Raw genomic sequence first — 57253 nt, forward strand, 5'->3', positions numbered from 1 at the left:
GGATGTTTCGCGACGGCGAGCAGTTGCCCTACCGCGGCGCGATGGGCATGTTCGAACGGCTCCTCGCCGATGACGGCTACGACATGGCTGATCTCGTCGACGTGACCGACCAACCAACCGGCGACGGCGAGCGAAACAGGAGCGGTGTGACCCCGTGAGCGAACGGCCCGGGCCACGCCGACCGCGCACCACCGCCAAGCGTGTGCTGGTCGCCGGGCTGATCGACGTCGCCGCCGGCGGCGTCGCCTTTCTCATCGAGGACCTGGCCGGCGCGACGGACCTGTTGTTTCCTTCGCTGTACGTCGTCCTCGCACCGTTCGTGGCATGGCTCGCACCGAAGGTTTCCTACCGGCGCCGGGACGCACTCATCACGCCGTGGGTCCTTCCGATCGTCGCCTGATCTTCATCCCGCAGGGATTCCTGGGCGGCCCCGGCAAGAAGATCCTCGGTGACGTCCCCCGCGAGATCGTCTCCCTGGCCGAGGTCAAGATGGGCGTCATGAGCCTGGTCCGCATCGCCTTCGGCAACCAGGGCGAGGGCCTGGCCCTCACCTTCCCGCGGGTCGACCGGAAGAACGCCGAAGCCCTGGCCCAGGCCCTCCAGCCGGCCCCGGTCGCCTAACGACTGGTTGCGAGCGCATCCGCCATGCGGGAGAGTCGCCGTATGGCGGATGCGGCACCTCACGGGCGAGCCCGGACCCTCGCCTGGCAGGGCCTCGCGAACTCGATCGTCCGTGGCCTGCTGTGGATGCCGCTGCTGTCGCGGGGTATCGGGAAACGCCTGATCACGCTGTACGTGGTGGGACGCAAATCCGGAAAACGCTACGTCGTTCCGGTCGCCTACACCCGGCACGAGGGCACCCTGCTGATCGGAACGCCGTTCGGGTGGGGCCGTAACCTGCGCACCGGCGTGCCGGTCGAGGTCCGATTCAAGGGCCGGCGATGGGTGGCCGACGTTGTCGTCCACAGCGACGAGGACGCCGTGGTCGAGGACTACGCCGTCATGGCGCGCGACAACCGCAACTTCGCCAACTTCAACAAGATCGGCTTCGACGAAGGCGGCAACCCCGATCCGGACGACCTCCACCTGGCCTGGGCGGCGGGCGCCAGATCGTTCCGGCTGACCCTGCGCTGACCGCCTGGTGTCAGGCCGCAACGGCTGCGGCCGTCCGGTCAGGACGCGGACAGGACGTCGACGACGAAGCGCAGCGTGCCGGCCGGCCGGCCGCCGGTCGGGTGGTCGCCGTACGCCAGGTCGGACGGGATGTCGAGCTGGACCCGGCTGCCCACCTTGGTCTCGAGCAGGCCCTCGTCCCAGCCCTTGATGACGTTGCCGCCCCCGACCTGGAAGCTGAACGGCTCCGAGCGGCTCCAGGACGAGTCGAACTCCTTGCCGTCGCCGTAGGTCACGCCGACGTAGTTGACGTTGATCGTCTGGCCCGACTGGACCGCCGCGCCCGTGCCGGCGATGAGGGTCGTCGTCTTGAGCTTGCTGACGGTGCCGGTGCCGGCGGTGACGACCGGCTTCTTGCTCAGGGCCGGGTCGGCGCCCTCGGGAACCGGCGGGAAGGCCGCACTCGACGCGATCGCGTCGGGGGTGGCGGCCGCGCTCGCGGTGGCGGCGGTGCCGGGATCTGACGACGACTGGCCGATCCACACGACCAGCCCGACGACGAGGGCGAGCACGACCACCGCGGCGCCGCCGACCGTCAGCACCTGGCGGCGTTTCTGCCGCGCCCGGGCTCGTGCCTTGGCCGCCTTGGCCTCGGCGCGCTTCTCGGCCTTGGTCTTGAGCGGCTGTCCGCCGGCATTGCTGCGGAGCCGATCGGCGGAGCTCTTCACGGTGTCAGGCACCGAACGACAATACGACAACGAACGCCTACGCGAGCGCCCGGTCGAGCAGCCGGTGGAGTTTCGCGGCGCGGGACGGGTGGCGGTGGGACATCCACGCGACCCGGCCGGCCAGGTGGGCGGCGAAGTCGGGGTGGCCGTCGCGGTTCGCCGCGGCGAGCCCGTGGGTGGCCGCGTTGTGCAGGATGGCGCGCAGGCGGTCGTAGTCCTCGCGGGGCACGGCGGGGACGGCGTTGACGACCAGGCCGGTCAGCGATTGGCGCTGGGACCGGCTGCGGATCCGGGTCTTGCCGGGGTGAATCCGGAACCCTTCGTCGTGGACGATCTCGCCGGCGAGGGTGACCAGCCGGTCGATGCGGCCGCTGCTGATCGTGCCGGAGAAGGCCAGGTCGTCGGCGTAGCGCGCATAGCGAAGGCCGAACCGACCGGCGAGTCCGCTCAGCCGCCGATCCAGCCGGAAGGCGCACAGGTTGGCCAGCGCGGGCGACGTCGGCGCGCCCTGCGGCAGGTGCGGCCGGCGCAGCAGCGCGGCGAGGAACGGGTCGGGCGCGGCCCGCAGCACGTGCGCGGGCGTACGGGTGGTGGTCAGGGCGGTCAGCGCGTGCGCGACCGGCTCGGGATAGCCGATGCCCCGGAACAGGCCGTAGATCCGGGCCGCCGTGATGCTGGAGAAGAAGGCCCGCAGGTCCATCGTCACCAGCACCGGGCTGCCCGCGTGGAGCTGGGCGAAGGTGTGTGTTCCCCGGCCGGCCACGAACCCGTGGACGCCGTCGTGCACGGGCACCACCGACAGGATCTGGTCGAGCAGCCGTCGCTGCAGGGTGCGCAGGCGGGGCTTCGGCGCCTCGATGAGCCGGTGCGGAAGCCACGCGTACCGGTAGTGGCGTAGTTGTTCGTCCCGCGCCTGCCGGTTGATCTCGCGGCGGTCGGCGAACCAGTCGAGGGCGTCGCCGTCCAGGCCGAGGAAGGCGGCGAGTTCGGCGAGGTCACCGATCTCGGGGGCACCCCACCGCAGGCGTACGACGCGGGTCGGCACCACGAACCGGTGCCGGATGACGGCCCGCCGCACCGAGGTCCGCGGCGTGGTCGGCAGCCCGGCCAGGAACCGGCGCAGTTCGCGGGGCCGGTCGGCGGGTGCGCGCGGGTAGGCCAGCAGTACGGCGTCGACCAGTCGGCGGGCCCGCACCGGACGGCCCCCGGCCACCGACCGGACCACCGCGATCATGTCCGCGGGCCGCCAGTCCGTGGTGAGCAGGGCGTCGGCCAGGGCGCCCGCGACCTGGGCGCTGGGGGCAGCGTGTCCCGACGATTCCCGGTCGTGCCTGCGCCGAGCTGCGCGAAGCGCGGGAGCGCGCCGGCGGTGCGGTGCGGTAGTCAATCCTGCTTCCTCGGGGTTACCCCGAAGAGCCGCCGAGGTGCGGCGGCCAGCTCGGGACACGCTGCCACCGGGTCAGCATAGAGACCCGTGTCATCCGGGCCGGCGGTATTCCGTCGGTGACCGGCCGGTCACCCGCTTGAAGGCGGTGCTCAGGGCGCTCTCCGAGCCGTACCCCACGGCCCGTGCGATGGCCGCCACCGTCCCGTCGCCGCGCCGCAGGCGGGCGGCGGCCAGTTCGATCCGCCAGCCGGTCAGGTAGTCGAGCGGCCCCTGCCCGACCGCCTGTTTGAAGCGGGCGGCCATCGTGGACCGGGACACGGCGGCGACCGCGGCCAGGTCGGCGACCGTCCACGCGCGGGCCGGGTCGGCGTGCAGGGCGCGCAGCGCGGGCGCCACCACCGGGTCGGCGAGACCGCCGAGCCAGCCCGGGCCGGCCGCCGGGGCCTCGGCCAGGTGCAGGCGCAGCATGTGGATCAGCATGACCAGGGCCAGGTGCTCGGCCACCAGGCCGGCGGCGACGGGGCGGTCGCGCAGCTCGGTCTCGATCTGGCCGAGGGACCAGCGCAGGGCGGCGGCCGCCGGTGCGGAGGCGGGGACGTGCAGGACCGGGGGCAGGGCGTCCAGCAGCAGCTCACGGGCCCGGGCACCGAAGTCGAACCGGCCGCCGAGCAGGAACACGTCGTCGCCGGTGCCGGTGCGGGCGATGCCGTCGGGACCGGCCGCGGCGAAGACCGGGCCGGCCGGGGCGGGCGGCACGTCGAGGCCGCTGCTCAGCACGAACCGCTGGGAGCGGGTGAGCAGGAAGCAGTCCCCGGAAGCCAGCGGGTACACCACGCCGTCGACGATCAGCAGGCAGCTGCCGCGCCGCACGGCGTTGAACTTCACGGCCGGCGGCGGGTCGAAGTCGAGGGCCCACGCGCCGCCGGCGACCAGGGCGGTGGAGAGGCGGCTGCTGGTGCCGACGAGCGCGAGCACGTCCTCGAGCGGATCAACGGTTTGGACGCTCACGCAACTATCTTGGACCGCTGATCATTCCACGTCCAGTCACGCGGAGTGAAACTGAAGTCATGACACGAGTAACCACCCCGTTCACCGCCCGCACCACCGCCGCCGAGGTTCTGCCGGGAGTCGACCTGACCGGGAAGCGGTTCCTGGTCACCGGCGGCGGCTCGGGGCTGGGCGCGGCCACCGCCGCGGCGCTCGCCGGGGCGGGGGCCGCGGTTGTCGCGACCACCCGGAAGCAGCTCGACCTGAGCGACCTCGGCAGCGTCCGCCGGTTCACCGAGGCGTGGCGCGGGCCGCTGCACGGGATCGTCGCGAACGCCGGGATCATGGCGCTGCCCGAGCTGACCCGGGCCGCCAACGGCTGGGAGATGCAGCTGGCGACGAACTTCCTCGGGCACTTCGCGCTGATCACCGGCCTGCACGAGCACCTTGCACGAGATGCCCGGATCGTTCTGGTCAGCTCGGGTGCACAGATGGGATCGCCGGTGCACTTCGACGACCCGCACTTCGAGCACCGCCCCTACGACCCGTGGGCCGCCTACAGCCAGTCGAAGACCGCCGACGTGCTCCTGGCGGTCGCGATCGGGAATCGCTGGGCCAACGACGGCATCACCGCGAACGCCATGGCCCCCGGCCGCATCCACACCGCCCTGCAACGACACCTGGACGCCGGCACGATGCGGTCGATGGGCGCCATGGACGACGACGGCGAGCTGCTGCACCCGGAGAACTTCAAGACGGTCGAGCAGGGCGCCGCCACCGAGGTGCTGCTGGCCGCGTCGCCGCTGCTCGACGGGGTCACCGGCCGCTACTTCGACGAGGACAACCAGGAGGGGATCGTCGGGCAGAACGTCGCCGCCTGGTCGCTCGACCCGGACGCGGCCGACCGGCTGTGGGAGCTGGCCGCTCAGGCGCTGAACGGCGCGCTGGCCGGCCCCTCGTTGCCGGACCGGTCGAGCCCGGTCAGGCAGTAGGTGGCCCGGCCGGCCGCCGGGGCCGGGTCGGCGACCTGTGCGCCGGTGTGCCCGGTGGCGACCAGGGAAGCCGAGCCGCCCGAGACCCGGTAGAGCGCCCAGCTCGCCGCCTCCGGCCCGGCCTCCGCGGCCCGGGCGTCGAGTTTCAGCAGCGAACCGGACCGATGCGCCCCGGTGAGCGCCGGAGCGCCGGGCGGTGCGGCCGGTAGCTGCTTCATCACCGGGACCAGAGCGGGCGCGGCGTAGTGATCGTCGAAGTAGCGCTTGACCGAGCCGAGCCGGTTGGTCCGGACCGACTTCGCACTGAAGTGGACCTCGCCCTGTACGCCGGCCTTCTCGTCGAGGGCGAGGTGCCGGCCGAGCTCGGCGGGGTTGCTCCAGGCGCCCTTCTCCCCCACCCGGTAGTCGGCCTGCCCGATCCACAGCTGCACCTTGCTGCCCTTGACCAGGTTGACCCACCACGGCAGCAGTTTCGCGTAGTCGGCCTTGGCGAACCCGATGTTCCAGTAGAGCTGCGGGACGATGTAGTCGAGCCAGCCCTCCCGCACCCACTTACGGGTGTCGGCGTAGATCGCGTCGTACGCCTCGAGGCCCTTGGAATCGGAGCCGGCCGGGTCGGTGGTCTTGTTGCGCCAGATGCCGAACGGGCTGATGCCGAACTTGACCCACGGCTTGAGCTGCTTGATCCGGGTGTTCATCTCGCGGACCAGGGTGTCCACGTTGGCCCGCCGCCAGTCGGCCCGCGATTTGCCCTTGCCCCACTTGGCGTAGCTGGCGCCGTCGGGGAAGTCCTGCCCGGCTTCCGGGTAGGGGTAGAAGAAGTCGTCGAAGTGCACGCCGTCGATGTCGTACTTACCGACGGCCTCCAGCATCGCGTCCTCGACGAACTTGCGGGCGGCCGGGTTGCCCGGGTCGAAGTAGAGCCGGCCGGTCCTGCCCTTGGGATAGGCGATCGCCCAGTCGCGGTGCGCGAGCAACGGGTGGCCGGGGGCGAGCTTGGCGAAATCGGCGCCGGGACCGTCGGGGCCGGGCTGCGTCCCCCGGTACGGGTTGAACCAGGCGTGGAACTCGAGATTGCGGGCATGCGCCTGCTGGACCATGTAGGCGAGCGGGTCCCACCCGGGTGATTTCCCGTCCCGCTTGCCGGTGAGCCACTCCGACCACGGTGCGTAGTCGGACGGCCAGAACGCGTCGCCGCTCGGCCGCACGTGCACGAAGATCGCGTTGTGGTGCTGCGCGACCGCCACGTCGAGCCAGCCGTCGTACTCCGCCTTGACCTGCGCCTCGGACAGCCCCGGCCGGCTCGGGAAGTCGATGTTCATCACCGTGGTGAGCCAGAAGCCGCGGATCTGCCGGGTCGCCTCGAGCGGCACCCCACCACATTTTCCGGCGACCACCGGGCCGTCGGTCGGGACCGCGATCGGCGCCGCCGACCACCTGCTGTCCTCGACCGCGGCCGGTGAATAGATCGCGGCGCGGAGCAGGCCGAGACCGAGAACGGCGACCGCGAAGAGCACCGAGACGAGCGCGAGGGTCAGCCGAACGGGGGGTCGGCGGCGGTGGAGCATGGGGAACAGTCTGCCTCGTGCGTGCGAGAGGTCCCGCCGCCGTAAGTTTTCTGGCATGACCGTCGTTGTGGTGGGTGCCGGGATCGCCGGCCTCGCGTGTGCCCGTGAGCTGCTCGATGCCGGACTTCCGGCCCGGGTGATCGAACGAAGTGACATCGTTGGCGGCCGTTTGGCCAGTGAGCACCTGGACGGGCGGTGGGTGGACACCGGCGCCGGCTACCTGACCGCCGACGACCCGGCCTTCCTCGGCCGGCTCCAGTCGTGGCGGATCGCCGGCCTGGCCCACCCGTGGACGGACACGCTGCGCGGCCAGCAGGGCCCGCCGACGATGCGCTGGGCGGCCCCGGGCGGTCTGAACAGCCTGGCCCGCGATCTGGCCCGCGGACTCGAGATCACGCTGGGTACGGAGATCACCGAACTGCCGGAGGCCGCGGCGGTGGTCCTGGCGATGCCCGGTCCGCAGGCGGCCGCGATCCTCCCCGAAATCGAACAGCAGTCCTGGTCACCGGTGGTGACGGCGATTTTGACGTACGCCGATCGCACCTGGCCGGACTTCGCCGGGGCGTTCGTCAACGACCACCCGGTGCTCGCCACCGTGATCGACGACGGCGATCGCCGCGGCGACCGCGCCCCGGTGCTGGTGGCCCACTCGACCGCCGGTTACGCCCGCGAACACCGGACCGGCCAGCAGCTGGCCGAGGCCGTCGGCGAACTGCTGAACATCAAGGAGGAACCCGAGATCAAAACCCGCTTCTGGCCGTACGCCCAGCCGCGCCCGGGAAGCGGTGGCTTCGCCCGGTACGGCAACGTCTACCTCTGCGGTGACGCCTTCGGCCGCCCGCGGGTGCAGACCGCCTGGCTCAGTGGCCGGGCGGCCGCCCGCGCAATTCTTCAGAGCACCGAGTTGTAGACCTCGAGGGTGTCGGAAGCGATCCGGGACCAGCTGAACTTCTCCACCGCCCGGCGCCGCCCGGCCACCCCCATCGTCGCGGCCCGCTGCGGATCCCGGATCAGGGTCGTCATCGCCGCTGCCAGATCGGCCACGAATTTCTCGGGCGACACCGGCGTACCCGTACCGTCGGAAAGCTGTTCGATCGGCACCAGCAGGCCCGTCTCGCCGTCCGCGACCACCTCGGGGATGCCGCCCGTCGCGGTAGCGACGACGGCGGTCTCGCAGGCCATCGCCTCGAGATTGACGATGCCCATCGGCTCGTAGATGGACGGGCAGACGAACACGGTTGCGTGCGTGAGCACCTGGACGACCTCGTGCTTGGGCAGCATCTCCTGCACCCAGATGACGCCGCGCTCGTCGCGGGCCCGGCGCAGGTCGTCCGCGAGGCCGGCGACCTCGGCGGCGATCTCCGGTGTGTCCGGGGCGCCGGCCAGCAGCACGATCTGGGTCTCGGGCGGCAGATCGTGGCAGGCCCGCATCAGGTAGGGCAGGCCCTTCTGCCGGGTGATCCGGCCGACGAAGACGACGCTGGGCCGGTCGAGGTCGATGCCGAGCCGGTCGATCACGTCGGTGCCGCGGTCGGGCGTGTACTGAGCCGTGTCGATGCCGTTGTAGACCACGCGTACCTTGTCGGGGTCGACCGTGGGGTAGGCGGTGAGCACGTCGCGCCGCATGCCGCCGGAGACCGCGATGATCGCGTCGGCGTTCTCGATCGCGACCCGCTCGCAGAACGAGGACAGCGCGTAACCGCCGCCGAGCTGCTCGGCCTTCCACGGGCGCAGCGGCTCGAGACTGTGCGTGGTGACCACGTGCGGGACGCCGTGCAGGAGCTTGGCGGTGTGCCCGGCAAAGTTCGCATACCAGGTGTGACTGTGCACGATGTTCGTGCCCTCGCAGCCGGCCGCCATCGCCAGATCGACACCCATCGTGCGCAGCGCCGCGTTGGCCCCGGACAACTCGGCCAAATCGGGGTAGGCGGTGACCCCCGGCTCGCTGCGCGGCGCGCCGAAGCAGTGCACCCGGACGTCGGCCAGGGGCCGCAGGTCACGAGCGAGATATTCCAGGTGGACGCCGGCCCCGCCATACACCTCCGGCGGGTACTCCCTGGTGATGAGGTCGACGCGCAGCGATGTTGTCACCCCTGCGAGCCTAGTGCGTCGGAGCGGAACCGGCGCGGCGCCGCGCAAGATCAGGTAGCCTGTCGTTCGCCGAGTTGCCTTCTTCGGCTGGCATTAGTGCTGGCGGAAAGTTAGCGTCCTTCCATGGCTGTCAAGGTGCTTGCGATCGTTCTGGCCGGTGGCGAAGGAAAGCGCCTGATGCCCCTCACGGCCGACCGGGCTAAGCCCGGCGTGCCCTTCGGCGGCATCTACCGCATGATCGACTTCGTCCTGTCGAATCTGGCGAACGGCGGCTATCTCAAGATCGTCGTGCTGACCCAGTACAAGTCGCACTCGCTCGACCGCCACATCACCAAGACCTGGCGGATGTCCACCCTGCTCGGCAACTACGTCACCCCGGTGCCGGCCCAGCAGCGCCTCGGCCCGCGGTGGTTCGCCGGCTCGGCCGACGCGATCTACCAGAGCCTCAACCTGATCAACGACGAGTCGCCCGACTACGTCATCGTGTTCGGCGCCGACCACATCTACCGCATGGACCCGAAGCAGATGGTCGAGGACCACATCGCCTCGGGCGCCGCGGTCACCGTGGCCGGCATCCGCCAGCCCAAGGCCGACGCCTGGCAGTTCGGCGTGATCGACGTCGCCGAGGACGGCCGTCGCATCAAGGCCTTCCGGGAGAAACCCCGCGACGCCGAGGGCCTGCCCGACTCCCCCGACGAGGTCTACGCGTCGATGGGCAACTACGTGTTCACCACCCGCGCCCTGTGCGAGGCGGTCACCAAGGACGCGCAGAACCCGGACAGCAAGCACGACATGGGCGGCAACATCATCCCGATGCTGGTCGAGCGGGGCGAGGCCAACGTCTACGACTTCCGCGACAACAACGTGCCCGGCAGCACCGAGCGCGACCTCGGCTACTGGCGCGACGTGGGCACGCTCGACTCGTTCTACGAGGCCCACATGGACCTGATCGCCACCCTGCCGATCTTCAATCTCTACAACCACGAGTGGCCGATCTTCACCAACTACGGTTCGTGGCCGCCGGCGAAGTTCGTGCACGGCTTCGACGACCGCCAGGGCCGAGCCATCGAATCGATGATCTCCCCCGGCGTGGTGGTCTCCGGCTCCCTGGTGGAACGCTCGGTGGTCTCCCCCAACGTCCGCATCAATTCCTGGGCGCACGTGGAGGGCTCGGTCCTGATGGAGGGCGTCTCGGTGGGCCGGCGAGCGGTCCTGCGCAACGCCATCATCGACAAGAACGTGGTGATCCCCGAGGGCGCCCAGATCGGCGTCGATCTCGACCGCGACCGAAAGCTCTACACGGTCTCCGACAACGGCATCGTGGTAATCGGCAAGGGCCAGAAAGTAGAACTCTGACCCACGCTCCACACGGCGATTAGTCTCGGGCTCGGGGGCGGTCTGTCTCTTCGGAACCGCGCAACGAGCTCGAGGAGATCGTCATGACTGCTACCTACACGTTCGACGTGTTCACCAGCCTGGACGGCTTCGGCACCGCCGACGGCGGCGACTGGGAAGGCTACTGGGGCAAGCAGGGTCCGGAACTGCTCGCCCACCGCGCCGACGAGTACGAACCGGCCCAGCGGCTGGTGCTCGGGGCCAACACCTACCGGGCGTTCACCGAGCTGCTGGCGGCCGGCACCGAGGAGACCGTGCACGACGCCTGGGTGACCCGGCTGCGGAACCTGCCCGCGATCGTCGTGTCGAACACGCTCGAAGAACCGCTCGACTGGCCGGACGCGACCCTGATCAAGGGCGACGCCGTCGAGGTCGTGGCGCGGCTCAAGGAGGAGTCGGACGTGCCGCTGCGGTCGCACGGCAGCCTGTCGATGAACCGGGCGCTGATGGCGGCCGGCCTGGTCGACCGGCTGCAGGTGACGGTGTTCCCGGTGATCACCGGGCAGTTCGGCAACAACCCGGTCTTCGCCGGGGCGGCCGACTTCGACCTCGAACTGCTCGAGACGCGGACTCTCGACGGCCGCACCCAGGAGTTCATCTACCGCCCGGCCGTGCACGTCCACACCCGCTAGAGATTCAAACCCTTTTCCGGTACGGGCAACACCGTCAACAAGCGGGCCGGGCCCGCCCGTAGCGGGCGCGCGGAGGGTGAGCTGCACCGGCCGGGACCGCGTGCCACGGGACTGAGCCGGCCCGTACGGAAAGATTGAAAGCGCGAGGAAGCTGGGGCTGAGTCTCCGTCCTTTCTCGACAGCATGCCCTGACCCGGAATGATCTCTAGCGGCGTTCCCGCAGGGTCTGGGACGGGGAGACGCCGTAGCGCTCGCGGTAGGCGCCGGCGAAGCGGCCCAGGTGGGTGAAGCCCCAGCGGTAGGCGACCTCGCTGACGTTCACCTGCCACGCGTCCGAGCGGGACAGCTCGGAGTGCACCCCGTCGAGGCGCACCCGCTTGAGGTAGCTCAGCGGGGATATGCCGACGTGCTGCCGGAACGCCTCCTGCAGCACCCGCACCCCGACGCCGGCCACCGAGGCCAGGTCGCTCGCGGTGAACTGCCGCCACGGTTCGGCGTGGATGGCGTCGAGGGCGCGTTTGACCGTGCGCGGCCGGCGCGGGCCCTGCAGGCCGGCCGGCTCGTCCACGCCGTAGGGGTGTTCGATCGTCAGCGCCAGCCCGCTCACCACCATGTCGCGCCAGCGGGCCGCCATCCGGGGCTGCCGGATCAGGCCGTCCTCGGAGCACAGCTCGGTGTGCAGCAGCCGGACCAGCGCCGACCAGGTGCGGCCCGGCCCGTCGACCAGGTCGAAGCTCTCCCCCAGCAGCAACGGTGACATTATCCGCTGGTCGAGGGTGGCGTCGAGCTCCCGTTCGAGGGCGGCTCGGTCCACCTTGACCGACATCAGCCGGCAGTCGCCGGGCCAGTCCAGGTCGATCGCGCCGACCGGGCGGTACACGGCGGCGCGGGTCGCATCGGCCAGCACGGTGGTGCCTCGGTGCCGGGACCGCAGCGTGCCGGTCAGCGGGGCGAGCACGTGGTAGGCCGTTTCGAGGTCGGCGATGTTGACGTGGATGTCGGAGCCGTAGCTGATCTTGCCGACGGTGACCGAGCCGATCATCACCACTTCGCCGTGAAAAGCGAACCCGCTGAGGTCACCGACGGGGGTGACCTCAAGCGGGCCGTAGAACAACTTGCGGCAGAACGCGCGTGCCTCGTCCACGTCGCTCGTCTGCAACGCGACGTGGACCGGTGTGTTCGGGGCCGCGGCCGAGCCGACCATGCCGTCCACCCTAGACCGAACCAGCGTGGACGGCTGGGCTCAGGCGGCCGCTACCTCGGCGGGCCAGGAGAACTCGGCGACCCCGGCGTCGGGCACGTCGACCTCGGCGAGCGGTGTCACCGGGTTCTGCCAGACCGTGTAGCGGCCGGCCGGGAGGCTGTCGATGACGACGCTCCAGATCACCCCGGATCGCACGTAGCGGGCTCTAACCGCAGCGTGCGTACGGTGCGCCGGATCGTCGACCGGGCTGACCTCGATCTCGTGCCCGTGCAGCCGGCCGGGGGTGTGGATCACCAGGGCCCCGATGCCGGCCCCGATGTTGAGGACGACCGTGCCCTGTCCGGACGGCGCCATCGTGTGATGGTGGTGGTGATCGTGAGAAATCATGGATTGTTGAACCCATCGAACGGCGTACCCAGGAAGGGGAATTTCTTCAGCAGGGGGGCACTGGCATCCTTGATGCTCAGGCCCTGCTCGACCAGGCCCGACGCGGCGTCCGGCTTGAACGTGTCGTCGACCAGGGCGAAGGTGGCCCCGGCGACCGCCTTGATCGAGATGGACACCACGTCGTCCTCGATCCGGCGCCCGTTCGGGAAACCGGCCAGGTCGCCGTCGAGGATGCCGAACTTCTTCGGTGCCTTCACCGGCGGGATCGCGGTGTTGAGCCGCAGCATGTCGGCCTTGGTGTCGCCGGTCGCGTTCTGGAAGCCGTCGATCAGCCCGTCCGGGATGCCGGTGAGCAGGATCGCGACCAGGTCGGCGCGGGGCGTCTTGGCCTTGTTGAGGGCGGCCAAATTGTCGAACAGGCCGGGGTAGAGCACCGGCAGCAGCCCGGCGAGTTCCGGCTGCTCGACGAACTTGGAGAACCGCTTGTCCTCCTTGGGCTCCAGGCTGTTGAACAGGTCCTTCTGCGCCATCGGGATGATGACCTCGTTGACCAGCGGGTTGCCCAGCCGGGACACCTGCACCTGCGGGCCGACCTCGACGTCCGCGTTCTTCTTGTCGCCCTGGCGCACCTGCACCTGGCGACGGCTCGCCGACGTCCACACGCCGATGACGGCGCCCGGGTCGCTCGCGCGGACCTTCTTCTTGCCGTCCCGGCGCACCATGTGCAGCGGGATCTGCAGGGCGATCGAGTGCACGTTCAGCTTGTCGAGGGCGTTGACCGCCTTGCCCGCGTAGTTGAACAGGCTCGCGCCGACCAGGTGCTTGTCCTGGAACGGGCGCAGGGTGCCGAGGTCGAAGATCGATCCCAGGTCAACGAAGAACGCGTCGGCGCGCTGGCCGGCGAAGACCTTCTCACCGGTCTTGAGCTTCGCGACCGCGTCGGCGGCGAGCTTGGCGTAGTCCGGGATCGAGATCTTGCCGACGTTGCAGGGCGGGCAGGGCAGCTTCGAGTGCAGCACCGTGCTCTTGCCGTGCGCGTCGACCTTGGTCACCGAGAAGAACTGCCGCCGGTTCCAGTTCTCGTCGTCGAGCGACTTGATCTGGCCGGTGTTGTACAGGAACGTGTTGTTGTTGCGCAGCTCGGTGCGGAACCGGAACTGGTAGGTGATGTCCGGTCGCGCGTCACCGTTGGCGTCGATGTGGATCTCGTACAGCACGTCGTCACCGAACTCGAAGAAGTTCGGGCCGCTGGCCGGCAGCTGCATCGGAACGTAGTTCGCGATGATCGTCACGGTGTCCGGGTCGTCCGGGCTGACGAACGCGTAGAGGTCCGACGAGTCGGCAACCGGGTCCTTGCTGATTTCCGGGGCTTCACGATGCGAAGACATTTAGTAAAGCTCCCCTTCAGGCTTTCGCGGCTTTGACGAGCTCGGCGGCAAGTTTCTTGTTCGTTACGGTCTTTTTAGAGCCGCCTTTGAAAATGTCGATGGTGCCCTTCGAGGCATCCCGCAACGAAATCACCAGTGGCTGGCCATCGTCCTTCGACTCGCTCTCACCTGCGAGGCTGAGCCCCGCGACACCGGCAACCGAGACGCCCACGCCAGCTGTGGCGGCGATGGTGAGAACCTTGCGGCGGGACAGGCGGCTTTGCGCCCGGCTGCCGTAACGAACACGACTCATGGTCGGCCTTTCGTCATTTCGCTTCGTTGGACTGGAACGGCTTACAGCGTCGACGACCATCAGTACGAAGGCCGGGCCGTTGCGGTTCAACGGTTTTCGCGACGCCTGCGCAGAAGTCCTCCGATGACCCCCCAGGCGAGGAACCCGCCACCCAGGACGACGGCTCCCAGGATGATCTGATGCCCCAGGGTGACCTGCTTGTCCTCACTCACGGTGGTGATTGCCTGGGGCTCGGCCGAGGTCGGCGCGACCGTTTCCGGAATTTCCGAAGTTCCCGCGGTTTTCGTCGGAGACGGCTTCGCCACGGCCGGCTTCGTCGCCGCCTTCACGGCCGCGGGACTCGGCGACGGCGATGCGGCGGCGGAGGCGGCGGCGGTCTTGAACACCAGATCCGAACAGGAGTAGTAGGTGTCGGGCGTGCTCGACGTCTGCCAGACGATGTAGAGGATCTGCCGCCCGGTCCGGTCCTTGGGCAGCTTGACGCCCATCGAGTAGGACCCACCGGCCAGCGGCGGATCCTTGATCTCGGTCAGCTCACTGAGATCACCCCAGGCCAGCTTCTTCGTCGGCACATACCCCTGCTTGGTAAGATAAATCCGGAAACTCCCGGCGTGCGGCAGCGTCGCCCGGTACTTGATCGGCAACGACCTACCACCGGTCACCGAGGTCGACGGAAAGTCGTCCCGGGCGATGTCCAGGCCCTTGAACTGCGACAACCCGCCGCTGCACAACTCCCCGTCCGGCACGAACTTCTTGTCGTTCCCGTTCACGTTCGCCACCCGCAGGTTGTCGAACGTGCCGAAATCGCCGCCGTTGGCCTTCCGGGCCGCCTTGCACGCCGCCGTATCGGTAGCCGTCCCACCGCCGGCCGCACAGGCCGCGGTCCGGCTGATCGGCGAGGTGGGCGCGCCGTGCGCGAACGCGGGCAGCGCGGGAACGAGCGGCACGAGCGCCGCGACAGCGGCGACGGCGAGTCGGCGGATCATGGGGTACTCCCGGAATCTCGGCTGCGGGGTCGGACAGGCTCCGCACGGAGAAGTACGCAGATGCCCGGTCAGCCGTTCACCTTCCGAGCCGGTGTGATTGCATGGCGAGGTTCGCATCCAAACCCGGAGGAGAGTTATGGAAAAGCCCGAGATCGGCCCGATCCAGGGCGACCCGCCCGCCGACCTGGTCATCGAGGACCTCACGGTGGGCGACGGCCCCGAGGCGTCCGCCGGCCAGACGGTGAAGGTGCACTACGTGGGCGTCTCCCACTCGACGGGCGCGCAGTTCGACGCCTCCTGGGACCGCGGCGACACGTTCGACTTCGCGCTCGGCGCCGGCCAGGTCATCGGCGGCTGGGACAAGGGCGTCCAGGGCATGAAGGTGGGCGGCCGTCGCAAGCTGACCATCCCGCCGCACCTGGGTTACGGCTCCCGCGGTGCCGGCGGCGTCATCAAGCCCAACGAGACGCTCATCTTCATCGTCGATCTGCTCGGCGTCAGCTGAGGCTTGCGCAACACCGGAGGGAGGCAGGCCAGGCGGCCCGCCTCCCTCTTTTTACGGTACGGCCGTCGCCGTCGCCGACCGCAGAACACCCGTCCCGCCGAGCAGCGCGACCCAGGCGCGGCTCACGGCCGCGACGCGCCGTTCGCGTGGGTCAGCGGAAGAGGCGCAGGTCGATCGAATCGGCCATGGCGCGCTGGCCGGCGATGTTCGGGTGCAGGTGGTCGGCCTGGTAGGCCGGGAGCACCTGGGACGGGTTCTCCGGATCGCGGATCGCCGCGTCGAAGTCGGCCACCCCGTCGAGGCCGCGGGTGGTGCGCACCCACGCGTTCACCTGCTGGCGGACGGCCTCCTGCTCCGGACCGAAGCAACCCGCGTCGCAGCCGTACGGGGTGATGGTCGCGCCGATCACCCGGATGCCGGCCGCGTGTGCCCGCTGGGCGATGGTGCGCAGGCCCGCGATCAGGTCATCGGCCGCCGCGTGGTAGCCGATGTCGTTGATCCCGTCGGCCAGGATCACATACCGCACGCCGGTCTGCTCGCGCACGTCGGCCTTCTCCCGCGCGAGACCCGAGATGCTGGTGCCGGCCCCGCAGCAGTCGGTCCGGTCGGTGAGCACCTGATTCCCACCGATCCCCTGGTTGAGCACCCCGTACCGCCCGCCGAGCCGCCCGGCCAGCACGTCGGTCCAGCGGTCATTGCCGTTCCAGGTCGTGTAGGCCCCGTCGGTGATCGAGTCCCCGAGCGCCACGATGCTGCCGCGCACCGCCCGCCCCGGCCGCACGTCGACCCCGTCCAGCCAGAACCACGAGTTGACCGTCCCGGTGAACGCGGCCCCGGGCGCCCCGGCCTGGTTCCCCTCCCCCACGAACTGGGTTCCCTGCGCCGCGTCGTGCCCGGTGATGGCGGCCGCGTCCCCGCCGGCCGTGACGTAGAGGTCGACCGCAAGGTCCTGACCGTAGGCGACGCTCAGATCGACGGGATCGCTGACCACCTGCGCCCCGGCCTTGACGGTGACCGAGCCCCGGCCGCGGAAGGTGACCCGCCGCTCGGTGCCCGGCACGAGAGCGGCCGCACCGGCGGCCACCGCCCGGGACACCCCGACCGCTCCGAAGGTGACGTCGGCCGCGCCGAAGGTGTTGGACAGCCGCAGCCGCAGCGACGAGCCGCCGGCCGTGGGGTGCACGAGCATCCGCAGCGTCTGCCGCGCGAAGACCGGCCCCGCCTCCCGCTGCGGGCTGGTCGCCCACCCGCCGACCCACTCCCCGCCCCGCCCGGTCAGCGCCGCACCGGGAGTCGCGACGGCGGCGACAGGTGCGGCGAGCACCGACACCGCGGCCGCCAGCACCAGACTCCAGCGAATGGCATGACGTCGCGGCGTCATGACACTAGATCAATCGTCATCAATGTTTTGGGCATGTTGCCGATCGTCGTCGAATCGCTTCGACGAAGCAACCCCGGTCCCACCGCAACCGGCGGATCGCCGGTTGCGGCCCGGGACGGGTCAGCGTCGCGGGTAACCGGAGCCGAGGGTTCCGATGGACGGGCGGCAGGCCGGACGGGCCGGGACCGGGTGGTCCAGTTCCGGCCCGTCCTCCTCACCCCCGGTGCGATGCTCGAACCGGTCGTCCTCTCCCGGTTCGAGCGGCTCCCCGATCGGTGTCACCGCGCTCCCTTCAGGGCCGCGCAGCTCTTCTCCTCGGGAAGCAGCGGGCGGAAGGTGATCGACCACTTCGCGTTGCCGCTCGTCCACGGGGTGATCGTGGTGGCGGTCTTCGCGGCGGTCAGCACCTTCGCGGTGTCGGCTCCGGTGACGTCGACGCAGCCGATGCCGAGGCCGGGGTTCATCGAGGTGCCGGGCAGGGCCGGGCCGGGCCAGGCCACCTCGGGGCTCTTCGGCTGGTCGGCCTGCGGCTCCACGTAAACGCGGGCCAGGGCGGCGACGGCGGCCGGCTGGTAGGCGACCGCGGCGGCCACACCGGGGGCGGCCGACAGTTCCCGCAGCGTCTTCACGTACGCCGCGAGCTTGGTGCGGGCAGTGCGCTGGGCCTCGGTCAGCCGCGGGTCACTGGCCTGGGCCTCGCTGAGCGCGACCACGCTGACCGACTGGTCGCCGGCGACGACCCGGGTCGAGGGGGCGTCGGCGATGTTCGGGTAACCGAAGTCGGCGCCGTTCTTCACGCCGGCCGCTTTGCCCTTCGCCACCAGGTCCTGCACCATCTCCGGGGTGAGCAGCTGCTCTTGGAGGTTGGGCAGGGCGGGGCCGGGATATTGCATGGTCGTCGGGCCCTCGGAGATCATCCGGCCGTCGGCGTAGATGCTGACGGCGGGGATGCGGCCGATGTTCTGCTCGGCCGGCACGAAGCCGCCGAACGACTCGACACGCAGCACGAGCTCGTCCGCGCCGCCGTAGGGGGCGGGGCTGCTCGAGCGGCTGTCGGGCGACGCCGCCGCACTGTTACCGGCGGTCTGCGCACACGCACTGATCAGGAACAGGGGAACGGCGGCGGCCAACAGGGTGCCGCGGAGACGAGTCATGCCCTGTTCGACGATCCGAACGGCCCCTCGGTTCCGGCCGAAATCCGGATTTCCATAGAAAAGGTGGCCGACCTCGACGGGGGGCGAGGCCGGCCACCTCATTTCGGGGGCGGGGCGGAAAGCTCCTTATTTCACCGAACCGAGGGACAGGCCCTGGACCAGCTTGTCCTGCGCGGCGAAGCCGGCGATGAGCACCGGCAGGGAGACCACGAACGCGGCCGCGCACAGCTGGGCGAGGAACAGGCCCTGACTGGTGACGAAGCTGGTCAGGAACACCGGGGCGGTCTCGGCCACGGTGGCGGTGAGGACCCGGGCGAACAGCAGCTCGTTCCAGCTGAAGATGAAACAGATCAGCGCGGTGGCGGCGATGCCGGGGGTGACCACCGGGGCGATCACCGAGCGCAGGGTCTTGACCAGGTTGGCGCCGTCCATCTGGGCCGCCTCCAGCATCTCGACCGGCACCTCGGACAGGAACGAGCGCATCATCCAGACCGCGATCGGCAGGTTCATCGAGGTGTAGAAGAGGATCAGCAGCCAGATGTTGTCGAGCAGCCCGGTGTACTGCGCGAAGAGATAGAGCGGGAGCAGACCGGCCACGACCGGCAGCATCTTGGTGGACAGGAAGAAGAACAGCGTGTCGGTCCACTTGCGCACCGGTTTGATGCTCAGGGCGTACGCGGCGGGCAGCGACAGCAGCAGCACGATGATCGTCGACACCACGCTGGCGGTGAGCGAGTTGAGCAGCGGCGGCCACGGGCTCGCCCCGCCGGAGAAGAACTCGCGGTAACCGTCCAGGGTGATCGGCGCGAAGACGGCGGGCGGGTTGGTGGCGGCGTCGGCCTCGGAGTGGAACGAGGTCAGCACCATCCACACCACCGGCAGCACGAACAGGATGCCGACCACCCAGGCGAGCAGCGACAGCCAGACGTTGGCGCCCTCACGACGCTTCTTCACCGGGCGGCCGGCGTCGTCGCGGGTCGCCGGGACGGGCGCGGTGTCGGTCACGGTGCTCATCGTCCGGACTCCTCCTTGAACAGCGACGACACTGTCCGTAGCGCGAATGTCGCGATGATGATGGTGCCGATCACGACCACCACGGCGGCCGCGGAGGCCCGGCCGTAGTCGTGCGCCTGGTAGAAGATCTGGTAGATCGTGTACGGCAGGTTGGCGGTGCCGAGCCCGCCGGACGTGATCGTGAAGACCGCGTCGAAGTTCTGCACGATGTAGATCGAGCCGAGCAGCGCACCCAGCTCGAGATACTGCCGCAGGTGCGGAAGCGTCATGCTGCGGAAGATCTGCCAGCCGTTGGCGCCGTCGATGCGAGCCGCCTCGATCACGTCGAGCGGCCGGCCCTGCAGCCCGGCGAGCAGGATCAGCATCATGAACGGCGTCCACTGCCAGACCAGCGAGAAGATGACCGCCCACAGCGGCATGTTGCTGATCCAGTCCGGCTGCGGCGGATTGTCCGAGCCGAACAGGCCCCACACCCAGGTCAGCGCGCCGTTGAACAGGCCGTACTCCGGGTTGTAGAGGGCGTGCTTCCAGATCAGCGCGGCGGCCACCGGCACCACCAGGAACGGCGCGATCATCATGGTCCGCACCGCGCCGCGGCCCCGGAACTTGCGGTCCAGCAGAAGGGCAATGCCCAGACCCAGCAACAGACTGATGAGTACGACTCCGACGGTGAGCAGGATCGTCGTCCAGACGGCGTCGCGCATGTTCACGTCGGTGAAGACCCGCACGAAGTTGTCGAAGCCGGCGAAGCCGCGCTCGTCGGGGTAGTAGGCGTTCCAGTCCATGAACGAGATGACCAGAGTGGCCACGAACGGCAACTGGGTCACGATGATCATGAAGACGAGCGCCGGCAGCAGCGGTGCCCGGCGGGCCCAGGCGCTGACCTTCCGCGCGGTGGCGGGCGGCTCGGGTGCGCTCTCGACGGTGGTCTTCTCGGCGACGGACGTCATCTCGGCCTCCTCATTCCTGCCGTGACTGGTAACGCTCGGCGACGTCCTCGGCCAATCGCTGACCGCGTTCCAGCGCTTCGTCGACGCTCATCTGCCCGGCGATGGCGGAGCTGACGTACTGCGACACCTGGGTGCCCAGATCGGTGAACTCGGGGATGTCGATGAACTGGATGCCGATCGCCGGCCGGGGCTGCACGCCCGGGTTGCGCGGGTCGGCGCTGGAGATGGCCTTCTCGGTGGGCTCCGCGAACGCGGATGCGACCTGCAGGTACTGCTGGTTGGAGTACGTCGAGGCGCGCTTGCCGGCCGGGACGCTGGACCAGCCGACCTGGCTGCCGACCAGTTCCTCGTACTGCTTGGAGGACGCCCAGGAGATGAACTTCCAGGCGTTGTCCTTGCGCTCGCTGGCCTGCTGGATGCTCCACGACCAGGCGTACAGCCAGCCGGAGCTCTTGGTCTGGTCGACCGGCGCCGCGACGTAGCCCATCTTCCCCTTGACCGGGGAGTCGTCCGCCTCGAGGGAACCGGCCGCGCTGGTCGCGTCGTACCACATCGCGGTGTTGCCTTGAATGGTGTTGTTCAGGCATTCGGTGAAGCCGGCCTGCGGGGCACCGTTCTCCCCGTGCGCGCGCACCAGGTCGACGTAGAACTTGACGGCCGCGGTGAACTCCGGCGAGTCGACCTTGGGGGTCCAGTCCTTCTCGAACCAGGTGCCGCCGAACGTGTTGACCACCGTGGTGAGCGGGGCGAAGACCTGACCCCAGCCGGGCTGGCCGCGCAGGCAGATGCCGCGCATGCCGGGCTGCTTGTTGTCGACCCGGGCCGCGATGTCGGCGACCTCGGACCAGGTCGGGCTGGCCGGCATCGTGATGCCGTTCGCGTCCAGGACGTCCTTGCGGTACATCAGGAAGGACGACTCGCCGTAGAAGGGCTCGCCGTACAGCTTGCCGTCGTCGGCGGTCAGCGACTGGGTCATCGGTGGCAGGATGTCGGCCTGGTCGAACTGGGTGTCGGCCGTGGTGTAGTCGTCGAGCGGCGCGATCCACTTCGACTTCGCGTAGATCGGGATCTCGAAGTTGCTCAGCGACGCCACGTCGTACTGACCGGCCTGGCTGGAGAACTCCTGGCTGATCTTGTCGCGGACGTCGTTCTCCGGCAGCACCGTGAAGTTGACGTGGATGCCGGTCTGCTTGGTGAAGTTCGCCTCGGTCAGCCGCTGCAGATCGATCATCTGCGGGTTGTTCACCATGAGGACGTTGATGGTGTCCGGCCCACCGCCGCCGGGCCCACCACCCCACCCCGCACAACCGGCCGTGACCACGGCTAACGCGGCGATCAGGGCGGCGGTGAGAGTGGATCGGATGTGCACGCGCGACATGGGACCTCCCCGGCGAGGCTGACGTCGTCAACGGCTAATGTGACGCCGGTAACACACCGGCCTCAGTACATGCCTGAGATCACACGATGTCAACCATTCGCTACGCAGGGCGGCACACACGGCCGTCTATGCATGCCCTAGGGCACCACGCGGGCGGTCCGGCCCTGCACCTCCACCACGTCACCCGGGTGCAACTGACGGCCCCGCCGGATGTCGACCTCGCCGTTCACCCGCACGTCGCCGGAGGCGATCAGGATCTTGGCCTCGCCGCCGGTGTCGATGAGATCCGCCAGCTTGAGGAACTGTCCGAGTCTGATCATGTCGCTGCCGATCTCCACGTCACGCATGCCGACATCATCGCCGAAGGATTTCCAAAAGATGTTCGTGGGTGGTTGAACCATTGAGCGACGCGATCCGAACTACCCCTCGTGAGGCACTTCCTGATGGCCCGCCGAGCGGGCATTCCCGCGGCCGTCGCGGTGGCCGGCGTACTGATCGCCGCACCCGCGTTCGCCGACGTGACGGTCTCCCCCACGACCGCCGCGCAGGGTAGTGGGGAGAACCTGACCTTCCACATCACGAACACCGGCACGGCACCGCTGGGCACGATCAGCCTGCGGCTGCCGGACGACACCCCGGTGGCCGAGGTGTACCCGCTGTCGGTCGACGACTGGGCGCCGAAGATCGAGATGAAGCCGCTCGCGACGCCGCTGGCCACCATCCACGGTGGCACCCCGGCGACCGAGACTGCCAAGTCGATCACCTGGCTGGCCGTGCCCGGCCGGCAGCTCGCCCCGGGCAGGGCCACCGATCTGTCGATCGCCATCGGCCCGCTGCCCACGCTGAGTTCGATGCAGTTCACGGTCGTCACGACGTACGCGAACGGGCAGCCCGGACCGTCCCTGCCGGCGCGGATCTCGCTGACGCCGGCGGCCGCAGGCCAGACGGCGGCGCATGCGCACGCCGGCACTGCGGCCGGCACCGGCGAGACCGCCGTGGATCCGGAGGAGGCCGCGTTCGCCGCGGCCGTCGCCGACGCCACCCGCGGGCCGTCGATCCTGTCGATCGGTGGCTGGGTGGTCGCCGCGCTGGTGCTGCTGGGCGGGTCGATCTATCTGATCCGCAACCGGCACCGGGCCGAGGACGAGGAACCGGACGACGAGGACGACTCGCCCGCGAAGGCCGAGAAGACCGCTACGGCCGAGCAGGCCGACTGGAGCGGCAAGGGCGGCGTCGCTGAACAGGACGATGACGCCGAGAAGGCCGACGAACCGGTTGCGGCCGGCAAGTGGAGCTTGCGCTCCTGAGAGACTCCCGCGCTGGTGGACGCGGGATTGTGTCGTGATGATGCGCGTGGGGCGCGGAACACGACCGGCGGGTGGGGCCAATTGGGCATGGCCCGCGACTCGCGGACGGCGGGGTGGAGGGAGTTCGGTCCTTCCGCCCCGCCGCACTATCTACACCGAGACGGTCCGCGGGGTCTTCAGCGCCTCCACGATCTCCCGCTGGACCCGCTCCGACTCGTCGTGCGGGACCTGGCAGGTGCCGGCGGCCAGATGACCGCCGCCGCCGTAGCGCAGCATCACCTCGCCGATGTCCACCGGCGAGGTGCGGTCGAGGATCGACTTGCCGCAGGCGAAGACGGTGTTGAGCTTGGCCCGGCCCCAGATCACGTGCACCGACACCCGCGCCTCCGGGAACAGCGCGTAGACCATGAACCGGTTGCCGGCGTGGATGACCTCCTCGTCCCGCAGGTCGACCACCACCACGTCGCCCTCGAGGTGGCTCACCCGTTTCAGCTGTTCGACGAAGAGGTCGTACTGGCTGCGGAACAGGTCGGCCCGCTCGGCCACGTCGGGCAGCCGCAGGATCTCGTCGACGTGCGGGATCTCCAGGCAGGCGTCGATCAGCTGCATCATCAGCTGGTAGTTGGAGATCCGGAAGTCGCGGAACCGGCCCAGGCCGGTGCGGCTGTCCATCAGGAAGTTCAGCAGCGTCCAGCCCTCCGGGTGCAGGACGTCGTCGAGCGAGTACTGCGCCGAGTCGGCCTGGTCGACCGCGCGCATCAGGTCGTCGGAGATCTTCGGGAAGCGCTCCTTGCCCCCGAAGTGCTCGTAGATCACCCGGGCGGCCGAGGGCGCGTCGGCGTCGATCACGTGGTTCTCGAGGTTGCCCTCGTTACGCATGGTCTCCGAGTGGTGGTGGTCGAACACCATGTAGGCGCCAGGGGCGTACGGCAGGTTGGTCAGGATGTCGTTCTTGGTGACTTCGACCTCGCCGTCCTGAACGTCCTTCGGATGCACGAACTTGATCTCGTCGATCATGTCCAGGTGGCGTAGCAGCACGGCACAGACCAAGCCGTCGAAATCGCTCCGGGTCACGAGCCGGTACTTCACGAGGCCTCCTCGATAAGGCTTTCCTATAGTTTGCCACTTTTGTCGCGGTGGCCCTGCTCGCATCGAGGGATGGATCTGAACTTGAGGCATGGACTCTGCGTAAGGTTTCCTCGGACGGTCGAAACGGTCGGAGGACTCGAAGACGATGGACAACGCCCCCCAGCTCATTCAGGAGCGCAGCGCACCACCGGCCACGCTGGTGATCTTCGGCGCCTCGGGTGATCTGACCCGCCGCAAACTGCTGCCCGCCGTGGAGAGCCTGGCCCGGCACAACCGCCTGCCCGGCCAGTTCGCCCTGGTCGGTGTCGCGCGCACCCCGATGGCCGACGACCAGTTCGCGGCGAGCGCGCTCGGCGGCCGCGACCTCAACGACAAGACCCAGCTCAACGGCGGCATCCGGTATGTCTCCGGCGGTTACGACGACCCCGAGACGTACAAGCGGCTCGGCGAGACGCTCGACCAGCTGGACGCCGAACGCGGCACCTCCGGCAACCGCATCTTCTACCTCTCCACCCCCGCCGAGGCGTTCGAGCCGGTCATCAACGGCCTCGCCGGGGCCGGGCTCAACCAGGCCCGGGAAGGCTCCTTCTCCCGCCTGGTGATCGAGAAGCCGTACGGGCGGGACCTGGCCACCGCGCACGAGCTGGACGGCATCGTGCACGCCGCCTTCGACGAGCCCAGCGTCTTCCGGATCGACCACTACCTGGGCAAGGACACCGTGCAGAACGTCCTCGCCCTGCGCTTCGCCAACTCGATCTTCCAGCCGATCTGGGACCGCTCCTGGGTCGACCACGTGCAGATCACGGTGGCCGAGACGCTCGGCGTCGGCACCCGCGGCGGCTTCTACGAGCACGCCGGCGCGATGCGCGACATCGTGCAGAACCACGTGCTCCAGGTCCTCGCGCTGGCGCTGATGGAGCCGCCCGCCTCGTTCGACGCCGAAGGGCTGCGCAACGAGAAGGTGAAGCTGCTCCAGGCGATCCGGCTGCCCACCAACCGCGACATCGCCGACCTCGCGGTGCGCGGCCAGTACACCCGCGGCGGCACCCGGGCCGACCTGATGGCCGGTTACCGCGAGGAGGTCGGCGTCGACCCGCTGTCACGGACGGAGACGTACGCGGCGATGCGGCTCAACGTCGACAACTGGCGCTGGGCGGGCGTGCCGTTCTACGTCCGTACCGGAAAGCGCCTTCCCGCCCGGGTCACCGAGGTGGCGCTGACCTTCCAGCGGCCGCCGCACCTGCCGATCCCGCAGGACCAGCTGACCGGCCTCGAAGCGGACGCCCTGATCCTGCGCATCCAGCCCAACGAGGGCATCTCGCTGCGCTTCGGCGCGAAGGTGCCGGGCCACTCGTTCCGGGTGCGCACGGCGAGTATGGACTTCTCCTACGAGCAGACGTTCCCCGAGGAGTCCCCCGAAGCCTACGAGCGGCTGCTGCTGGACGCCCTGCTGGGCGACCCGACGCTGTTCATCCGGGCCGACGAGGTGCAGCAGTGCTGGCGGATCGTCGACCCGATCATCGAGCACTGGGCGGACGACCAGTCCCCGATCCCGACATACGAGGCAGCCTCGTGGGGCCCCACCGACGCCGAGCGACTGATCGGCCGCAGCGGCCGCCACTGGCGCAACACGGTCTGAGCGTTCCCGGCCCGGGTCACGGCGGTCAATGCTTCCGTGACCCGGCTTCGTGCGTTTCGCACGCTTCTTCTTCCGTACGCGCTACCCCGGTCCCGTGCCACTCAGTGCCGCCGGCTGCAACTCACCCTCCGCGCGCCCGCTGCGGGCGGGCCTGCTGCCCCAAAGCCGACATGTCGGTTATATCGCCCACGGACAGTTGGCTCGCCTTGAACTTGTCGAGTTACCTGCGCGCCAGTGGTCGCAGCTTTCCAAGATCTGGCGGGGAACGCGGCGGGCGAAGCCGCACGACCTCTCGCGCACCCACCCCGCTCGGCGCCATTGCAGATCTTGCGGACTTGCCGCTCTATCCGCACAGAAAGTCCACAAGATCGGGCGCGGGGCCGCTCGCAGCGGGGGTGCGGGCCCGCCCGCAGCGGGCGCGCGGAGGGTGAGTTGCAGCCGGCGGAACTGAGTGCCACGGGGCCGGTCCGGCCCGTACGTGAAGGAAAGCGCGAGTAATACGGGGGGATTTCCTGGGGTTGCGGTCCCGCCGGCCCCGTGGCCGGCGGGACCCGCGTGATCACCGCTGGGCTAGGCTCTCGGCGGCGATCTCCATCAGGCCGGAGACGCCCCCGGCGGGGGCTGCCGGGAACGGCTCCGGGTCCAGGCAGCGGTCGAGCAGCAGCTCGACCAGCGCGGCGCGATTGACGATCTCGTCGGCGGTTATCGCGCCGGGCAGAATGCGGATCTCCAGCGTGTCGCGGAGCGGGCGGTCCTTGAACAGCTGCGTCAGGTTGACGTCGAAGAACTTGGTCAGCTCGCCCGCGTCGGCCGCCTTGGCCAGGCCGTTCCAGGTCGGCTGGTGCTCGTCGGCCGCCTCCACCAACTGTGACGGCAGCGGGGCCAGGCGGCGGCAGGCCGGGTTGGTCTGCAGCAACTCGCGCAGCGGCTCGCGCCAGTGGGCGAACAGCCGCACCACGTTGGCCAGCACGCGCGGATCGTGGAACGGGGCGCCGTCCAGGTGCAGGTGCACGGCGGCCTCGTTGGGCACGGTGAAGCCCAGGTCGCGGGCCGGTTCGAGCAACTCCTCGAGTGCGGCGTGGTGGTCGCTCGCCAGCGGCGGGGTGACGATCTCGCAAGGTCGCTCGCGTTCGGCGCCGTGCGGTGCGGCCAGTGCGACCGTGGACCCGGACGGGTCGTCCAGCCGGAACACGTCGGCGACCTGCTCGGACTCGGTGCCCCACAGCTCGGCGACCGGGTCGAGCACCGCGCTCAGCGGTGCCCCCGGGTCGCAGCGCGCGGCCAGCAGCGAGAGCAGGCGGGGGTCGTCGCTGAGGATGCGGTACCAGCCGGGCGGCGGCGCGGTGCGCGGCTCCAGGCCGTCGGTCAGGGTGATGTCGTCGACCAGGGTGCACATCGGGGTCCCGTCGGCGCGGGTCACCTCGAAGCCCTGGGTCAGATGCAGGAACCGCCCCAGGCCCGGGACCAGGGACGGTTCGCTGTCTTGGTGCCAGACCGGCCGGATGCGTCCGCCGTGGCGGCCGGCCAGGTCGTAGGCAAGGCTGCGCCGGCTGCGGCCCCGGGGGGCCATCAGCTCGATCTCGAATCCGATCCGCCGGCGCAGCGTGGGGGTCACGGCTGGATCGGCAGCGTCTGCCCGGCGAGGATGCGCTTTCCGCCCTCGATCTTGGCTTGGTACGCGGTCTTCAGGTGCCAGGCCTTGGCCAGCTTGATCGCGTCGTCGACGTCGTATCCCTTGTTGAAGAAGGCCTCGACCCGCTTGTTCTCCAGGGCCGCCTTGACGCCCGCCGCCGTCGGCTTGACCGGCAGTTTCTCACCGGCGAGCAGCTTCTTGCCGGCCTCGTACTTCGCGTCCGACGGGTCGCTGAGCTTCCAGATCTTGGCGAGTTTCTCCGCCTCGTCCCAGGTGTACCCGGCGTTGAAGAACGCGGCCAGCTGCTTGTCGGCCTCCGGGTCGGCCGACACGGTCGGTTCCGGGTCGTTCGGCGTGGCCGGGAACGGCAGCGTTTCACCGGCCAGCAGGCGAAGCCCGGCGGCGGCCTTGATGTTGCCGATGTTCTTCGCCGGGACGTTCCACAACTCGGCGATCTTGAGAGCGTCGTCGTAGTCGTAGCCGGCGCCGAAGTAGGCCGCCCAGCCCCGCTCGAGGTCGGCCGGGCTCAGCGACGGGATCGTCGACGGAGCGGCGGACGTCGGGACGGCACCGGCCGGGTAGCTGATCGTCGACGTGTTGCGGGCGTTGCCCGGAAGCAGGTTGGGCAGCGTTACCACCCCGGCCACCGCGACAGCGGCCAGCGCCGCGCCACCGGCGACCTGGAAGCTCCGGCGACGGCGCTTGTATTTACCGGACAGCTCCACGACCCGGGCGTATACCGCCGAAGGGTCGGGAGTGTCGTTCTCATGGGTCTCGAAGGCCTCGCGCAGCTGATCTGCGTGCTCGGTCACGACTTCTCCTCGGCATGGATCCGTTCCTGGCGCTCCGACGAGAGTCGGAGCGTCTTGAGCGCCCTCGAGGCATGGCTGCGCACCGTGGCGGGGGCGCATCCGAGCACGTCCGCGATCGCCTCGTCCTCCATCTGCTCGTAGTAGCGCAGGACGAGAACGGCCCGTTGCTTGCGGCCCAGCGTCGACAACCGGGACCACAGCGCATCGGCCTCGACGACCCCCTCGGCGTGGTCGCGAATCCCGCCGCGGGCGTCATCAAGATCGGTGAGGCGCTCCCCCACGGCGTGCACGTTCCGGAACTGCCAGCTGCGCCGCCACGACAGGTACTCGTTGAGCACCATGCGTCGCACGTACGCCTCGGGCACATCCGACTCGCTGATCCGCCGCCACCGGACCTGCGCCCGGGCCAGCACCTCCTGGACTACGTCCTGAGCGAGATCACGGTCGCCGGTTAGGACGACCGCGTACCGCAGGAGACTGGGGAGCCGGGCCATCGCGAATTCCTCGAAGGTCACACCCTCAGAGACGCGCGGCGGCTTCCGGTTGTGCAGTGGCATCCACGAATTTTTTCACTCGGCCGCGGGCTTGCGGGCCGAGAGCGTCTCCAAGGCCTTCGCGGCGTGCTCCTGCATGTTGGTCTCCGAGTGGATCACCTCGAGCACGGTGCGGTCGGTGTCGATGACGAACGTGATGCGCTTGGTGCTCAGCGGCCCCAGCGGCAGCTTCCGCTTCACCCCGAGCGCCGCCGCGACCGTGCTGTCCGGGTCGCTGAGCAGCGGGTAGTCGAAGCTGTTGAGCTCGGCCCACTGCTTCTGCTTGGCCGGCTTGTCCCGGCTGATGCCGACCCGCTGCGCGCCCGCCTCGCGGAACTCGGCGGCCAGGTCCCGGAAGGAGCAGGCCTCGGCGGTGCAGCCGGAGCTCATCGCGGCCGGGTAGAAGAACAGCACGACCGGGCCGCCCGCGAGCAGTTCGGTGAGGCGACGGGGGACACCGTCCTGGTCGGGGAGCTCGAAGTCGTCGACCTTGTCACCCTGATTGATTGCCATGACAAGTAAGCTACCCGCCCCTACCTGCGAGTAACAGGGCCGCCCGGTCACCCCTGCGGGATGAACCGGGACACACCCCCAAACCGCGAGTCTGTCACCCATGGCGAAGACCGACACCGCCCCCGACGTGCGGACACCGCAGTCGCTGAGCTTCATGACCATGACGGCGATGGTGGTCGGGTCGATGGTCGGCGCCGGAGTCTTCTCCCTGCCGCGGCGGTTCGCCCAGGAGACCGGGGTCGTCGGAGCGTTCATCGCCTGGGTGGTGGCCGGCGCCGGGATGCTGATGCTGGCGTTCGTCTTCCAGATGCTGGCGGTCCGCAAGCCGGAACTCGACGCCGGCGTGTACGCGTACGCCAAGGCCGGCTTCGGCGAGTACCTCGGCTTCTTCTCCGCCTTCGGCTACTGGGCCAGCGCGTGCGTGGGCAACGTGACCTACTGGGTGCTGATCATGAGCACCGTCGGTGCCATCGCGCCGGCCCTCGGCGAGGGCGACACGCTGCTCTCGATCGCCCTGTCGACGGTCGGCGTCTGGGTCTTCTTCTACCTGGTCCAGCGGGGTGTCAAGGACGCGGCCGTGATCAACCGGGTCGTCACGGTGGCCAAGCTCGTACCCATCGTGGTCTTCGTCTTTCTCGCTCTTTTCGCCCTCGACCCGAAGGTGTTCGCCGACAACCTGACCGGCACCGGCGACTACGGCTCGCTGTTCGACCAGGTCCGCGGCACCATGCTGGTCACCGTGTTCGTCTTCCTCGGCGTCGAGGGGGCGAGCGTCTACTCCCGGCACGCGCAGCGGCGCGAGGACGTCGGCCGGGCCACCGTGCTGGGCTTCCTCAGCGTCTTCGCGGTCTTCGCCTCGGTCACCATCGTCTCGTACGGGGTGCTGCCCTACGCCGAGATCGCCCAGTTGCGCCAGCCGTCGATGGGCGGGGTCCTCGAGGCCGCGTACGGCACCTGGGGAAACGTGTTCGTCAGCATCGGACTGATCGTGTCGGTGCTCGGCGCCTACCTCGCGTGGACCCTGATGGCGGCCGAGGTGCTCTACGTGGCGGCCCAGGACAAGGACATGCCGCGCTTCCTCGGCACCACCCGGCGCGGTGACGTGCCGTTCGCGTCGCTGCTGCTCACCACGATCCTGATCCAGGTCGTCCTGGTGGTCACCTACTTCTCGGCCGACGCGTTCAACTTCGCCCTCGACCTGACCAGCGCGCTCAGCCTGATCCCGTTCCTGCTCGCCGCCGGTTACGCCGTCAAGATCGCGCGGGGCCGGGGCCTGTTGGTGGCCGGGCTGGCCACCGCGTACACCCTGTTCCTGCTCTTCGCGGCCGGGCCGAAATTCCTGCTCGTCTCGTTCATCGTCTACGCCCCCGCGACGGTGCTGTTCGTGATGGCCCGCCGTGAGCAGGGCCGGCGGCTGTTCTCGCCGCGCGAGGCGGTGATCCTCGCCGTCTCGGTCGCGGGTGCCCTCGGCGGAATCGTCGCGCTGGCGACGGGCTGGATCTCTATCTGAAAGGACCGAAATGTCCAATCATGGCGTCTACTCCGAGGTCGGCACGCTCCGCAAGGTGCTCGTCTGCGCGCCCGGGCTGGCCCACCGGCGACTCACCCCCACCAACGCCGACGACCTGCTCTTCGACGACGTGATGTGGGTGGAGAGCGCCCAGCGCGACCACGCCGACTTCGTCAACAAGCTGCGCGAACGCGGCGTCGAGGTGGTCGAGTTGCACGACCTGCTGGCCCAGACCATGGCCGTACCCGGCGCGAAGGACTGGCTGCTCGACCGGAAGATCGTTCCGAACGAGGTCGGACTGGGCCTGGTCGACGCGACCCGGGGCTTCCTCTCCTCACTGGAGGACCGGCGCCTCGCCGAATACCTGATCGGCGGGCTGGCCACCAACGACCTGCCCGACGACTTCCGCGACGGCTACGTCGCCCTGGCCCGCGAGTCGACCGGCGCCCGCGAATACCTGATGCCGCCGCTGCCGAACACCCTCTACACCCGCGACACCACCTGCTGGCTGTACGGCGGGGTCACCCTCAACCCGCTCTACTGGCCGGCCCGGCACGACGAGACGCTGCTGATGAAGGCCATCTACCGGTTCCACCCCGACTTCGCCGGCGCGAAAATCTGGTGGGGCGACCCGGAACTCGAATGGGGGCAGGCCACCTTCGAGGGCGGCGACGTCATGCCGATCGGCAACGGCGTCGTCCTCGTCGGCATGAGCGAGCGCACCTCCCGGCAGGCCATCACCCAGGTCGCCGCCGCACTGTTCGCGGCCGGCGCGGCCGAGCAGGTCGTGGTGGCCGGCATGCCGAAACTGCGGGCCGCCATGCACCTGGACACCGTGTTCACCTTCGCCGACCTGGACGTCGTCACCCTCTACCCCGGCATCGTCGACGGCATCCACACGTTCTCGCTGCGCCCCTCCGACCGCTCCCCCGGCGTCGACGTCACCGACGAGGGCTCCCGGCCCTTCGTCGACGTGGTCGCCTCGGCGCTGGGCCTCTCCGAGCTGCGCGTCATCGAAACCGGCGGCGACGTGTACGCCTCCGAACGCCAGCAGTGGGACAGCGGCAACAACGCGGTCGCCCTCGAACCCGGCGTCGTGTTCACCTACGACCGCAACACCAAGACCAACACGCTGCTGCGCAAGGCGGGCATGGAGGTCATCACCATCGTCGGGGCCGAACTGGGCCGGGGCCGGGGCGGCGGGCACTGCATGACCTGCCCGCTCATCCGGGACGCAGTGAAGTTCTGAAACCATGTCCATCACGTACGAGGCACTGGCGCTCTTCCTGGCATTGGTCGGCCTGTACAGCCCGGTCGCGGCATTGTCGTCGTACCTGCCGGTGGTCCGGCCCTTCGGCCACGCCGAGCAGGTGCGGCTGGCGGCCGGGCTGACGCTGAACGTGGCGATCTTCGTCCTCGCCGCCATCTGGGTCGGGGATCCGCTGCTGGAACTGCTCGGCATCAGCCCGGCCGCGCTCACCGCCACCGGCGGCATCGCCCTGATCCTGGCCGCGGTGCCGATGATGCGCGGCACCCAGCCCGACCCGGCCCCACAGCCCGCGCCACCGGCCCCCGCGGCCGGCACTCCGTCGGCCCAGCCGGCCGCACCCTTGCCGTCGACCCACGCGGCCGGATCTCCGCCGGGCCTCGCGGCCGAACCCTCGCCGTCGGCCCACGCGGCCGGCACTCCGTCGGCCCACGCGGCCGGCACTCCGTCGGCCCACGCGGCCGTGCCGGAGCCACAGCTCTCAGCGTCGGCCCTCCCGGCGCCGGCGGCCGGGCGCGAGCCAGGATCGCCGCCTGTTCCGCCGTCGGCGGGACGGGATCCGTCGGATGCTCGCCCGGCTGCCGGCATTGCCTACCGGAAGGTGCTTTTCACTCCGCTCACGTTCCCGCTGACCGTCGGCGGGGCCACGTTCGCGATCGGGGCGGCGACCTCGGCCGACGTCGGCGACAGCAGCGGGCGGCTACTGCTGTCGATCGCGGCCGTCGGCTACGGCCTGGTGACCGGCCTGACCGTCTACGCGGCCGGGCACGTCGAACGCCGCATCTCCGTGCAGGCGGGCCAGTTCCTGGATCGGATCGCCGGCATCCTGCTCACCTGCATCGCGGTGATCCTGCTGGCCAACGGCTTCACCGACCTCGTCCTCGCGCGAGCCGGCCATGGCTGAGCCGACCCCACCCCGGCCGCCGACCGCGCCCGCGCAGGCGGCGCCCGCGCAGGCCGCATCTCCACCGGGGCCCGCGCAGGCCGCATCTCCACCGGGGCCCGCGCAGGCCGCCTCCACACACGACGTGCCCCCACAGGACGCGCCACCGCAAGCCACGCCTCCACAAGCCGTGCCTCCACAGGACGCGCCACCGGAAACCGCGCCCCCACAGGCCGTGGCCCCGCAGGCCGCGCCCCCACAGGCCGCGCCCCCACAGGCCGTGCCTCCACCGCCGGGGTCTGCGCGACGCCCGGCCGGTTACCTCTTGCTTCTTCCGGCCGCGCTCATCGCGCTTGCCGGCGGACTGATCGGCGGGTTGGTCGGGCGGTCGATCGGCGCGGATGACGACGTGGCGGGGACCGGGTGCCCGGCCGCGACCATTGCCGAGCAGGTGCTGCCCTCCGTCGTCACGCTGGCCGTTACCAACGGCGCTACCAGCGGCAACGGCAGTGGCGAGGTGATCCGGGACGGCGGTTACATCCTCACCAACGACCACGTCATCGCCCCGGCCGGGCGCGGCGGCCGGATCGACGTGCTGTTCAGTGACGGCCGGACCGCGCCGGCCACGATCGTCGGCCGCGCCGTTCAGGTGGACCTGGCCGTGGTGCGGGTGGCCGCGCCGGAGCCGTTGCCGTTAATCGCGGTGGGCCGCTCGTCGACGCTGCGGGTCGGCCAGCCGGTGGTGGCGCTCGGCGCCCCGCTCGGCCTGTCCGGCACGGTCACCGCCGGGATCGTCAGCGCGCTCGGCCGGGACATCCCGGTGCCGGCCGACGGCGGGCAGACCGCGGTGCTGCCCGGTGCCGTGCAGACCGACGCGGCCATCAACCCCGGCAACTCGGGCGGCCCGCTGGTCGACTGCGACGGCCGCCTGATCGGGGTGAACACCGCCATCGCCACCGTGCCGAACGAGGCCGGCCAGGGCGGCGGCGGCAGCGTGGGAATCGGTTTCGCCATCCCGGTCGACGAGGCCATGGTGGTGGCCGATCAGTTGATCAACCGGGGCCCATAGCGCCGGGCCAGGAGCGCGGCACCGCCGGGCCGCCGTAGCCGGGCCGCCATCACCGGGCCAGCCGATGAATCGGTGCGCCGGGCGCCGGGCCAGGAGTGCGGGTCCGTCGGGCCGCCATCACCGGACCGGCCGATGAATCGGTGCCCCGGGCGGGATGCTTCTTGTTCGGACGGCCGCATGACCGGCCCATACCTTCGCGCCGGGTGATCTCGGGCGGCGGGCGGCGGGGGCGCGCGGCGCTCGGGATCGATAGGCTGTGGGACACCGCCGCCCCCGAAGCTCGAAAGCGACAATCACCAATGCAGGTCTCGGTCGCCCACCACCCGCCCAACACGGCCGTCCTCGTGCTGCGCGGTTCCCTCGACATCGACACCGCGCCTGCCCTCAAGGCGAACCTCAACCGCCTGGTCGAACGCCCCAGCCCTCGGGTCGTTGTCGACGTCGCGGGTCTCGACTTCTGTGACTCGATGGGGGTCGGCGTGCTGGTCACGGCGCACGGCCGGGCCACCGAGCGGGGCGGCTGGGTGCGCCTGGCCGCGCCGAGTGGCTTCCTGCGCCGCCTCTTCGACACCCTGGGCCTGACCGATTACCTGGCGCTCTACCCGGATGTGGCGGCCGCTTTGAAGGAGTGACCGGGCCGAATCTTGTCGATCTGGTGCGCGGAGCTCGCGCGAAGTGCACAAGATCGGGCGGTGCCGAGCCAGGAGCGGCGGCGCCGATGTTGCGGAACAGGCGCCGGGTTACTCGCGGAGCGCGCCGGGGTGCTCTCGGAGCACCGGGTTTACTTGCGGAGCGCCGGGTTACTCGCGGAGTGCGCCGAGTTGCTCGCGGAGTGAGCCGGGCCCGCCCGCAGCGGGCTCGCGGAGGGTGAGTGTCGCTCAGCGAAACCGAGTGCCACGGGACTTGTCCGTATGCGTACTGAAAAAAGGAAGCAGCCCCGCCAAGCGCGACGGGGCCGCTTCTTTAAAAAGAAATCAGCTGGTTACGCCGAAGACGATGCGGCCCAGGGTGTCCTCGGTGCCGATGAAGCCCTCGGACGGGATGAAGCGGCTGTCGCCGAAGTCGACGTCGGGGTCGTCGGCGGTGCCGCCGATGCCGTCGGGGCCCACGCCGAACAGGGTGGCGAAGCCGGTGCCGCCGGCGTCCATCAGGTTCGGGAGGGCGTCCTGGTTGTCGGTGTGGTAGTCGCCGAAGAAGTGGCCGGCCTCGTGGGAGATGACGTTGCTGAGGGCCTGGCCGACGAAGGCGATCCGGTCGCTCGCCGGGGTCAGGTAGGTGTTCAGCGACGCCGATGAGTCACCGGCCGGTGCGCTGAGCACGTCCAGCAGGACCAGCGCGGTCTCCTCGGTCTCGAAGTTGCCGGGGTCGATGCTCTGGGCGATGCCGATGGTGTCGACGCCGCTCTCGTCGATGGTGCCGCCGACCACGATGCGGCTGACGTTGGCGCCGCCCCACGGGTCGTCGTCGTCCTTGCTGTTCTTGATTTTCAGCTTGAACTTCGGGTTCAGGCCGCTGGCTACGAGGTCCTTCTTGAGGTTCTCGGTGACGCCGGCGGTGACCGCGTCGATCACCGCGTCCTCGTCGGCCCGGGTCAGGCCCCAGCTGGCCAGGAACGCGGCGAACGGGCTGAGGTCGCGGTTGCCGGGCCCGCCGAAGACGCCGGTGTTGACCCGCTCACCATCAAAATCAAGGAACAGCGTCTGTACGGGCGTAGCACCCTGAAGTACGGGCCGGTAGCCCTCGACCGTGATGTCGTAGGCGCCGGAACCGGACTGCACGCCGACGTAGTGCCAGCCGGCCTTGGTCGCCACGTAGTCGGTGACCGCGGTGCCGCCCGCGGGCAGCGGGGAGGCGAGCGGATAGATGTAGGAGGCGTCCTGGTCGGAGCCGTGGACCTCGCGGGGTGCGGTGTCGTAGACGGTGATGTAGGTGGGGCTGCCCTTGACGCTGGCGCCGATGATGTCGCCGGCCTTCAGCTTGATGGCGAAGAAGTCCTTGTCGATGCCGCCGGAGGTGAGCGTCAGCGTGTAGGGGCCTTCGGTGGGCGGGGTGGGGTCGCCGATGCCGCCGCCGCTGGCCGAGTCGAACGGGTCGGCGGGCAGACCGCCGTATGCGGCAACCGCCAGGTAGAACGTGCCGGCCGCGGGGACCGTGTAGGTGATCTGGCTGTCCAGGCCGGTGAAGTCGTCGTTGACGGCGAGGAGCGTGCCGTCCGCCGCGAACAGTTCGATGACCGTGTCGAGCGGGCCGGTCGGGGTCGCCGTCTTCAGCGTGAGCACCTTGCCGGCGGCTGCGGTGATCTTGTAGAAGTCGAAGTCGTTGCTGCCGTCGCCGGTCTGCCGGCCGTGCGGGCCGTCGCCGATCACCGCGTCGATCAGCGCGCCGCTGCGGATGGCGCCGATTCCGGTGTCGCCGGCCAGGGTGATCGAGCCGTTGTCCTCGGCCGGTGCGGGAACGGCCGGGGTGCTGACCGCGTCGTTGTCGAGGCTGCCGAGCACCCGGATCTTCGGGTAGGTGCCGGTGCCGAAGGTGGTGATCCGCTGCGCGTTGGCGGGGGTGTCGTTGCCGCCGTTGGTGCCGTCGATCTCGTCCTCGTCGACCACCACCGCCGGTGCGGCGGCCTGCGCGGCGAGGGCGGGGTTGGTGCTGGCCAGCGATTTCGCCCGGAGCGCCGCCTTGGACTTGGCCTGCACCTTCAGATAGTTCGCCCAGCCCGAGTAGTCGACCTTGCTGGCGTCGGCGACCTGGGCGAGGAACGGGTTGGGGCCTTTGGGCTTCGCCCCATACGAAGCCTTCGGCGCTATGCCGATGCCGGCGGCCAGCGAGGCCTTGTCGGCCGGGCTGAGATCATCGTGTGTCGCAGGAGAGGTGGGGGCGGCCTGCGCGGCGCCTGGCGTGATCAGTGCCAGGCCCAACAGGGTCGCCGAGATGGTTGCGATGCTACGTCGCATTCGTCCCCCTTCAGCACATCCGAGCCCCCCGGCCGCGGATGGCAAGGGTGACGCTACTGAAGGACAACCATCAATATCTAGAGTTGTAAATGCGTCGTAATAGATCTATCGACCATCTGTTGACCGGCGCTGCTGAACTCCCTCCAGCGCGGCGACGGCAGCTCCTCGGGCGCCGGCCATGTCGAGATCGGCGACCAGTGCGAAAGTCGCCGCGGCCTGCTGCTCGGCCCGCAGCTGGGTGTGCTCGCGGACGGTGTTGAGGAACCACTGCCGGAACTTCGGCGCCGCCTCCACCACGCCGCCGCCCAACAGGTACGCGTGCGGGTCGGTGAAGTTGGCGGCGACGGTGAAAAGCTTCCCGATCGCCTTCGCCTGCTGCCCGAACACCGCCAGGGCGAGCGGGTCCTCCTTCTCGCCGTAACCGCGCAGCAGCTTCGCGGCCTTGGCGATCGGCTCGGCCGCGAGGGGGTGGTCGGGGAACTTGGTGAGCCAGTACGGCAACAGGTTGTTCTTGATGCCGGTGAGCGAGGCGAGGCTCTCCCCGTCGCCCTCGAAGCCGCAGTTGCACAGCGGCACCGGCTGGTCGGCCTCGAGCACGCCGTGCAGCGGGATCTGCACGTGCCCCAGCTCGCCGGCCATGCCGGCCGCCCCGGAGATCACCCGGCCGTTCTCCACCACGCCGCCGCCCAGCCCGGTGCCGACGATCGCGGCGACCGACGAGCGGCGCATCGCGTCGGCGCCGAAGAGCTGGTGGTGTGCATAAAGAGCGGCCGCGTTGGCGTCGTTGTTGTAGAAGACCGGCAGGCCGATCCGGGCCTCGAGCGCGCCCCGGATGTCGAAGCCGTGCCACGACACCTGGTTGAAGTTCGTCGCGCCCTTGGACGAGATCACCCCGGTCGCGCTGGCCGGACCCGGCGTGTCCAGGCCCACCGCCCGCACCAGGGTCAGCGGTGTGCTGGTCAGGTCGAGGATGTTGGTGAACGCCTCGGCCAGGGCCTCGACCGCCGACTCGGGGCCCTCGGTCACGAGACTCGGGTTCTCCACCAGATGATCGACGAGATATTGACCCGTCGCGTCGAGCACGGTGGCGTTGTTGCAGGTCCCGCCGTTGTCTAGGCCGACAACGACCCAGGAGGCGGGCGTGCGTACCGGTTCAGCCTGATCCACAGAGCTGAGCGTACGTCCGGTTCCGCCTCCGGGGTACGGGTGCGGGCGGATTGCGGCTCGGTTAGTGATGGTTGCAGCGGCGACGGCCCCGGGCTCACCGGTCGAACCGTGTTGCATGACGACCCGCCGCACGCTTCTCGCCGCCGCCGGAGCCGCCACCGTCGCCGTCGCCGCCGGGGGCGGTGTCGCCCACGCCGCCGCTGCGGGAGCGGGAACGGGAACGGACCACCTGGTGCGCCGGGCCACCTTCGGGCCGACCCCGGCGACGCTGGCCGAGGCCGCTTCCCTCGGCGTGAGCGGCTGGCTGGAGAAGCAGCTGGCCCCCGAGAAGATCAACGACGCGGCCTGCGACGACCTGCTGGCCCGCCTGCCACTCGCGGGCGCGAGCATCGCCACCGTACGGGCCAAGCTGCCGGTGCACTCCTACGACGCGTTCAAGCAGCTCGGCCGGGCCGGCGTGGCCCGCGCCGCGTGGAGCAACCGGCAGCTGTTCGAGAACGTCGCCGCGTTCTGGGCCAACCACCTGCACATCGCCGCGCCGTCCAGCGGCGTCTGGGACAGCCGGGCCGACTACGACGCCCAGGTGATCCGCAAGCACACGTTCGGGAAGTTCGCCGACATGCTGAAGGCGTCGATGAGGCATCCGGCGATGCTCACCTACCTCGACAACCGCTCCTCCACCAGGAGCCACCCCAACGAGAACTACGCCCGCGAGCTGATGGAGCTGCACACCGTCGGCCTGGTCTACACCGAGGACGACGTGCAGGCGGCCGCGCGCCTGCTCTCCGGCCTGACCGTGGCCAAGGACGGCACCTATGTGTACGACGCCGCGAAGCACCTCGGCGGGGCCGTCAAGATCCTCGGCTTTTCGTCGGCGAATGGGGCGAATGAGGCGGCGCCGCTCGCCTTCGCCGACTATCTGGCCCGGCACCCATCGACCGCCGCACGCATCGCGACCAAGCTGTGCGTTCGATTTGTCGCCGACGAGCCCCCGGCTTCGCTGGTCGCCAAGCTGGCCAAGGTCTACCTGGACAACGACACCGCGATCAAGCCGGTGATCAGAGCGCTCTTCACCTCGCCGGAGTTCGCCGCGAGCGCCGGAAAGAAGACGCGCACGCCGTTCGAGGACCTGGTCGCGACGATCCGGACGCTCGGCCTCGGACCGGAGAAGACCGGCACCAAGGCCCTCGACGCCCTCTACAACGCGCTCGTCGACGCCGGCCACGCGCCGTACCGGTGGGGCCCGCCGAACGGCTACCCGGACGTGGCGGTGGCCTGGGCGTCCCCGTCGGTGTTCCTGCTGAAGTGCAACTGGCACCTCAACCTGACCACCGGCTGGTACCCGACGCAGCTCACCCGGCCCGCCGACCTGCGCAAAGCTCTGGTCCCGACGCTGCCGGCCAGCTACGGCGCGCTGATCGACGCCCTGGCCACCCGGCTGACCGGCGGCAAACTGCCGGCCGCGCACACCGCCGCCGTGCTCAGCGTCGCCGGAAAGCTGCCGACCAGTCCCTTGACCAGCTCCGACAAGTCTCTCGCGGGCAGCTTCCCCTACCTGGTGGCGCTCGTCCTCGACTCGCCGACCTTCCAGCTGAGGTGATCATGAAGTTCCCGGGATGTGCGGAGAACGTGACCATCAGCCGCCGCGGCCTGCTCGGCGCGGCCGCCCTCACCGGCCTGGCCGGCGCCGGCGTGTCCACCCAGCTGGCGTTCGCCGCGCCGGGCTACACCGGCGACACGCTGGTCGTGCTGTCGCTGCACGGCGGTTTCGACGGCCTGTCGGCGATCGCCCCGATCGGCGACACCGACTACTACCGGGCGCGGCCGACCATCGCCCTGCCGAAGAGCCAGGTCATCGCCGGGGACGGCACGTTCGGCCTGCACCCGGCCTTGAACCCGCTGCTGCCGCTGTGGAAGGGCGGCAAGCTCGCCGCCGTGCACGCGGTCGGCCAGCCCAACCCGACCCGCTCGCACTTCGCCGCCATGGACGCGATGGAGAACGCGGCCCCCGGCACCTCGATCCGCAGCGGCTGGCTCGACCGGATGCTCGGCGGCACCGGCGCCACCGGCCCGCTCGCCGGCGTCTCGGTCGGCGGGGCCATGCCGAGCCGGCTCTTCGCCGGGCCGGTCCCGGCCGTCTCGATGGCCGCCATCGACAAATTCACCCTGGCCGGCGATTCGGTCAAGCGACCGATGGCCGCGGCCCTCACGGCGATGTACGCGGACGCGCCGCCCCACCTGGCCGGCCCCGCCCTCGCCGCCGGCAAGGCGCTGACCGCGACCGCCGCCATCCGCGGCACCACCTACACCCCGGCCAACGGTGCCGCCTACCCCGCCACCGAGCTGGGCGGGGCGCTGCGCGACGTCGCCCGGCTGATCAAGTCGAAGACCGGCCTGGTCACCGCGGCCGTCGACTGCGGCGACTGGGACATGCACGACGCGCTCGGCACCGCCACCAAGGGCCAGCGCATGCACGACAACCTCACCGACCTGGCCCTCGCCCTGGCCGCCTTCGCCACCGACCTCGGGCCGGCCGGGATGAACGGGGTGACCCTGCTGACCATCAGCGAGTTCGGCCGCCGCGTGCAGGAGAACGCGTCGCACGGCGCCGACCACGGCCACGGCAACGCGATGCTGCTGCTCGGCGGCGGCGTACGCGGTGGCAAGGTCTACACCAACTGGCCCGGCCTGTCCCCCGGCGCGCTCGTCGCCGGCGACCTGGCCGCCACCACCGACTACCGCTCGGTGATCGGTGAACTCCTGCAGAAACGCTGCGGCTTCGGCTCCCTTTCCGAGGTTTTCCCGGGCATCGAACCGTCCGCCTTCGGTCTGGCCGCCGCCCGCACCTAAGCTCACCTCTAATGGAAAGCGTGCTGGACACAGGTCAGGACGACGGCTTCTCGTCGCTGCGCAGGCCGGCCCGGCCCCGCGCCGAACGGTACGAGTTGGGCCGGTCCCTGCGCGAGCGCGCCCACCGGACCGACATGGCCCACTGGACGCCGCCGGACGACCGGGCCGACCCGGTCCAGCAGGTCATCGCGCAGAACGACGGGCGGCAGGACTGGCTGGTCCCGATCCGGATCGGCCGGATGATCAGCTCGCCGTACGCATTCCTGCGCGGCACCGCCAACATCATGGCCGACGACTTCGCCCGGTTGCCCGCCACCGGCATCACCCCGGTCATCTGCGGCGACGCCCATCTCGGCAACTTCGGCTTCTACGCCTCCCCCGAGCGGGAACTCGTCTTCGACCTCAACGACTTCGACGAGGCCCACCCCGGCGCCTGGGAGTGGGACCTGCGCCGCCTCGCGGTCAGCGTCTACGTGGCCGGCCGGCAGAACGGTTTCCGCGAGGCCCAGTGCGGCGAGGCCGTCCAGCACTGCGTCGACGAATACCGCGAACAGCTCGCCCACCTGGCCGAACGGCCGCTGCTCGGGCGCAGCTTCGACCGCCTCGACGTCGATCAGCTGCGCTCGGCCGCCTCCAAGGCCAGCTTCCGCGAGGAGATCGAACGGGCCGCCCGCCGCGCCCGCCGCCGCACCAGCGACCGGGCCCTCCCCCGCTTCACCGAGCGGCACGACGGCACCCTGCGGATGGTCCAGGAACCGCCGGTGATCACCCGTCCCTCCGACGAGGAACGGGAAGCCCTGGCCGAGGCGCTCGACGGCTACCTGAACACGCTGCCGCCGCACTGGGCGCGCATCCTGGCCGGTTACCGGATCGTCGACATCGCGCACAAGGTGGTCGGGGTCGGGTCGGTCGGGCTGCGGGCGTACGTCGCGTTGTGCGAGGGCAGCAGCCCCGACGACGTGCTCTTCCTGCAGCTCAAGCAGGCCCGGCGGTCGGTCATCGCGCCGCACCAGCACGGCGAGGCGGCCTGGCACCGGCACCAGGGGCAGCGGGTCGTCGAGTACCAGCAGGCGTTGCAGACGGTCAGCGACCCCCTGCTCGGCTGGACGACTGTCGGCGACATGCAGTTCTACGTGCGCCAGTTCCGCGACATGAAGGGCGCCATCCTCGTCGAGGACATCAGCGCCGGCGCGCTCGCCGACTACGCCGGCATCTGCGGGTTCCTGCTCGCCAAATCGCACGCCCGAACGAGTGGAGCATCGATGATCACCGGATACATCGGCGGGAGCGACAAGCTCGCCGACTCGCTCTGCCGCTTCGCCCGGGCGTACGCGGACCAGGTGGAACGGGATCACGCAGCCCTCGCCGACGCGGTCCGCCGCGGCGCCCTGCCGGCGGAGCGGCTGGCATGAGCGGCCGGGTCCCGGTGTCCAACGCCGCGCTGATCGACTTCTGGACCGAACGCCATCTCTGCACGCTCACCACGCTGCGCAAGGACGGCTCGCCACACGTGGTAGCCGTCGGCGCGACCCTGGACGGTGACACCGCCCGGATCATCTCCTCCGCGACCTCCGCCCACGTCCGGCACATCCGGAACGGCCAGGCGCGCGTGGCTGTGTGCCAGGTCGACGGCGCCCGGTGGAGCACGGTCGAGGGCATCGCGGTGGTCAAGGACGACCCGGCGTCGGTCGCCGAGGGGGAAAAGCTGTATGCCGCGCGTTATCGCACCCCGCGGCCCAACCCGATCCGCGTCGTCATCGAGATCAGCGTGACCAAGGTCCTCGGTTCCAGCGCCTTCACCGGCTAGCGTCGATGGCGTGAGCAGCTTCGAGGCGGATCCCGAGGTCGGACCGGCCCCGCCGGCCACGATGGAATTGCTGGAGGGCGCGCCGGTCGCACTGGGCGGCCCGCGCGGCTTCGCCGTCACGCGCACCCTGCCCAACCGGCAACGGCGCATGGTGGGCGCGTGGTGCTTCCTGGACGCGTACGGGCCGCACGACCTCGCCGGCGACCAGGGCATGCGGGTCGGGCCGCACCCGCACACCGGACTGCAGACGGTGACCTGGCTGGTGGCCGGGGAGGTGCTGCACCGCGACAGCCTCGGCAACACCTGCGAGATCCGGCCGGGACAGCTCAACCTCATGACGGCCGGCCGCGGCATCTCGCACGCCGAGCAGACGCCGGACGAGCATTCGGGCGTGCTCCAGGGCGTACAGCTGTGGGTTGCCCTGCCGCACGCGGACCGCGACACGGCCCCGGCCTTCACCCACCACGAAGATCTTCCGGTCGTCCAGGACGGCGGTCTGACCGCGACCGTCCTGATGGGCACGCTCGCGGGTGCCACCTCCCCGGCGAAATGCCACACCCCCCTGGTCGGTGCGGAGGTCACCCTGGCTGCCGGGACGACCGCGCGGCTGCCGCTACAGGCCGATTACGAGTACGCCGTCCTTGCGCTCGACGGGGCGGTCGATGTGGACGACGCGAACCTCAAGCCCGGCCCGCTGCTCTACCTCGGCTCGGGTCGCACGTCGGTGCGGCTGTCCACCGGATCGGCCTCGCGGCTGCTGCTGCTCGGCGGCGAACCGTTCGAGGAGCGCCTGGTGATGTGGTGGAACTTCGTCGCCCGCGACCACGACGAGATCGTCCAGATGCGAGCCGACTGGGCCTCCGGCACACCCCGCTTCGGCGAGGTGCGCGGCTACGACGGGCCACCGCTGCCGGCCCCGCCCATGCCGATCACGCGGCTGGTTCCGCGCGGACGGGTGCGCTGACGTATTCGGCTTGACGGGCTCCCGGCACGGGCGGATCGTCGAAGTGACGCCCGCCATCCCGGGGAGACTCAGGTGAACGTCTGGGATGTAGGAAAGCTCGCCCTGATCGTGGCCACGCCGACCCTGTTCGGCGCGGTGATCCTCTATGCGCCACGGTGGTGGGAGGCAGCGGCGGACTACTGGGAGGCCCGGAAACCCGCGGTCCCGCAGCCCGTCGGGCCGCCGATCGAACAGCTCGCCGCCGACCTTCGCCGGCTGCTGCGGCTGCACGCGTCGTTGACGGCGTCCGCGCACATGGCGATGCGGGCGCACCGGCTGTGGGCGGTGGAGGCGGCGATCGCGGTCCGGGCCGTCGAGGCCGCGCGGGCCCTCGGCCTGCCGCAGGGGGAACCGTCCGCGCCGGGCGAGTTGGTCGCGCTGCTGCACGCCCTGTCGGCGGCCGGTCTCGTGCTGCCCGCCCAGGTCGGCCGGTTCACCTCCGGCGGGCGGCTCTGAACTTCTGATAGAAACGGCGGCGGTGTGCACCCCGCCGCCGTTCCTCTCCCGGCACTCCCGCGCAACCGTGACCACACACCTGCGCATGGGGGGCAGGCGAGATGTGTGAGTCCCTTGGGGTGTGGCGCGGTGGCGGCCATTGTTACTACCGGGGGCGGCGGCCACCGGCCGGGGGATTGAAGGTCTCCGGAGTCCAATCGTTCGATCCGTCGACCGCTGTTCTGTGGGGCTCCTCCACCGTGACATCCCCCGGTGCCTTGATCCGCGCCCGGCGGGAGTGGCCTTCGACACCCGCCGGACACCTCCCGTCCACCCGAAGGAGTCGTGGGGATCCTCAAAGTGGGTTTAAGAATTCCTTAAGTCCACGATCTGGAAACGGTGACGACGTGTTATTCGACGCCGACGATCCGTGCCCGGCAAAACGTGTTTGAACTGTTCGGGGCGCCCGCGCGTAGTCATGGCAGAGGAAACACACGCGGCCCGCGCGACGCCGGCGCCGACTCTCGGTCACCACGCCGCCACCGGGCCGTGCGGCGCGCTCCCGAGGGTGCTGGCGCACCGCGCAAAAGCGTGGTTAACCTTCCACAACTGCCGGATGGGGGGACTATCCGGGCACTGGGGCGACGAGACGGGGGCGCGATGCGGCACTGGGGCTTAGGGCCTACCCCTGGCCGCCGCCTGCCCTTGGCCGGGCTGCTCCCGGACGGGGCCGCCGCATGAGCTACGAGGACGACGAATACTGGGAAGACGAATACTCTGAGTATTCCATCATGCCGAATTCGGCGGTCGTTCAGGAACGTCAATTCCAGAAACGAACCGCGCCCGATCCGGTCATTCCCACCCGTCGTCCCGGCGACGTCGACGCACCCGTCGACGAACTGGCCGCCCGCCGCCGCCGGCGCAACACCGGCCGCCGGCCCCAGGTGGCGTTCGACTCGGAGCGCCCCAGCTGGCTCGACGACCCGGACTTCGCCCCGGTCGACACGTCGGTGCCCAACCTGGCCGGCGACGAGTTCGCCGACGTCGACTTCAACCGCCCCGAGCTGGGCGCCGATTTCGACGCACCCGATTTCCCGATCCCCAGCACCGGCGACGTCCGCCAGCGCCGCGACGACCGCTTCGGCGACTACCCGGACGACATCGACGAGCCGTTCGACCACCGCGACCTGGCCGCCTACGGCCACGGCCCGACAACCACCACCCGGGTAGGCCAGACCGACGAGACCGCCCGCCCCGGCCGCCGGGGTGGACCGGCCCGCGGCGGCGCCCGGCCCGGACAGCCTGTCGAACCGCCGCAGCGCGCCGGGCGCGCCCAGCGCGGCCGCACCGAGTGGATCGACGAGACCGGCTGGACCGACGAGAACCGCCCCGAGCGCGGCGGCCGCACCGGCTGGGGCGGCGACACCCCACGACGGGCCGGCGCCGCCGAATGGGCCGACGACACTTCGCGGCGGGCCGGCGCAGCCGAATGGGCCGACGACACGCCACGGCGGGCCGGGGCGCCCGGTCGGGCCGACGAGACGCCGCAGCGCGGCACGCGGGGCTCGGCACCGCAGCGCGGCGACGGGCCGCCACGCACCACCCGTCCCGGCGAGGCGCCACAGCGCCCCGGCTGGGCCGGCGACGTTCCTCCGCGTGGCGAGGGTCCGCAGCGCGCCGATTGGGCCGGCGACGCGCCTTCGCGTGGCGGGGCGCCGCTCCGTGCCGACTTCGTCGGCGACCAGCCGCAACGCGGCGATCTCGGCATCCCGCCGGGCGACGCGCCGCAACGCCGTGACCGGGGTGTCCGGCCCGGCGACGCCGGGCAGCGCGGCATCCGTCCCGGCGATGTGCCGCCGCGTGGCGAGCGCGGGGTCCGGTCCGGCGACATCACGCAGCACGCCGAGTGGTCCGCGGACGGCACGCCCCAGCGCGGCGAGCGGGTGGCGTGGGTTGACGATGCCGCTGGCCAGGGCGCCTGGGTCGGCCAGGACGGCACCGATGTCGCCGCCTGGGCCGGCGAGCAGGTGGCCCCGCCCCAGCAGCCCGGCCGCGACGAGCGGATCGAGGCGCCGGAGGCCGGGCCCGCGGCCGCCGAGGAAGAGGCGCCGAAGAGCAAGCGCGGATGGCTGCGCCGGAAGAAGAACGCCGACCAGGACGCGCGGCCCGCGAAGGCGAAGCGGGGCGAGCCGGCCCAGGGTGCGAACCCGGCCGCGCAGGGCGGCGCCCCGCAGGCTTTGCCGCCGACCGTAGGCCCGGCGACCGGGCAGGGTGTCGTCCCGCAGGCCTTCCCGCCAAGCACAGGCCCGGCGACCGGGCAGGGTGTCGTCCCGGCGGGCGGGCAGCCCGGCCCGGACGTGGAGCCGCACGGCGCGCAGCCGGGCCAGGGAGCCGGACCGCAGGCCGCGCGAGCCGCAGTACCGCAGGCCGCGCGAGCCGCAGTACCGCAGGCCGGGCGAGCCGCTGCATCGCAGGCCGGGCAAGCGGCACGGACCTCTGCGCCGCAGGCGGGGCAAGCAGCACGGGCCGCTACGCCGCAGGCGGGGCAAGCGGCGCGAGAGGACGAGCAGGCGGCGGGAGTGGCCGGGCCGGAGGGCGGGCAGGCGGCGCGAGCCGCAGTACCGCAGGCCGGGCCAGCTGGACGAGTGGCCGGACCGCAGGCCGGGCCAGCTGCACGCGCGGCCGGACCGCAGGCCGGGCAGTCCGCGCGCGGTGCCGCGTCGCAGGATGCGCCGCTCGGACGGGACGCCGTGCCGCAGGGCGGCCGCGCGGCCGGACCGCAGGGCGCGCGTGGTGGCGCGGTCCAGGATCGACAGTCGCCGCGTGGTTCCGCATCGCACATCGGAGAGTCCCAGCCGGCCGTGAGCGGGCGGGCCCAGGTGCCCGGCCTGCGGCCGCCGGTCAATCCCGAGGAGCTCTACCGGCGTCCCGAGGACGGACGCCCGGCTCAGGGTGGGCGTGCGGCGCAGGGCGGTCGTGCTCAGGGCGGGCCGGCGGATCAGATCGCCCGGCGGCCGGCGCAGGACGACCGCCCTGGTCAAGATCGTGGTCCGAGCCGAGACGAACGTCGGCGGGCCGCTGACGAGGTGGCCTTCGAACGTGGCGACCGGAGGGCGCGGCCGGGCGAGCGCACCGACCCACGCATCCGGCGGCCGATCGACAACGAGCTGGACATCACGGACTCACGACTGCGGCGTCCGGCCGGCCTCGACAGCACCGATTCCCGGCTGCGCCGCCCGGCGGAACTCGACAACACCGACTCCCGCCTGCGGCGGCCCGACACCACCGATCCGCGGATGCCCGACCCGCGCCGGCGTTCGGGTGGCCGGATGGGCGAGCGCACCGCGTTCTGGGGCCCGGCCGACGAGGACGACATGGCCGCGCGGCGGCCCGGCGGGGGCCGCGACGAGCGGTACCCGGACGAGCTGGACCCGCGGTCCGAACGAGACGGACGGCGCCGGGCCCCCGACGACCGCGGCCGGCGCGCCGACGAACGGCCCCCGGTCACCGCGATCGGCGACTACGACCAGGGCTACCGCCCGGTCGGCGGCAGCGGCTGGGACGAGCTTCGCGGCGACCGGGCCGGCTGGGCGGAGGAGCCCGCCGCGTGGACCGGCGAGGGCCGCCCCGGCGAGCAGGTGGCCTGGGCCGGCGACGGTCACGGCCGTCCCGAGCGGGACACCGGCTGGGAGGAGCCCGCAGCCGAGGCCGGCGGCGAGGAGGTCTGGTCCGAGGACGGACGCCGGGTCACGTCCTGGGACATCGAGGGCGAGGTCGTCTGGAACGACGAGCCCGGCGGCACGGAAACCCGCGGCCAGGAACTCCCGGCCGCGAACGACGAGGACCAGGGCGACGAGTACGGCCAGGGCCCCCGCGTGCTCAGCAAGGCCCCGACGCCCACCAAGCCGAAGGTGATCAGCCGCGAGGAGCCCCCGCCGATCCCGCGAGTGGTCAAGAAGGCCGAGCCCGAACCGCCGCGCGTGGTCGGCACGACCCCGGCCACCCCCGCCGCCCGCGTGGTTGCCCCGCCGCCCGCTACCCCGACGCCCGTAACGGACGCCCCCGGCGGCAAGCGCCCGGGTCCGCAGCCAAACCCTGCGGCACCCGGCCAGCAGCGCTCCCCGGAGTCCGGCGAGCAACGCCCGCCCGCGCCGATCGTCCCCGGCACGCCGGGACCGGCCCACCCGGCCGCCCCCGACACGGCACGCCGGCCCGGCACCGCCGCCCGGCCCGTTGCCGCCGACCCGGCATCGCAGCAGCGCCCGGCCGCCCCACCCCCGCCGGCCACGTCGCGCCCCGACGCACCCGCCGAGCAGCTTCCCGCCGCCCACGCGGGCCCGGCGCACCAGGCCGATTCGCCGTGGGACACCAGCTCCCGCATGCAGGCCGCGTGGGACACCGGCACTCGGATGCAGCCGCCATCCACGCAGGGTGCATGGGAAACCGGCACACGCATGCCGAGCCCTCAGCAAAACGGCCCACAGACGCAGCAACCCCAGCAAACCGGGCCGCAAGCGCAGTCGCCGTGGGATACCGGCACGCGAATGCCGGCGCCCGACCAGACCGGCACCCGACCGCAGCAGGCCGGGCCACAGGCGCAAGCCGCGTGGGAAACCGGCACCCGCATGCCGGCGCCCGACCAGAGCGGCACACGCATGCAGGGGCTGCAGCCGAACGGTCCGCAAACGCAGTCCCCAACCGCCCCACCGGCGCAGGGCGGCTGGGAAACCGGTACACGGACGCAGGCACCCGATCAGACCGGCACGCGCATGCCGGCACCGCAGCAGAGCGGGCCGCAAACGCCGTCGCAGCAAGCTGGGTCGCAGGCTCCGTGGGAGACCGGCACTCGCCTCAACGGCCCGGACGCGCCGCCGCGGTCGCGCCGGACGCCGCGCACCGCGCACGTCACGCTCTCCGAGTCGGACGGGCCGTGGGCGATGACACCGGACCAGGCTCCCCCGGCCTCGCTGCCGGTGAGTGGCCTGTCCCGGCCGATCTCCCCCGGTGCCCCGCGCCCGCAGATCGACCCGAACCAGCCCGCCCGGCCCGTCCCGGCCCCGGGCTACGACGTGCCGGCCACGGCGGTCCCGCCGGCCGCCGCCCGCCCGGCCGCAGTTCAGCCCAACCTGCCGCCGGCCGGTCCGGCGACGCCCGGACCGCAGGTTCAGCCGGGCATCCAGCTGCCGCCGGCCGCGCACGCTGCGCAGGCGCCGCCGGGCATCCAGGCGACGGCCGCACCGGACGTTCCTACCGCGTACGCGGGCCCGCCTGGCGGTGCCGCGGCGCCGGCGCCGCAGGTCACACCGGTCTCCCCGGCGGCCGCCCGCGGCCCGGTCGAGGCTCCGGTCTCGCCGATGCCGACCGCTGGACGTCCACCGGCCGGCACCGCGGCACGCCCGGCCGCTCCGACGCCCACGGGACAGGACCCCGGTGCCTGGCCCCGGCCGCCGGTACCCGGCGGCGAGCAGACCCGGCCCGCGGCCGACCAGGTGCCCGGCGCCCACGGCGGCCGGCCCACGTCGCTGGCGTCGGCACCGGTCAGCGCACCGGCCGGCAATCGCGCACAGCGTCCGACCGGCCCGGCGGGCACCCCGCCGCAGGATGGGTCCACGCAGCCGACCTCCCCGGCCGCGGGCGCGGCGCCGCAGAACGACGTGCCGACCCAGCCGATGGTCCGCCCCGGCCGAACCGCGGGACCGGACCAGGCCGCACCGGACCAGGCCGCAAGGGCGACAACCCACCAGGGCACGCCCGGCCAGCCGGCGGCGCCTGGTCACGCTGCGCCACAGCAGGCAGGCCCCGGCCACACCGAGCCACAGCAGGCAGGCCCGGGCCATGCCGCGGCCCACCAGGCAGCGCCCAGCCACGGCGCGCCGCAACAAGCAGGACCCAGCCACGCCGCAGCCCACCAGGCCGGGGCCCCGCAGGTGGCGGAGGCTCGGCCGGAAGGGTCGCCGGCGGTCGGTTACGCGCCTGAGCAAGGTGCGGCCGGCGCGGCGGAGGCCGGCCTGGAAGGCGGTGCCGGGGCCGCTCGGATCGCGGTGCCGATGCAGCGGCCTTCGGTGGACGGGACCGTGCCGGGTTCGGTGGACGGGACCGTGCCGGGTGCGGCGGCGGTGGTCGCGCCCAAGGCTCCCCGGCATGGGGCGCCGGAGGGTGCCGGCCACGCCGCGGACGAGGACGCGCAGGCTTCGGAGCAGGGGCGGCCGGGGGCTCATGCGGCGCCGTACATGGATCCGGACGGGACTCTGCACAATCTGCGGCCGATCGGGCGGCTCATGGTGTCGGGGCCTGATCAGGAGCCTCGGCGGTCCGACGACCCGGCGTTCGTCGGGCAGTGGTTCAACAAGAAGGAACCGCCCGCGCCCTCGGTCAAGCCGGTCGCGGACGGGGACGGCATGGTGCTGGACCTGGATCTGGCGGGGCTGCTCAACGGGGTTGCCCTCGACGCCGAGCCGGATATTTCCGACAACGGAGCCGCCGCCGCAGGAAGCGCCGGGACCAACGGTGAGCCCGCTGCGACGGCAGAGCAAGCAGCGGCCGACGAAGCGGCAGCAAACAAAGCGGCAGCCGAAAAAGCCGCAGCCGAGAAAGCGGCCGCAAAGGAAGCGGCCGCCGAGAAAGCAGCGGCAGAAGAGGCAGCAGCCCAGGAGGCAGCGGCGGCGCCGGTGGAGAAGCCGGCCGCGCTGTCCGCGGCCGACCTCGAAGCCATCCGGTGGCGGCTCGACGGCGGGACGCTGCGGGAAGTGGTCGACAACAAGGACGCGCTGCGGGAGCTCGGTGAACGGCTGGACGAGCCGCTCGCCGAGGAGACCGACAACGTCGCCAAGGCGGGGCTGCTCAGCGTGCGGGCCGAGGTCTACCGGCTGCTCGGGGAGCTGGGCATGGCGGCCGCGGCCAGCCGGCTCGCGCTCGCCCATGCCGAGTCGGCGCAGCACACGCAGTCGACCGTGATCGCGCAGGCTGAGCTGGCGCACGTTCTGCGGCTGCGCAAGGACTACGAGGAGGCCGACCGGTTGTTCGCCAAGGCGGCAAAAGCGGACGTCCCCGACCCGTTGCGCAGCGTCGTCCACGAGAACGCCGGGCGCAGCTGCTTCGACCAGGGGCGGCACATGGAGGCGCTCGATCACTTCGCCCGGGCCGTACGGCTGGGTGAGCCCGAAGATCAGGAACTCGCCGAGCGGATCGGGGTGTGCCTGGAAGCCGTCTACATCCACGTTCTGCGGGACGGCTGGGGCCCGTACCCCCGGAAGGAAGCGTAATCAGCGGCTGACCGGGAGTGGGGTCGGCGGGTGAGCCATCGCCGTGCGGCCCCGGCCGCCCTGTTTTGCCTGGTAGAGGGCCGCGTCCGAGGCCGTGCCGAGTTCGACGGCGGTCCCGGCGTGGTCGGGCAGTACGGCCACGCCGATGCTGAGGCCGGGCGGGCCGCTCGGCAGGCTGTCGATCTGTGCGACGGCGGCGCGGAGGTCGTCGGCGGCGCGGCGGGCGCCCATCCGGTCGGTGCGCAGCAGCACCACGAACTCGTCGCCGCCGAGGCGGCCGACCACGTCGTCCTCGCGGCGGGCGACCGTGCGCAGCGCGTCGGCCACCGCCTGCAGGGCCATGTCGCCGACGCCGTGGCCCCACGTGTCGTTGATCTTCTTGAAGTAGTCGATGTCGATGGTGAGCAGGGCGATCGACTCGTTGCCGCGGTTGGCCCAGGCGACCGCGCGGGCCAGTTCGCCGTCGAAGGAGCGGCGGTTGGCCACCCCGGTGAGCGGGTCCGCGTACGCCTGGGTCTCGAGGACGTCGCGCAGCCGGTCGTTGCGTAGCCGCAGCGAGTTGACCACGATCGCGGTGAGGATCATCGCGACGGTCAGCGACGCCCAGTCGGACAGGCCCCGGTTGGCGCCCTCGATGGGGAAGACGACGGCCGCGTTACCGGCCGAGACCAGGGTGAGGACCAGGTAGTTCGCGATCCGGCTGAGGAAGTTCGCGGCGTACAGGACCGGCCACAGGTAGAAGAACTGCGCGCCGGTGCTGGCGTCGGTGGTGGCCAGGTTGAGCGTGGTGACCAGGGCGATGCCGAGGTACGGCGCGAGCAGCCACATCACCGTCGGCACCCGCTCGGGCCGCCACCGGCAGATCGCCCCGCCGAGGCCGAGGACCACGGTGAGCACGGCGAAGACGCTGACGCCGGTGACGGTCCGGTTGTCCGGCAGCACCACGCCGGTGATGAACATGAATGGGCCGGCGCCCATCAACAGGTACGCGACGGAACGGGATGCCCCGGCCTGGTCACGCAACTGAAACCGCACGGTATGACTTTTCGGTCCGGGCGGCGGGCAGTTGAGAGTTTCAGCGGGCTTCGGCCATCTCCGCCGGCTCGGCGCCGGTCAGGGTCACCCCGGCGCTCGCCGCGGTCACCAGCACCAGTGCAATGATCTCCACGGCGCCGAGGCGCTGGTGCAGGACGAGCAGTCCGGCGATGGCGGCGCCGGCCGGTTCCAGGCTCATCAGGATGCCGAAGACGCGGGTGGGGATGCGGCGCAGCGCGTTGATCTCCAGGCCGTAGGACAGGACCGAGGAGAGCAGGGCGACGGCGGCAGCGCCGATCAACAGCCGAGGATCATCGAGTACGGCACTCGCACCGCCCGCCCCGAACGGCAGCACCAGCAGCGCGGCCACGGCGAGCGAGACGGTCAGCCCGCCGGTGCCGGGGACGATCCCGCCGAGCTTGGCGCTGAACACGATGTAACCGGCCCAGAAGAGCCCGGCCAGGAAGGCGAGCAGCAGACCGCCGAGCGGGGCCGACCCACCGCCGGCCGCGCCGAGCAGGATCACGCCGCCGCCGGCGAGCGCGGCCCACAGCAGGTCGAGCAGCCGCCGGGTCTGCACGAGGGCGAGCAGCAGCGGGCCGAGGAACTCGACGGTGACGGCGATGCCGAGCGGCACGGTTCGCAGGGCGAGGTAGAAGATCAGGTTCATGCCGGCCATGACGACGCCGAGGAGGGCGGCGGCCCGCCAGGCCGCGCCGGACCAGCCGCGCAGGGCCGGCCGGGTGACCAACCCCAGGATCACCGCGGCGAGGGCCAGGCGGAGGAGGGTCACGCCGGCCGCGCCGAGATCCTCGAAGAGGGTACGCGCGACCGCGGAGCCGAACTGCACCGAGACGATCGCCAGCAGCACGAGCACGGGTGCGGGCACCTCGGGGCGTTTCATGCGGTGAGCCTCCCCCGGCGGCGCCCGGCCGAGCACGCCGGATGCATCCGGGGTGAGCGGGCCCACCCCGGATGCCGCCGGGGCGGGCCGGCCGCTACTCGGGCTGGTCTACCCCGGCGCGCCGGCCGCGGAACCAGTCCGGCTCGCCGTCGAGGCTGTCCGCCGGCGCGGGCCGGGCCGGCCACGAGCGACCCGCCTGGTCGACCACCTCGCCGCCGGCCGGACGGTGGGCGGCGGCGAGGTTGTCGGCCGGGTGGTGGGCGGCGGGGCGACCGGCGACCGGCATGCCGAGATCGCGACCGGGGTCCTCGCCCAGAGCGGCGTGCCGGGCGGCCGGCGCGGCGGCGACGGCTTCCGGGCCGGGATCGGCGGCCAAGCGAGGCGCCGGGGCGGCATTCAACGCGCCGCCGGCCCGCAGACCGTCGGCGCTCGCGCCACTCAAGCGCAGGCCGCCGCGGGCGGGGTCGCCGGCCGGGACCAAGGCCGGCTCGGGGGTGGGCGGGTCGCCCTTCCGCCGTGCCGAACCGGCCGGCCAGAGCCGGGGCGAGCGGCGGGCGGCCAGGTCCTCGGCCCAGCCGAAGCAGAGGACCGCGACCAGGGTGAGGGCCAGCGCGACGCCGAAGTCGACCACGATGGCGAGGTCGCCCTCCAGGTCGTCGAGGGCGATCAGGGTGAGGACCGGCCAGACCGCGGCGATCGCGATGTTGTGCCAGAGGTAGACGGTGACGGCCCGCGCGTTGAGCAGGGTCACCGCACCGTCGAGCGGCCGGATCCGGGCCAGCCACGCCATGCTGGGCTGCCAGCGCAGCACCAGCAGGACGAACGCCAGCGACCAGAGGGCCTGCGACTCGGCCACGTCGTTGAGGTCCCAGGGGTCCTCGCCCTGGTGGCCGTTGAGCCACCACAGGGCGACCGCCCCCATGACCGCCGCCACCGGGACCGTGGCCCACGGCTTGACCCGGGCGAGCCGGCCGTCGTGGTGGGCGAAACCGGCGATCCAGCAGGCGCCGTAGGTGACGAAGTCCCACAGGGCCGCGTCGGCGGTCTCGGGCAGGCTGAACCCGGTGAGGTCGAGGAAGCCCATCAGCAGCAGCGGCGCGGCCACCGCACCCCAGCCGATCCGCCGGTACAGGGCGTACAGGACCGGGGAGAGCAGCACGAACCAGAGGTAGGCGCGCAGGTACCAGAGCGGTTCCCAGACGTCGATGGCCCGGTCGCTGCCGGGCGGGTCGGCGATCGGCAGCAGCCAGAAGAACAGCCGGCCGATGCTGAACGGGTGGTCGCTGTCGGTCTCGGTCGCCCAGCCGGCGGCGAGCATGACGGGTACGGCGACCAGGCCGAGCAGCCACAGCGGCGGCAGCAGCCGGCGCACCCGGGACATCACCACCTGCCCGGCGGCGCGTTTCTCCAGGGAGGCAGCGGTGAGCGAGCCGGCCAGCGCGAACATGATGCCCATGGCGGGCAGCAGGATCGACAGCCAGGGCCAGCCGAAGAGGTGGTAGACGATCACCCGGACGATTGCCGCGGCACGGAGCAGGTCCAGGTATCGATTTCGCACCGGGGAACGGTAGCCACCACGCCTGCCCCGGCGGGACCGCCGAGCGGTTGCCAGAAAGAGCGCGAGGGCTTACCCCGAAGGGATGAACTGTCCGAATTGTCTGTGCGGTTGTGCGACGTTCATGGTGACCGTGGCCGCTTTGTGACGTTGACCCCTGGCGAGGAGGCGGCCGGGACGGCCGGACGCCCGCGACTCGATGGGACTTACTAGGAAATGCGGAAACCTCTGGTGGTGGTGTGTGCCGCGGCGTCGGCGATGTTGCTCGGCGGCGGGGTCGTGGCCACGGCAGCGGGTGCGTCGGAGACTCCGGACGAACCGGGCTTCGGCTTCAGCATGCCGAGCCTGTGGGGGTGGCCGCAGTTCGGTGGCGGTTCGGACGACGACACGTCGGACTTCAGCGACGACGCCGACGACGCCGACGACGCCGACTTCGACGAGGACCCGGCGGCCGGGCACGCCGACGACGCCGGTGACGGCTCCCTGGTGGAAGACCCCGACGCCGTACGGGATGACGACAGCCCCGGCGATGACCGGCACGCGGACGCCGTACCGCAAAAGCCCGCAACTCAGCCGGACCGGACCGACCCGCGCAACCACTCGCAGGCCGATGCCGCGCCGCAGCGCCCGGCTGCGCAGCAGCAGCGGCAGCAGGCGCGGCAGAAGCAGGCCGCCCCGGCCCGGGACCTCGGTTTCGCCCAGCGGCCCGCCGCGGACAGCCTGCTCGCCACCGCCCGCCAGGACGTCACCCGGGCCGACGTCTCGTCCAGCCCGTACGCGCGCTGGCAGCAGCAGATCCTGTGGCTGGTCAACCAGAACCGGCGGCGCGGCGGCTGCGACAACCTGTCGGTGGACCGCCGGCTGATCGAGGCGGCCAACGAGCACGCCGCCGACATGGCCCGCCGCGACTACTTCGCGCACCAGTCACCGAACGGCGACGGCGCCGGCGACCGGGTCAGCGAGGCCGGTTACCGGTGGAAGAGGTACGGCGAGAACATCGCCCGTGGAGCGGACAGCCCGTTCGAGGTGGTGGACGGCTGGATGCACAGCCCCGCGCACCGGGAGAACATCATGGATTGCCGGCTGCACCAGATGGGCGTCGGCCTGGCCGTCACCGGTGACCGCACCACTTACTGGGTGCAGGACTTCGCCACGCCGCAAAGCTGAACCCCGCCTTCTCTCAACTGCATACGGCGCGAACCGAAAACATCTCACGGATTCGCGCCACGGTCGTTCCCCATACACCGAGGCGAGCCCGGTTGTGCTTCGATGTGCGAACACATGTCCTGGGGAGGACCAAGTTGCGAGTGAGACGGGTTTCCGCCCGCGTCGCCGGGGCCGCTTTGGCGACCCTGGTGGGCGGCGGTCTCGGCGTGGCGCTGACGCCTGCGGGCGCCGGTGCCGCGGTGCGCACCGCCCCGGCGGCCAAGGTCGTGACCACCTCGGTGGTCACGAAGGCGGCGGCCGCGAGCTGTGCCACCGGTAAGTTCCAGAAGCAGGTCGAGGGCTACCTCAACAAGATCGGTGGCTACGGCACGCTCAAGGTCGACGGCAAGCAGTCCGCCACCGACTGTGCCGCGATCAAGAAGTTCCAGAGCCGGTTCGGCATCAAGCCGGCGTCCGGCCTGGCCGGCCCGACGACGAACGACGTGGCCAAGCGCCTCGCCGCGTCGAACACGGCCAAGTGCAAGGCCAAGAAGACCGGGCTCACCTTCTGCGTCGACCTCACCCACCAGACCACCTGGGTGATGAAGAACGGCAAGGTGCTCGTCAAGCCGACGGTCACCCGGACCGGCATGAACAACTACGAGACCCCGGCCGGCACCTTCAAGATCAACAAGCGGACCAAGAAGGAGTGGTCGGACCCGTACCACGTCTGGTTGCCGTACTGGCAACGGTTCATCGGCGGGCGCGGTTTCCACCAGACCACCACCTACATCCACGACATGTGGCGTGGTTCGCACGGCTGCGTCAACCTGCTGCCGCAGGACGCGAAGAAGTACTACAGCCTCGGCAAGATCGGCTCCACGGTGAAGGTGTTCGGGCGTCGTCCCGGGACCTGATCCGGCTTTCGCTGGGCGAGGCCCGGACCCCACGCACGGGGTCCGGGCTTTTCTCGGCCCCGTCACGCAACCAATTGCCGGGCTCGTCCGGCACGATCTCGTTCGGCAACGCGACAAGGTGGTCCCGCTGACCGTGGTGGAGGCCGACCCGCCCCGGCGCTTCTCGTTCCACTGGGCCTACGACCCGGCCTCCCCCGCCTCGTCTCCTACGTGGCCCGGCTGGCGTCCACCCGGTGAACGAGACGATCGACGACGCACTCTGGTCGGCGATCGGCGACCCGACCCGCCGCCTGATGCTCGACCTGCTGCTGGCCGACGGCGGCGGCACGGCGACCAGGCTGAGCGAGCACTTGCCGGTCACCCGCCAGGCGGTCGCCAAACACCTAAGCGTGCTGGACCGCGCCGGCCTGGTCCACGCGGCCCCCACCGGCCGC

52 protein-coding genes (1 of these 52 cut by a window edge) are annotated in these 57253 nt (G+C 71.1%); 25 read left to right on the forward strand and 27 right to left on the reverse strand.

What is annotated here, in order from left to right; genetic code table 11:
• The first annotated feature begins 154 nt into the window (after positions 1-154).
• Genes Ato02nite_RS24230 through Ato02nite_RS24240 form a run of 3 tightly spaced genes read left to right on the forward strand, consistent with a single transcriptional unit; the run spans position 155 to position 1134 of the window.
• Positions 155-400 (forward strand): hypothetical protein, encoded by a 246-nt coding sequence (locus Ato02nite_RS24230; RefSeq protein ID WP_213008904.1) that lies wholly within the window; start codon positions 155-157, stop codon positions 398-400.
• Positions 376-621: a hypothetical protein gene (locus Ato02nite_RS24235; RefSeq protein ID WP_213008905.1), complete on the forward strand. Its 246-nt coding sequence runs from the start codon at positions 376-378 to the stop codon at positions 619-621. The genes Ato02nite_RS24230 and Ato02nite_RS24235 overlap by 25 nt, the downstream gene beginning before the upstream one ends.
• Positions 622-663: 42 nt before the next feature.
• Positions 664-1134, forward strand: coding sequence for a PNPOx family protein (locus tag Ato02nite_RS24240; protein WP_213008906.1), 471 nt, complete (start codon positions 664-666; stop codon positions 1132-1134).
• A gap of 38 nt (positions 1135-1172) precedes the next feature.
• Here the strand turns inward: Ato02nite_RS24240 and Ato02nite_RS24245 are convergent, their stop codons facing one another.
• The 3 genes from Ato02nite_RS24245 to Ato02nite_RS24255 form a co-directional block, all read right to left on the reverse strand.
• Entirely contained in the window at positions 1173-1853 is a 681-nt protein-coding gene (locus Ato02nite_RS24245; protein WP_213008907.1) for an FKBP-type peptidyl-prolyl cis-trans isomerase, read from the reverse strand.
• A gap of 25 nt (positions 1854-1878) precedes the next feature.
• Positions 1879-3228: a reverse transcriptase family protein gene (locus tag Ato02nite_RS24250; protein ID WP_213008908.1), complete on the reverse strand. Its 1350-nt coding sequence runs from the start codon at positions 3226-3228 to the stop codon at positions 1879-1881.
• 90 nt (positions 3229-3318) lie between these two features.
• Positions 3319-4236 carry an AraC family transcriptional regulator gene (locus tag Ato02nite_RS24255; protein WP_213008909.1) on the reverse strand — a complete coding sequence of 306 codons (918 nt, stop codon included), beginning with the start codon at positions 4234-4236 and terminating at the stop codon, positions 3319-3321.
• Between the two features lie 59 nt (positions 4237-4295).
• Between Ato02nite_RS24255 and Ato02nite_RS24260 the strand changes: the two genes are divergently transcribed.
• Complete coding sequence (locus Ato02nite_RS24260; RefSeq protein ID WP_213008910.1) at positions 4296-5207, forward strand: SDR family NAD(P)-dependent oxidoreductase; 912 nt, start codon at positions 4296-4298, stop codon at positions 5205-5207.
• On the opposite strand, the gene Ato02nite_RS24265 is transcribed toward Ato02nite_RS24260, so the two are convergent.
• Positions 5141-6775, reverse strand: a complete 1635-nt coding sequence (locus Ato02nite_RS24265) for a glycoside hydrolase family 10-like protein (protein WP_213008911.1) — start codon at positions 6773-6775, stop codon at positions 5141-5143. The genes Ato02nite_RS24260 and Ato02nite_RS24265 overlap by 67 nt on opposite strands.
• Before the next feature lie 55 nt (positions 6776-6830).
• Here Ato02nite_RS24265 and Ato02nite_RS24270 point away from each other — a divergent pair, with 55 nt between their 5' ends.
• Entirely contained in the window at positions 6831-7685 is an 855-nt protein-coding gene (locus Ato02nite_RS24270) for an NAD(P)/FAD-dependent oxidoreductase (protein WP_213008912.1), read from the forward strand.
• On the opposite strand, the gene glgA is transcribed toward Ato02nite_RS24270, so the two are convergent.
• Complete coding sequence (gene glgA / locus Ato02nite_RS24275; protein WP_246607362.1) at positions 7667-8866, reverse strand: glycogen synthase; 1200 nt, start codon at positions 8864-8866, stop codon at positions 7667-7669. The genes Ato02nite_RS24270 and glgA overlap by 19 nt on opposite strands.
• Positions 8867-8989: 123 nt before the next feature.
• Here glgA and glgC point away from each other — a divergent pair, with 123 nt between their 5' ends.
• Both glgC and Ato02nite_RS24285 read left to right on the forward strand, forming a co-directional pair.
• Positions 8990-10222 (forward strand): glucose-1-phosphate adenylyltransferase, encoded by a 1233-nt coding sequence (gene glgC / locus Ato02nite_RS24280; protein WP_213008913.1) that lies wholly within the window; start codon positions 8990-8992, stop codon positions 10220-10222.
• Between the two features lie 83 nt (positions 10223-10305).
• Positions 10306-10893 carry a dihydrofolate reductase family protein gene (locus Ato02nite_RS24285; protein WP_213008914.1) on the forward strand — a complete coding sequence of 196 codons (588 nt, stop codon included), beginning with the start codon at positions 10306-10308 and terminating at the stop codon, positions 10891-10893.
• 205 nt (positions 10894-11098) lie between these two features.
• On the opposite strand, the gene Ato02nite_RS24290 is transcribed toward Ato02nite_RS24285, so the two are convergent.
• The 5 genes from Ato02nite_RS24290 to Ato02nite_RS24310 are packed head-to-tail and all read right to left on the reverse strand — an operon-like array spanning position 11099 to position 15150.
• Positions 11099-12097 (reverse strand): AraC family transcriptional regulator, encoded by a 999-nt coding sequence (locus Ato02nite_RS24290; protein ID WP_213008915.1) that lies wholly within the window; start codon positions 12095-12097, stop codon positions 11099-11101.
• 39 nt (positions 12098-12136) lie between these two features.
• Positions 12137-12451, reverse strand: coding sequence for a phospholipase (locus Ato02nite_RS24295; RefSeq protein WP_246607363.1), 315 nt, complete (start codon positions 12449-12451; stop codon positions 12137-12139).
• Positions 12452-12480: 29 nt separating this feature from the next.
• Complete coding sequence (locus tag Ato02nite_RS24300; protein WP_213008917.1) at positions 12481-13872, reverse strand: DUF4331 domain-containing protein; 1392 nt, start codon at positions 13870-13872, stop codon at positions 12481-12483.
• 16 nt (positions 13873-13888) lie between these two features.
• Complete coding sequence (locus tag Ato02nite_RS24305) at positions 13889-14254, reverse strand: hypothetical protein (RefSeq protein ID WP_246607364.1); 366 nt, start codon at positions 14252-14254, stop codon at positions 13889-13891.
• Positions 14251-15150, reverse strand: a complete 900-nt coding sequence (locus tag Ato02nite_RS24310) for a lytic polysaccharide monooxygenase (protein ID WP_213008918.1) — start codon at positions 15148-15150, stop codon at positions 14251-14253. Before Ato02nite_RS24310 ends, Ato02nite_RS24305 begins: the two co-directional genes overlap by 4 nt.
• A 136-nt stretch (positions 15151-15286) precedes the next feature.
• Between Ato02nite_RS24310 and Ato02nite_RS24315 the strand changes: the two genes are divergently transcribed.
• Positions 15287-15655, forward strand: a complete 369-nt coding sequence (locus tag Ato02nite_RS24315; protein ID WP_213008919.1) for an FKBP-type peptidyl-prolyl cis-trans isomerase — start codon at positions 15287-15289, stop codon at positions 15653-15655.
• Between the two features lie 151 nt (positions 15656-15806).
• Here the strand turns inward: Ato02nite_RS24315 and Ato02nite_RS24320 are convergent, their stop codons facing one another.
• The 7 genes from Ato02nite_RS24320 to Ato02nite_RS24350 all read right to left on the reverse strand — a co-directional run bounded on the left by Ato02nite_RS24320 (position 15807) and on the right by Ato02nite_RS24350 (position 21879).
• The gene (locus Ato02nite_RS24320) at positions 15807-17036 is read right to left on the reverse strand and encodes an SGNH/GDSL hydrolase family protein (protein ID WP_213008920.1); all 1230 of its coding nucleotides are present in this window, start codon (positions 17034-17036) and stop codon (positions 15807-15809) included.
• A gap of 120 nt (positions 17037-17156) precedes the next feature.
• Positions 17157-17318 carry a hypothetical protein gene (locus Ato02nite_RS24325; protein ID WP_213008921.1) on the reverse strand — a complete coding sequence of 54 codons (162 nt, stop codon included), beginning with the start codon at positions 17316-17318 and terminating at the stop codon, positions 17157-17159.
• Complete coding sequence (locus tag Ato02nite_RS24330; RefSeq protein WP_213008922.1) at positions 17315-18190, reverse strand: hypothetical protein; 876 nt, start codon at positions 18188-18190, stop codon at positions 17315-17317. The genes Ato02nite_RS24325 and Ato02nite_RS24330 overlap by 4 nt, the downstream gene beginning before the upstream one ends.
• A 126-nt stretch (positions 18191-18316) precedes the next feature.
• Positions 18317-19204, reverse strand: a complete 888-nt coding sequence (locus Ato02nite_RS24335; protein ID WP_246607365.1) for a carbohydrate ABC transporter permease — start codon at positions 19202-19204, stop codon at positions 18317-18319.
• Positions 19201-20154: a carbohydrate ABC transporter permease gene (locus Ato02nite_RS24340; protein WP_213008923.1), complete on the reverse strand. Its 954-nt coding sequence runs from the start codon at positions 20152-20154 to the stop codon at positions 19201-19203. The genes Ato02nite_RS24335 and Ato02nite_RS24340 overlap by 4 nt, the downstream gene beginning before the upstream one ends.
• A 10-nt stretch (positions 20155-20164) precedes the next feature.
• Positions 20165-21532, reverse strand: a complete 1368-nt coding sequence (locus tag Ato02nite_RS24345; RefSeq protein WP_213008924.1) for an ABC transporter substrate-binding protein — start codon at positions 21530-21532, stop codon at positions 20165-20167.
• 137 nt (positions 21533-21669) lie between these two features.
• The gene (locus Ato02nite_RS24350; protein WP_213008925.1) at positions 21670-21879 is read right to left on the reverse strand and encodes an RNA-binding S4 domain-containing protein; all 210 of its coding nucleotides are present in this window, start codon (positions 21877-21879) and stop codon (positions 21670-21672) included.
• 81 nt (positions 21880-21960) lie between these two features.
• Here Ato02nite_RS24350 and Ato02nite_RS24355 point away from each other — a divergent pair, with 81 nt between their 5' ends.
• The gene (locus Ato02nite_RS24355; protein ID WP_213008926.1) at positions 21961-22839 is read left to right on the forward strand and encodes a DUF1775 domain-containing protein; all 879 of its coding nucleotides are present in this window, start codon (positions 21961-21963) and stop codon (positions 22837-22839) included.
• Positions 22840-22989: 150 nt separating this feature from the next.
• Here the strand turns inward: Ato02nite_RS24355 and Ato02nite_RS24360 are convergent, their stop codons facing one another.
• Positions 22990-23928, reverse strand: coding sequence for an exopolyphosphatase (locus Ato02nite_RS24360; RefSeq protein ID WP_213008927.1), 939 nt, complete (start codon positions 23926-23928; stop codon positions 22990-22992).
• 145 nt (positions 23929-24073) lie between these two features.
• On the opposite strand from Ato02nite_RS24360, the gene zwf reads away from it, so the two are divergent.
• The gene (gene zwf, locus Ato02nite_RS24365; RefSeq protein ID WP_213008928.1) at positions 24074-25567 is read left to right on the forward strand and encodes a glucose-6-phosphate dehydrogenase; all 1494 of its coding nucleotides are present in this window, start codon (positions 24074-24076) and stop codon (positions 25565-25567) included.
• Positions 25568-26126: 559 nt separating this feature from the next.
• Here the strand turns inward: zwf and Ato02nite_RS24370 are convergent.
• From Ato02nite_RS24370 to Ato02nite_RS24385, 4 genes are read right to left on the reverse strand one after another with little or no spacing between them, the layout of a single operon-like run.
• Entirely contained in the window at positions 26127-27182 is a 1056-nt protein-coding gene (locus tag Ato02nite_RS24370; protein ID WP_213008929.1) for an amidoligase family protein, read from the reverse strand.
• Positions 27179-28012 carry a hypothetical protein gene (locus tag Ato02nite_RS24375; RefSeq protein ID WP_213008930.1) on the reverse strand — a complete coding sequence of 278 codons (834 nt, stop codon included), beginning with the start codon at positions 28010-28012 and terminating at the stop codon, positions 27179-27181. The genes Ato02nite_RS24370 and Ato02nite_RS24375 overlap by 4 nt, the downstream gene beginning before the upstream one ends.
• On the reverse strand, positions 28009-28527 hold the full coding sequence (locus Ato02nite_RS24380; protein WP_246607367.1) for a SigE family RNA polymerase sigma factor: 519 nt from the start codon (positions 28525-28527) through the stop codon (positions 28009-28011). Before Ato02nite_RS24380 ends, Ato02nite_RS24375 begins: the two co-directional genes overlap by 4 nt.
• Positions 28528-28581: 54 nt before the next feature.
• Positions 28582-29058 (reverse strand): peroxiredoxin, encoded by a 477-nt coding sequence (locus tag Ato02nite_RS24385; RefSeq protein ID WP_281419784.1) that lies wholly within the window; start codon positions 29056-29058, stop codon positions 28582-28584.
• A 100-nt stretch (positions 29059-29158) separates the two neighbouring features.
• On the opposite strand from Ato02nite_RS24385, the gene Ato02nite_RS24390 reads away from it, so the two are divergent.
• From Ato02nite_RS24390 to Ato02nite_RS24415, 5 genes are all read left to right on the forward strand, one after another.
• On the forward strand, positions 29159-30568 hold the full coding sequence (locus Ato02nite_RS24390) for a basic amino acid/polyamine antiporter (RefSeq protein WP_213008931.1): 1410 nt from the start codon (positions 29159-29161) through the stop codon (positions 30566-30568).
• Between the two features lie 10 nt (positions 30569-30578).
• Complete coding sequence (locus tag Ato02nite_RS24395; protein ID WP_213008932.1) at positions 30579-31817, forward strand: arginine deiminase; 1239 nt, start codon at positions 30579-30581, stop codon at positions 31815-31817.
• Positions 31818-31821: 4 nt separating this feature from the next.
• Entirely contained in the window at positions 31822-32739 is a 918-nt protein-coding gene (locus Ato02nite_RS51820) for a MarC family protein (protein ID WP_246607368.1), read from the forward strand.
• A gap of 304 nt (positions 32740-33043) precedes the next feature.
• Complete coding sequence (locus Ato02nite_RS24410; protein WP_246607369.1) at positions 33044-33787, forward strand: S1C family serine protease; 744 nt, start codon at positions 33044-33046, stop codon at positions 33785-33787.
• A 299-nt stretch (positions 33788-34086) separates the two neighbouring features.
• Positions 34087-34419 carry an STAS domain-containing protein gene (locus Ato02nite_RS24415; RefSeq protein ID WP_213008934.1) on the forward strand — a complete coding sequence of 111 codons (333 nt, stop codon included), beginning with the start codon at positions 34087-34089 and terminating at the stop codon, positions 34417-34419.
• Positions 34420-34761: 342 nt separating this feature from the next.
• Here the strand turns inward: Ato02nite_RS24415 and Ato02nite_RS24420 are convergent, their stop codons facing one another.
• Both Ato02nite_RS24420 and Ato02nite_RS24425 read right to left on the reverse strand, forming a co-directional pair.
• Positions 34762-36738, reverse strand: coding sequence for a PPC domain-containing protein (locus Ato02nite_RS24420; RefSeq protein WP_213008935.1), 1977 nt, complete (start codon positions 36736-36738; stop codon positions 34762-34764).
• A gap of 105 nt (positions 36739-36843) precedes the next feature.
• Entirely contained in the window at positions 36844-37905 is a 1062-nt protein-coding gene (locus tag Ato02nite_RS24425) for an ROK family protein (protein ID WP_213008936.1), read from the reverse strand.
• Positions 37906-38020: 115 nt separating this feature from the next.
• Between Ato02nite_RS24425 and Ato02nite_RS24430 the strand changes: the two genes are divergently transcribed.
• The 7 genes from Ato02nite_RS24430 to Ato02nite_RS24460 all read left to right on the forward strand — a co-directional run bounded on the left by Ato02nite_RS24430 (position 38021) and on the right by Ato02nite_RS24460 (position 51262).
• Complete coding sequence (locus Ato02nite_RS24430; protein ID WP_213008937.1) at positions 38021-39505, forward strand: DUF1800 domain-containing protein; 1485 nt, start codon at positions 38021-38023, stop codon at positions 39503-39505.
• Between the two features lie 2 nt (positions 39506-39507).
• Positions 39508-40755, forward strand: a complete 1248-nt coding sequence (locus Ato02nite_RS24435) for a DUF1501 domain-containing protein (RefSeq protein ID WP_213008938.1) — start codon at positions 39508-39510, stop codon at positions 40753-40755.
• An 11-nt stretch (positions 40756-40766) separates the two neighbouring features.
• A complete protein-coding gene (locus Ato02nite_RS24440; RefSeq protein WP_213008939.1) occupies positions 40767-42167 on the forward strand; it encodes a DUF2252 domain-containing protein in 1401 nt (466 codons plus the stop codon).
• A complete protein-coding gene (locus tag Ato02nite_RS24445; protein WP_213008940.1) occupies positions 42164-42562 on the forward strand; it encodes a PPOX class F420-dependent oxidoreductase in 399 nt (132 codons plus the stop codon). The genes Ato02nite_RS24440 and Ato02nite_RS24445 overlap by 4 nt, the downstream gene beginning before the upstream one ends.
• Positions 42563-42572: 10 nt before the next feature.
• Entirely contained in the window at positions 42573-43526 is a 954-nt protein-coding gene (locus Ato02nite_RS24450; protein ID WP_246607370.1) for a pirin family protein, read from the forward strand.
• Positions 43527-43598: 72 nt separating this feature from the next.
• Complete coding sequence (locus Ato02nite_RS24455; RefSeq protein WP_213008941.1) at positions 43599-44021, forward strand: hypothetical protein; 423 nt, start codon at positions 43599-43601, stop codon at positions 44019-44021.
• Positions 44022-44791: 770 nt separating this feature from the next.
• Positions 44792-51262, forward strand: coding sequence for a hypothetical protein (locus tag Ato02nite_RS24460; protein ID WP_213008942.1), 6471 nt, complete (start codon positions 44792-44794; stop codon positions 51260-51262).
• On the opposite strand, the gene Ato02nite_RS24465 is transcribed toward Ato02nite_RS24460, so the two are convergent.
• The 3 genes from Ato02nite_RS24465 to Ato02nite_RS24475 all read right to left on the reverse strand — a co-directional run bounded on the left by Ato02nite_RS24465 (position 51263) and on the right by Ato02nite_RS24475 (position 54759).
• Positions 51263-52297: a GGDEF domain-containing protein gene (locus Ato02nite_RS24465; RefSeq protein ID WP_213008943.1), complete on the reverse strand. Its 1035-nt coding sequence runs from the start codon at positions 52295-52297 to the stop codon at positions 51263-51265.
• A 40-nt stretch (positions 52298-52337) separates the two neighbouring features.
• Positions 52338-53201: an EamA family transporter gene (locus Ato02nite_RS24470; protein ID WP_213008944.1), complete on the reverse strand. Its 864-nt coding sequence runs from the start codon at positions 53199-53201 to the stop codon at positions 52338-52340.
• Positions 53202-53295: 94 nt separating this feature from the next.
• Complete coding sequence (locus Ato02nite_RS24475; protein WP_213008945.1) at positions 53296-54759, reverse strand: acyltransferase family protein; 1464 nt, start codon at positions 54757-54759, stop codon at positions 53296-53298.
• Between the two features lie 213 nt (positions 54760-54972).
• On the opposite strand from Ato02nite_RS24475, the gene Ato02nite_RS24480 reads away from it, so the two are divergent.
• The 3 genes from Ato02nite_RS24480 to Ato02nite_RS24490 all read left to right on the forward strand — a co-directional run.
• The gene (locus tag Ato02nite_RS24480; RefSeq protein WP_213008946.1) at positions 54973-55923 is read left to right on the forward strand and encodes a CAP domain-containing protein; all 951 of its coding nucleotides are present in this window, start codon (positions 54973-54975) and stop codon (positions 55921-55923) included.
• 134 nt (positions 55924-56057) lie between these two features.
• Positions 56058-56819: a L,D-transpeptidase family protein gene (locus Ato02nite_RS24485; RefSeq protein WP_438873068.1), complete on the forward strand. Its 762-nt coding sequence runs from the start codon at positions 56058-56060 to the stop codon at positions 56817-56819.
• A gap of 233 nt (positions 56820-57052) precedes the next feature.
• Positions 57053-57253 carry the 5' portion of an ArsR/SmtB family transcription factor gene (locus tag Ato02nite_RS24490; RefSeq protein ID WP_213008947.1) on the forward strand. The gene runs 189 nt beyond the window's last position, so only the first 201 of its 390 coding nucleotides appear in the window; the start codon lies at positions 57053-57055; its stop codon lies off the right edge, out of view.

Origin of the sequence: Paractinoplanes toevensis, from assembly GCF_018332695.1 — a bacterium.
Taxonomy (GTDB): Bacteria; Actinomycetota; Actinomycetes; order Mycobacteriales; family Micromonosporaceae; genus Actinoplanes; species Actinoplanes toevensis.

What these genes read in the sequence shown, in the direction of transcription:
- Ato02nite_RS24240 (WP_213008906.1), top strand. Translation starts at nt 664, where the DNA reads ATGGCGGATGCGGCACCTCACGGGCGAGCCCGGACCCTCGCCTGGCAG.
- Ato02nite_RS24260 (WP_213008910.1), top strand. Translation starts at nt 4,296, where the DNA reads ATGACACGAGTAACCACCCCGTTCACCGCCCGCACCACCGCCGCCGAG.
- Ato02nite_RS24265 (WP_213008911.1), bottom strand. Translation starts at nt 6,775, where the DNA reads ATGCTCCACCGCCGCCGACCCCCCGTTCGGCTGACCCTCGCGCTCGTC.
- Ato02nite_RS24270 (WP_213008912.1), top strand. Translation starts at nt 6,831, where the DNA reads ATGACCGTCGTTGTGGTGGGTGCCGGGATCGCCGGCCTCGCGTGTGCC.
- glgC (WP_213008913.1), top strand. Translation starts at nt 8,990, where the DNA reads ATGGCTGTCAAGGTGCTTGCGATCGTTCTGGCCGGTGGCGAAGGAAAG.
- Ato02nite_RS24285 (WP_213008914.1), top strand. Translation starts at nt 10,306, where the DNA reads ATGACTGCTACCTACACGTTCGACGTGTTCACCAGCCTGGACGGCTTC.
- Ato02nite_RS24290 (WP_213008915.1), bottom strand. Translation starts at nt 12,097, where the DNA reads ATGGTCGGCTCGGCCGCGGCCCCGAACACACCGGTCCACGTCGCGTTG.
- Ato02nite_RS24295 (WP_246607363.1), bottom strand. Translation starts at nt 12,451, where the DNA reads ATGGCGCCGTCCGGACAGGGCACGGTCGTCCTCAACATCGGGGCCGGC.
- Ato02nite_RS24300 (WP_213008917.1), bottom strand. Translation starts at nt 13,872, where the DNA reads ATGTCTTCGCATCGTGAAGCCCCGGAAATCAGCAAGGACCCGGTTGCC.
- Ato02nite_RS24310 (WP_213008918.1), bottom strand. Translation starts at nt 15,150, where the DNA reads ATGATCCGCCGACTCGCCGTCGCCGCTGTCGCGGCGCTCGTGCCGCTC.
- Ato02nite_RS24315 (WP_213008919.1), top strand. Translation starts at nt 15,287, where the DNA reads ATGGAAAAGCCCGAGATCGGCCCGATCCAGGGCGACCCGCCCGCCGAC.
- Ato02nite_RS24320 (WP_213008920.1), bottom strand. Translation starts at nt 17,036, where the DNA reads ATGACGCCGCGACGTCATGCCATTCGCTGGAGTCTGGTGCTGGCGGCC.
- Ato02nite_RS24330 (WP_213008922.1), bottom strand. Translation starts at nt 18,190, where the DNA reads ATGACTCGTCTCCGCGGCACCCTGTTGGCCGCCGCCGTTCCCCTGTTC.
- Ato02nite_RS24335 (WP_246607365.1), bottom strand. Translation starts at nt 19,204, where the DNA reads ATGAGCACCGTGACCGACACCGCGCCCGTCCCGGCGACCCGCGACGAC.
- Ato02nite_RS24340 (WP_213008923.1), bottom strand. Translation starts at nt 20,154, where the DNA reads ATGACGTCCGTCGCCGAGAAGACCACCGTCGAGAGCGCACCCGAGCCG.
- Ato02nite_RS24345 (WP_213008924.1), bottom strand. Translation starts at nt 21,532, where the DNA reads ATGTCGCGCGTGCACATCCGATCCACTCTCACCGCCGCCCTGATCGCC.
- Ato02nite_RS24350 (WP_213008925.1), bottom strand. Translation starts at nt 21,879, where the DNA reads ATGCGTGACGTGGAGATCGGCAGCGACATGATCAGACTCGGACAGTTC.
- zwf (WP_213008928.1), top strand. Translation starts at nt 24,074, where the DNA reads ATGGACAACGCCCCCCAGCTCATTCAGGAGCGCAGCGCACCACCGGCC.
- Ato02nite_RS24385 (WP_281419784.1), bottom strand. Translation starts at nt 29,058, where the DNA reads ATGGCAATCAATCAGGGTGACAAGGTCGACGACTTCGAGCTCCCCGAC.
- Ato02nite_RS24390 (WP_213008931.1), top strand. Translation starts at nt 29,159, where the DNA reads ATGGCGAAGACCGACACCGCCCCCGACGTGCGGACACCGCAGTCGCTG.
- Ato02nite_RS24395 (WP_213008932.1), top strand. Translation starts at nt 30,579, where the DNA reads ATGTCCAATCATGGCGTCTACTCCGAGGTCGGCACGCTCCGCAAGGTG.
- Ato02nite_RS51820 (WP_246607368.1), top strand. Translation starts at nt 31,822, where the DNA reads ATGTCCATCACGTACGAGGCACTGGCGCTCTTCCTGGCATTGGTCGGC.
- Ato02nite_RS24415 (WP_213008934.1), top strand. Translation starts at nt 34,087, where the DNA reads ATGCAGGTCTCGGTCGCCCACCACCCGCCCAACACGGCCGTCCTCGTG.
- Ato02nite_RS24420 (WP_213008935.1), bottom strand. Translation starts at nt 36,738, where the DNA reads ATGCGACGTAGCATCGCAACCATCTCGGCGACCCTGTTGGGCCTGGCA.
- Ato02nite_RS24430 (WP_213008937.1), top strand. Translation starts at nt 38,021, where the DNA reads ATGACGACCCGCCGCACGCTTCTCGCCGCCGCCGGAGCCGCCACCGTC.
- Ato02nite_RS24435 (WP_213008938.1), top strand. Translation starts at nt 39,508, where the DNA reads ATGAAGTTCCCGGGATGTGCGGAGAACGTGACCATCAGCCGCCGCGGC.
- Ato02nite_RS24440 (WP_213008939.1), top strand. Translation starts at nt 40,767, where the DNA reads ATGGAAAGCGTGCTGGACACAGGTCAGGACGACGGCTTCTCGTCGCTG.
- Ato02nite_RS24445 (WP_213008940.1), top strand. Translation starts at nt 42,164, where the DNA reads ATGAGCGGCCGGGTCCCGGTGTCCAACGCCGCGCTGATCGACTTCTGG.
- Ato02nite_RS24460 (WP_213008942.1), top strand. Translation starts at nt 44,792, where the DNA reads ATGCCGAATTCGGCGGTCGTTCAGGAACGTCAATTCCAGAAACGAACC.
- Ato02nite_RS24470 (WP_213008944.1), bottom strand. Translation starts at nt 53,201, where the DNA reads ATGAAACGCCCCGAGGTGCCCGCACCCGTGCTCGTGCTGCTGGCGATC.
- Ato02nite_RS24480 (WP_213008946.1), top strand. Translation starts at nt 54,973, where the DNA reads ATGCGGAAACCTCTGGTGGTGGTGTGTGCCGCGGCGTCGGCGATGTTG.